The sequence below is a fragment of the Altererythrobacter sp. C41 genome (assembly GCF_016803135.1).
Lineage (GTDB): Bacteria > Pseudomonadota > Alphaproteobacteria > Sphingomonadales > Sphingomonadaceae > Pelagerythrobacter.
Map to the genome: position 1 here is coordinate 1 of NZ_JAEVFE010000013.1, position 40,955 is coordinate 40,955.

A 40,955-nucleotide genomic window follows, 5' to 3' on the forward strand; every position below is an offset into this window, starting at 1 on the left:
GCCTCCGCTTCCTTCAGCACGCCGATGATCTGCTCTTCCGAAAACCTCTTACGCTTCATCTCGTCCGTCCTTCCATCAGGGCCGGACTCTAATCGAACGTGGAGGAAAATCAGGGGGTCAGGTCACCTCTACACCATGGGTGACGGCAGGGCGCTCCCTTGGAGCATCGAATAGAGCATTGCACGATTATTCTCCCTGTCTCGGGTGGCCTTGCTTTCATCATTGCCACGCGCATGGGCGGCGCGGCGCATAGCCTGACGCTCCTCTATGCTTAACTCTGCAAATGCGTGAATCCAAGTAATGAACCCTTGCCGGTCATCTAATGGCAGTGCAGCCCCAGCCCCCTGTTCTTTTAGATCACCCCAAGGTGTCTGATCACTGATCAAAGTCGGCAAACCGGCTGACAGTGCCTCTCTGATCACGTGCCCGTAATTTTCGCCCAAGGTAGGAAAGAAAAAGAAATCATAACCAGCCAGTACCCCCTCTGCCTCTTCGGGACGCAATTCTCGCCGGAAGCGCGCGTGAACATGCTCCGGCAGCTTCGCAATCACAGCTTCACATGCCTTCCAATACTCCTTGTCTTCTATAATCCCATATATATCATAAGTTATCGGAACACGTACGTTCTTCAAAATTTCAAGCGCACCAAGTAGATTCTTCTTTGGACTAATTCGTGAAAGGAATACGGCGCGCAGTGATCCAGGAGATATATCTAGATCCCTGAGTGGTCCGCCTTGCTGTGATAAATCGAGCGCCACCGCGATGTCGCGGTCCCCAAGCTCTCTTCTAATGTCATTCGCCTCATGATCCGACGACGCGTGAAACGTGACACCACGGTATAGGCCGATCGCCTTAGCGATCCGGAGGAAGGCGTGCTTCTTTGCTGCCTTTACCTTCAAGGCACCGAGAGAGAGTTCGCCGCGAGGGGCGAGCAGAACTGCAGCTGGCGGTAACCGACCGAGGCGTTGCTCTAGGAGCGGGCGCAAGGTGGCACCGGGGCTAAACAGACTGTTCAGATAGATGAGATCCACGGACATGGCCTTCAAAGCGGTACGTAGCGCCTGCCATCCGCTCGCCCCCGGCGACCGATAAAATACCTGCGCTTTGCCTACCGGCGTCCACCTGTTTGCGATAATGTTCTGGTACGGCGCGTCGTCCCCCAGATCCCTATCAGCCGTTACGATGTGGAAGGCAAAATCATCACCAAGTTGGTCAACCATCGCGGCGACCGTACGGATTGGACCTCCAGCTTTATAGCCCGGTAAATAATGACCGACGAAGGTGAGTATCGTAGGTTGCATCTATTCGCATTCCTCGGATAGGCGCTGTACTGTCGACAGTTTATGGCGAGGGATGGCGTCGAGCACTCGCATTCCGCCCTGCTCGGCCTCCCGCCCAAATGCCGTAGCTCGCTCAAAACAAAGCCGGAAATCTTGGTGGAGAATGTCTGCAAATGTAAGCGCGGTTAAGCCAGAAGAATCTGCATACGGCATCGTCAGCTCATTAAACACCGAGCGCATTTTTCCGTTAATTGCGATTCCGTATGCGGCAACTCCCTGCGATACAGCGATAATAGCAGGATGCATTCGCGTCGTAATAACCACAGAAGCTGACCTAATTAACTCCGCAACTTCGTCCGTGTCGATCGGATCCGGAGGTAACCACCGGAAACCCGGAATAGAACTCCACGCGGCCATTTCGCGAACCTTAAAATCATAATTGGAGCGGACTTCCGAGTGCCAGCCGAGAACCTCATAGCCACAGTTCGAGGCTTCGATACAGATCTCAACGAGTCTTGTGAGAGGATAAGCACCTTCAGGCATAACGCCGGGGCAAATCAACAACCGCCTCCCACGCGAAGCCCAGCGCTCTGACCCAGCGGCTGCCGACTTGCTCAGAAGCGACGGAATCATGAAGACCGCGTCCTTATTCTGTAGAATCTGACATTCTTTGCCTTCGAGTAGCTGAGTGATCCGCTCAAAGCTTTGTCGGTCGCGCAATATTAGCGTCGTGTTGCGGTGGCCCAGATAATGCCTGGCCATCAAACGAGCCAAGGGAGACAACGGCCAATCCATACCAACCGACCATGCTACGAACGGTATGTTATGCCGACGAGCAGCCGCAGCCATATGACAGACTCGAGCAAACATTCCAAAAAGAGGATTCGGAACTCGATATTCTTTGAGCTGCTGCCCTCCACCGATAATGACGGCATCAAATTCACTCATCGCCTTTAGGGGGGCAATTTCAAACCGACGAAGGTCAAGCATCGGGATGGCCGTGCCGCCAATCGTACGCTCCACATATTCAGGATCTATGCACGAGAATGTTACATCCACACCATTTCGCTGCAAAAATCGCCCCATACAATAGGCGATTGCATTGTCCCCCAGATTGGCTTTTCCGTATGGACCATCGAGCAATACCCGGGGGCGCCTCTCACGCTGCGCGACCCGCGGAAGATCATTCATCATGCTACGAAGCCTGTCCCATATTTCATCACGTCCTGCATGAAATCGACACTTTTGAAGGAAAAGTAAGCCATGATAGCCAATACGGCGGGATGAGCCGTCCTTCCCTCTTTTATCATATAATAAAGAAATATACTAACCGTGAGCATATTAACGCGCTGCCCACCCAGAATGAACGTCGCGACTAACGGCAAAGCCAAGGCCATCAACATGTTAGTCCTGTCACGCGTAACCCACATCGCTATCATGAACAAAAGAACGGCAGAGGATGCGTCAATATAATTATAAGATGTATATAGACTTACTTTCTGCAAGATAGGTTCTTGATAAAGGAAAAGGAATAGCAGGAACAAAGAAAATGTCACGATTAGCGCAAGTATTCCCTTCAACGATTCTGCGTCACCTCGACGTAAAGATTGGAGAGCTTCGCGAAATCTCTGGGGAACAAGGATAGACAGGAAAACAATTATTACGGAAAAGTGACTCAACAGAGACGCCGCGACAGCTAGGCCGCGCCAAGCCTTGGGCAGAATTGCCGCCAATATTGCAAATATATACGCAAATTTTAGACGCTCTGCAGATGTAAGAAGAACGAGAAGGTAGAAATTGCTCATCATAAGGAGCATAAATACATAATTCACCCTTCTCTTCGCAAGCAAGAGAAATAAGGATGAAATTAGTATTGCATTAAATATCGATATTACAACCTTTTTTTCGAAGTAAGAAGACGCAACCCACATTATAATACCGTAGAGCGGCTCCTTCGATCCCGTATATCTATACTGGACGTGGATGATGTAGCCAAATGGCGTTCGCCTTAGTGCATCATAAAGCCCTGTGTAGTGCTCCTGATCTCCTGCAGTATAGTATCCAAGTATCCAATATGAAAACAGGTAGCTAGCCAATAGAATAGCCACAAGGAGGACATACCACGAAAAATGGCTAATAGAATTTTTCTGCATCATATACTAAGCTCGCCGCGCCGATGCCCCAGTAGGATCGCAGATGAGACGTATAGGCCTTTAATGATCGCTGCAGCCAAGACTCCGATAGCGATCCCTAGCGCCCCCATGTTGACGAACACGAAAGCGATCGAAAGCAACGATGCAGACCAGATGGCCATCCCAATCAAGTTTACCGACGCCTTGTCGTTGACAAGAAGCAAGTTTATCAGGGGCTGTTGTCCAGAAATACATAATCCGGCAGCAACCATCACGAGGAGCACGGCCGCGCCGCCGACAAAATCCGGTCCCATCGCCGCCATTATCTGAGGGGCGAAGAAGGCTAGCGGTGTACCAACAGCGATCGCGGCCGCGACCTGAATGGCCAGTATTGAGATTATAAATTTCCTAGTCTCTCCACGATCTCCACGCGCTTTCAGTGACGAGAGAATTGGGAAGGCGGCGCGGTTGGTAATGCTGCTCATGAGGATGACTAGGCCAAGGATATTATTGCAGAAGCCAAATACACCGACCGAAGCAAGTCCGGTTGGAGACGAATGCTTCAAGATGATCTGTGCCAACCACATGGTTGGTGCCCAAAGCGCGGAACTGAGGAACACCGGCACCCCGAAGGACAGCAGCAAAGGCAAATCGGAACGGCGAGCTGGTATCCAGAAATTCACGCCGCGCAACGCTAGCAGCCGAACATAAAACCGCAGCAGCAGCAACGCCTTTAAGCCGTTTGTCGCGGCTAGGGCCACAACCGCTCCGTGAAAGCCCCACCGCGCCGCCGCCAATGGCACAACCACGACCAAGGCCAACGCTGAAGCCAGCGAGACAATCCCTAAAACCCTCCCTTCCTCGAGCGATAGCATGATCGTGAAAAGCAGGCCATGAACCGCAGCCAATACCACCCAGACAAGAATCCAGTAGATGACTGATGATTGGGCAGGAAGCCCCAAGACCCCAGTCGTGATGGTCGCGCTTCCGGCGATCCCGGCGAAGATGAACGCGGACGCCGTCGCGAGTATCATAAGCGCACATAGATTCACGACTTCCACAGCACGCTGGAAACTCTCTTCCAGCATCGCTGGGATATAGCGCGCCAAAATAGTCCCTGCACCGAGGATGATAAATATCTGAGCTGTATTAACCATCCCTTGAGCCAGCGTGAGACGCCCGTAATCGGGAGCCCCCAGTATCTTCGCGAGAATTAGGATAGCTACTGCCAATGCGCCCTTTTCTAAGGCAAACGCGACCATACTCCAGCTCGCGAGCCTGAAGAATCGTGTAAGCGAGTCGGAACCCCGCAACCACGAACGTGCGCCTTCTGGCAGGAACCGAAGCGCAGGCGTAAATAATTGGCCAGGTTCAAATTTGGTCAAACCATGTCTCGTCATTCGAGGACGCATCGTTGCGCTCTTCACGCCCTGCATGTGTACCGCGGGCAGGAACCTGTATCGCAAGCGCCCGGACCCAAGAATGCAGCACATCCCTGCGGTTCACGATCGTACTGCTACCGGAACCGAGTGGACGGCTCTCCCAGCCATTGGCAATTAGCAACAATGTCTCGCTAATCGCCACGCAATCGCGTCCGGCGCTAACCCAACCCAGACCTTTACTTGTCACCATATTCGCCAATTCACTGGCTGTATCGACGATCGTGAGGATGGGTAAGCCGAGCTCCAGATATGTGAGTGTCTTCGACGGAAAAGCATAGCGTTGAATACCAGATTCGACCGAAACCAGCCCGATATCCGCATCCGCGATCACACGCCGCGCTTCTTCATAAGGAAGATGCGGCAAGATACGAACATTGGAAAGGTCTGCTGCCCTCTTTTGGAGGCGCGGCAAGGCTTTGCCCTCGCCCATCAGCAGAAACTCCAACTTGGGGCAGTCAGCTTCAATCAATCGCATCGCTTCGACGACAGCCTCTAATCCCTGAAAGTTACCCAAATTTCCCGCAAAGATCAGTTGTATCTTACCGTCATCGCGCGGCGGAGAGGCGACCCTCGACATAACTTGATCGTCGGTCGCGGTGAAATCTTCCAGAGGAAAATTGTTTAGAATAAGCAATTTACGAGGATTACCGAGTTTACGAACAGCCGCCGCCATGTCGGCAGAGAGCGTGACAAGTAGGTCTGCGCGACTTCGCGTGCGGCGTTCGATGCGCGCCATTATGCGGTAAAGGAGGCCACCCTGCCGCCAAAGGTTCATGTGCCCGGCCAGCTCCGGATAGAGATCCTGACAATGATACAGAAATTGAGCACCAAACAGACCGGCGATCGTCCGCCCTGCCCAGCCTTGAATTACCGGCGGTATCGTCGCCGTCCAGACTAGATCGTAACGCGCGCCCCGCGCTCGCCGGACGACAGCCTTTAATAAGAGCCGGGGGACAAAAAGCAGTTTGTCGAGCAGCCGCATCGGCTCCGTAGCGACGCGATCCGGCAGGCGCGCGAGACGCTCCACCCTGATCCCGTCGACCGAGGTGTGACGCGGGACAGAGAGGCTACGGTCACTGGGCTTGTAACAGGGCTCCTCCGCCCAAATTGTCACTTCATGCCCTGCCTCGACCAAAGTGCGGGCGATACTGCGTAGCATCGAGGCATAGGGCGGGCTATCAGGCCAGAAATGACGATAAAGGATCAGTATCTTCATATCTGATCCTAATAACCGGTCAACGTTCGCCAGATGTAGCGAAAATCGTCGCGCAACCTGTAGTTAAGATAATAACGCCGATTGATCGTGACCTTGTCAGGCCAAATTACCTCGTCATTATATGCTTGTGGGTCGGCCTGTGTGGCCAGGAGCGCTTCCTCCTCGCGATATTTTAGCGTTGCGGGACCGGTTATGCCGGGTCTTAGCTTCAAGATCACGCGATCGTCGCCCGTCAGACGATCAGCATAGCCCGGTACGTCCGGACGAGGACCGACCAGACTCATTTCTCCTTTCAGCACATTCCACAATTGCGGCAGTTCGTCGATTTTCCATCGACGCAACTGCGCGCCCAGAGGAGTTATGCGTGCGTCCTTGCCGCTGGTGATGGTCGTGCCTGTGATCGCTCGCATCGTGCGTATCTTCAGGACAGTGAAAGGCTCCCCGCCACGACCGATCCTCCGCTGGCGAAACAGTCCGCTCGAGCCGGTATCCCTCCGCGCAAGGATAATGGCGATCACAATCACAGGTGACAAGCAGATGAGCCCGATAGTGGCCGCGCTGACGTCAATCGTACGCTTCAGGGCAGCTTGGATTAGAGACATCGAACTACCTCACACATAATCGTGCACGCGAATGCCGTCCCAATCATTGGACAATCTAGCAGTGCCAAGAATCAGCTTGACTACACGTTCGGATGTATTCCGGATCGCATAATCGTGCGGAATCGGACAATGCTCGCCGCGCCTGCCGCGATCCCCATGGGCCTTCGTCACGAGATCGATGGCTTCGACAATCGTATCGCTACGCAATCCCGTAACGATGATATTTCCCGTATCGATCGCCTCGGGCCGCTCGATCGCATCGCGGGGGGTGATCGCGGGGAAATCAAGGATGCTCGATTCCTCGGCAATGGTGCCGCTGTCGCTGATTGCGCAAAAAGCATTCATCTGGAGATGATTGTAGTCGTGAAAACCGAACGGTTTGAGATCACGGATGCGGGTGTCGAGGGTGACGCCGTCCAGCGCAGCGAGCCGCTTGCGCGTGCGCGGATGCGTCGAGACAATTACCGGAAAATCGTACTTCTCGGCCAGCAGGTTAAGCGCAGCGACGAGTTGGCCCAACCGCTCCTTGCTGTCGACATTCTCCTCCCGATGGAGCGAGACGATAAAGTATTTACCAGCATCGAGCTCAAGCCGACTCAGAATATCGGAATGCTCGATCGAATCCCGATAGTGCTCGAGCACCTCCCGCATCGGTGATCCGGTGAGATAAACGCGGCGATGCGCCATCCCTTCACTGAGCAGGTGTCGCCGCGCATGTTCGGTATAGACGAGGTTGAAATCGCTGATGTGATCGACGAGCCTGCGGTTGGTCTCCTCCGGCACATTGCGGTCGAAACTGCGGTTACCTGCCTCCATGTGATAGACAGGGATTTTCATCCGCCGTGCCATGATCGCGGCGATCGCACTGTTCGTATCACCCAGAACAAGCAGCGCGTCGGGACGGTTGGCGCGCAGTTCTCTTTCGGTCTCTATCAAGATACCGCCCAGCACGGCGCCCAGGCTGCTGGTGTCCACGCCGAGAAAATTGTCGGGTTTGCGTACACCAAGATCCGCAAAGAACACGTCGTTCAGTTCATAATCCCAATTTTGTCCGGTGTGGACGATCCTGTGATCGCAATGCTCGTCAAGCGCCGCCATCACCCGGGACAAGCGGATGATTTCAGGACGCGTGCCGAGGATCGTGGTGACTTTCAGTTTGGGCATCCGCAGCAAATTCTCTCGTTGCGCGCGACCTTAGACCGGATCGGCATAGGTATCGGGATTAGCGGGGTCGAACAGACGATGCGACCAGAAGAAGGTGATCACATCCTCCTTGCCGCGGTTCTCGATATTGTGTGTGTGCAGCGGCGGCATGTCGATGGCAACAGGCCGGTCGCCCGAAACCGCAAACTCATGCACTTCGTCGGTCAGGACCCGGCGGATCCGGATTATGGCATCGCCCTTCACCACCAGAAAGCGCTCAACGAGATCGAGATGGAAATGGTCGCCACGCTTCTGGCCCGGTACCGTGGTCGACAGGAAACTCTGCGCGGCGCTTCCACCCTTTGCGCTCTCGAATAGAACTCCGCGTGGATCAGCGTTGACTTTCAATGCACGCGGATAATGGTCGGGATACCCCCCTGTACGATAACTGTTGAAGAGCGAGAGATCGAAGGGGTCGGTCAGGTCGGGAAAGATATTCGCAGTGTAAAGTGCATGAAAGTCCACCAGTTTGGCGTAGAGATCGGTGACGGCAATGTCCCGGCCCTTAGGTGCGATGCGCCCTGTCCGCTTCTCTATCAATGCATCTATCGCCGTCTGGGCGGCGGCGCCCGCGTGCAGCAACTGAACTCGGCCGTCAGCGTTAATGCTCGGAGTTTCACCACGCCATATTTTGTCGATTAGCGTCGCGGTGACATTGTTGTAGTAGGGTCGCGCGCATTCGCCGAAGATGTGCGGTAGCACCAGATCGCTATACGCGAGCGAGGAGGCCTCCAACACTTCACCGGCGATCCGCTTCGAGCGGCCATACGGCGTGTCACTCGCAGCATGGGTCGAGTTAGCATAGACGATGCGGGGTTTCACGCCCGCCGTCTCGCAAGCGCTCACGAGCGCGCGTGCGATCTCGGGATTGGCTTCTTCGACCATCCCGTCATCACCGCGATTGACTCCGGCGAAATGAAGAATTGCGTCAACACCCTTCAGCGCGGAAGCGAGTTTCGCGCCATCGACGAAGGTTGCATGATCGATCTGCACCAGTTCGTGCGGCGCCGCCTCGCTACGAAAACGAGCCGCGCAGATCTGCGCGTGGATACGGCTGGCCGCATGCCAACCGATCAGCCCGCGCGCACCGGTTACCGCGATCTTCACGGACGCGCCGCCTGCCACGCAGTCACTTCAGCCTCCACTTCGGGAAGCGACATCAGCAGCTCCTTAATCGCCGGCACATCGAGCTGCTCGGCGTTGTGCGAGTGAAAATCCTGATAGTCGTGCGTTTCCTCCTCACCTTCGCTTACATACGCGTTGTAGTGAAGATCGCGCTCGTCGAGCTGTAGGCGATAGTAATCGCCGAGATCCTCAGCGCTCGACAGCTCCTGTGCACTTGCGAGGGTCTCGTACAGCTTCTCCGCATGGCGCCACCCGATGACACTCACGGCGTGGTCGGGAACGCCAAAGAGTTCCTTCAAGGCAGTAACCAGATCTGCGATCGTGGATGCGGGCGCCTTCTTTATAAACAGGTCACCCTGCCGCGCATGATCAAACGCAAAGCGCACGAGCGCTACGCTATCGCGCAAAGGCATGAGAAAGCGAGTCATTTCGGGCTCTGTCACCGTAATCGGCTGACCTGCCTTGATCTGTCTGATGAACAACGGAATGACCGAGCCGCGCGAATACATGACGTTACCGTAACGCACGCAGCTGATCGTCGTATCAGCATTGCTGCCAATCTCGCGCGCTGCCGACTGCGCCAGCTTTTCCATCAAAGCTTTCGACATGCCCATTGCGTTGATCGGCATCACTGCCTTGTCGGTCGAAAGACAGACGACACTCCGAACCCTGCTTGCGAGCGCAGCTCGGATAACATTTTCCGAACCTAGAATATTGGTGCGAACCGCCTCAAGGGGGAAAAATTCGCAGCTCGGGACCTGCTTTAATGCCGCCGCATGGAAGATTGCGTCAACGCCAGCAACGGCTCGATCGACACTGCTACGATCGCGAACATCGCCGATATAATATCGGACTCGTCCATCCTTGATCTGATTGCGGAGCGCATCCTGCTTCTCCTCATCACGACTCAAAATTCGGATCTCGCCTATGTTGTGCGATAACAAATCGCGCAACATAGTCTTTCCAAAGCTCCCTGTCCCCCCTGTAATCAGAACCGAATTGATAGAAGACATATTTTCCGCATCAACCTTTTCTTCAATGATTCACTATAGGTACTATAGAAACTCTTCGACATCCGTCGCAGAGCCTGTCACTCTCCGCGCCTTTGTGGTGTACCATCCCTGCCGACGACCACTGCAGAACCAATGTGCCATTTTAGTGTATGCTACGATCTTTGGACTAGATTGCGAGCGCATGCCGGTCTCGCCGTGGAGGCACGCAATAGATATTTTGAACGATTGCGCAAATCCTCACGCTTGTCAGCGCGGTGACGCGTGTCGTGAGCACGCTCAAGCACGCGCGATTGCGGTCTCGCGCTTCCGACCATGACCGGTGCAGGCCGGTGCGCCACACCGTCACGTCAATCCGCCGAGGAAAGTTTCCCGCCTGCTGCCTTCTCTTTTCTTGACCTGGTGAGGTATGGTTGGAAGAAAGCGAGGAACGCCAGTGATGATGCGCCGCTGAATAGTTTGGCGGTTCGCTTCGCCTCAACACCACCGATTATCAGGAACGTAGCAAATGGCGACACAGGTTCCCACGCAGTCTCGTCGCAAACGCTCGCCACACCGCAGAGTGATCGAAGGACTTACATCTTCACGCGCACGCGCGCGCATTCTATGCGCATTTCTGCTGGCTGTATTCTTTACCGGCGGCAGTTCGCGGCCCGATATGCAATCGCTAGTTTTGCTTCGGCCCATCTCGTTATTCGTCCTAGGCTACGGCTTACTCACGCTCTCGCGCAAGAGTGTTCGCAATCATTGGCCGCTCGTCACCATTGCGATCGCGACTGTCGGGTTGATGATACTTCACCTCTTCCCGCTACCGTCCGAATTGTGGCAAGCGCTCCCCGGACGCGAGATAATCGCCGAGATCGATGAACTGCTGGGCCTCGTTGGTACATGGCGCCCATTAACACTCGATCCTCAGGCAACCCGCAATGCACTGATGGCGCTTGCGCCCCCCTGCGCCGCTCTTGTTTTGGGAATCCAGCTTGATAAACGCCAGCATGAGACATTGCTGACGTTTGTTCTCAGCCTAGGAGCGCTCACGGCCGTTTGGGGGTTGCTGCAGCTGATGGGTAGTCCCCGGGGACCGTTTTATCTTTACAGTATAACTAATTACGGCTCCCCTGTGGGACTATTCGCTAGTCGGAATCACCAAGCGGTATTTCTCGCCAGCCTGATTCCGCTAATGTACTGCTGGAGTCATCTCGCTCAAGGATCCTGGAAGGACCTACGCACCAGCAAGGGCAGGCGTGGGAGCATCGCGGTCGCCGGTGTTCTCCTGCTTGTTCCACTCGTTCTTTTGACGGGCTCGCGCGCCGGACTCCTGGCACTCTTTCTTTCGATATGTGTGACGGCAGCTGTGATCGCCATCACCTCGTCTGCCCCCGGTAAGCGGCACGGACGAAGTCCTTCGGCGTCAGCCCGCATTGCGCTCCCGATCGCGGGGGTTCTCACTATCGCGGGGCTTGCTTTTGTTACGATCAGCCTGGGACGCGATCAAGCCTTCGAGCGATTAGTCGGCTCGGATCCCGTTGCCGACATGCGCGTCGACATCGTCCCCACAACCTGGCACATCGCGGTAGAGAACTTCCCTTGGGGCACCGGTATTGGTTCGTTTGACGACGTGTTTCGCATCTACGAGCCAAATACGCTTCTCATGCCTCAGTATGTAAATCACGCCCACAACGACTTCCTCGAAGTGTTGATGACCGGCGGGCTGGCGGGCGTTTTGATCATGGCGACGGCGATTGTATTCTTCGCCGCTCAGACCTGGGCGATCATTCGAGGTGGACGTACGACTATCCGTGCCAACATTTGGCCAGCTGCAGCACTGACCGCACTGGCGATCCTGTTCATCGCATCGCTCATCGACTATCCCCTGCGGGTCCCGGCAATGGCGAGCTATGCAGTTTTACTCGCGATCTGGGCTAGCAAGGGATCATACGTGGCGGATCCCTCGGAATACGGTCGACACGATCCGCGGATGGGCCAACGCTCCGAACAGAGCTCCTAATTCACAGAAGCCTGGGCTTGCTTATCGAAGGCGCTCCGGTAAGTGCTCGATACAGATGCGATATTGGACGAAGAGAATGTCAACAATCAGGTATTTCCTCGTCTGCCTTACGGCGGCCAGCCTACTTGCCGGATGCGTCGGCAAGGATCGTTCCGTGGCGATGGCGCCTGGGATCGAGTTAACCGACCTCGACAGCCTTCCGCCTCCCGATGGGGGCTACGTTACCCGCGTGCAGCCTGGTGATCAGCTCGAGATCACGGTTCTCAATTCCGAACCGCTGAGTGGTACTTATATCGTGGATGATCAGGGAAATCTGGATTTTCCGTTGGCCGGCGCCATCAACGTCGAAGGGGAATCCGCAGCGGGCGTCGGTGAGAAGGTCGCGCAGCGGCTTGCAGGCAGATTTCTCCGGGACCCCAGTGTGAGCGTGATTCCCGCGGAGTTGTCGCAGCCGACAGTGTCGGTCGGCGGGGAGGTCGAAAAACCCGGAGCTTATCCGGCCCGACTTTCTCGGACGCTCGCACGGACGATCAACAACGCCGGCGGCCTAGCAGAATACGCCAAGTCGGATGATGTCGTGGTGATGCGGACCGTTGGCGATACAACCTACATAGGTGTCTACAACATCGAGGCGATTCAACGCGGCAACTATCCGGATCCGCGGATTTATGCCGACGACATCGTCACGGTCGGCGATTCTCCGGCGCGCCGACGGCTCGATACCATCCTGCAGTTCGTACCCCTGCTGACATCGAGCGCGATCATGATCGATCGCCTTGGCAACTAATCGGTCGAGAAGAAATCTAATGACAGACGCAGTCATACATTCCGCACAGCCGGACACGGCCGAAGGTGCGGATGAGAGTTCCGGAGTCCTCGCGTTCGAGCGGTACTGGCGCCAAGCCGTCAATTCCCGGCTTCTGATCGCAGGAATCCTTGCGGGAGGACTCGTGCTAGGCTTGCTCGTAACGTTGCTCTCCACACCCCAGTATCAGAGCACTGCAGTCATTGAGATTAGTCGCGCGACTGCGAACGTGACGAATATTGATCAAACGGAGATCGAGGAACTACAGGCCGACGAGCAGTATTTCCAGACACAGTACGAGCTGCTCGGTTCGCGTTTTCTCGCGGAAGCAGTGGTGGATGCAGCCAACCTGACAGCGTCGGAGCCGTTTCGAGATGCCTTCGCCGACGATCCCGAAGCCCCGTTAGAGCGCCGCGAGGCGGTCGAAATTCTTCTGGAGCACATTAGCATTGAACCTGTACAGCTTTCCAATCTCGTAAATGTACACTTCTCTAGCCCTAGCCGCAGCCTCTCTGCCGAGATCGCGAATATCTGGGCGGAACAGTTCCTCGCGGCAAACTATGAAAAGCGTTTCGGCGCGAATATCGACGCCCGGCGGTACTTGCGCGATCAGATCGCTGAATTGCGGGAACGGCTCGCCCAATCAGAGAAGGAACTGGTCGATTACGCAAACGCGAACCAGATCGTTATCGTCGACACGACGGTTAACGATGACGACAGCAGCAGCGCCGCACGATCGCTGATTGGGGATACGCTTACGACCCTCAACCAAGCGTTGGCACAAGCGACCGCAGAAAGGATCGCCGCTGAAAGTGCGTTGAGGGCGAAAGCCACTTCGACTGAAACACGCGTAGCGTCGAGTCAGCTTCAGAGCATGTTGGCCGCGGCTGAGGCGAAACTTGCCAGCCTTAACGCAAATTTCGGCCCGGAATATCCGGAAGTTCAGGCCGCCCAATCCGAGGTGGAAGCGATTCGCGACTCCATCGCATCTTCGCAGGGCCGCGATATTTCGGGGCTGGAGGCGGCGTATCGCCAAGCACTTAACGAGGAGGCGGAACTACAGGCTCGAGTACAGGCCGTTCAAGATCGGTTCCTGTCGCAGCAAGGTGGCGGGATTCAGTATGGAATTCTGAAGCGTGAAGTGGACACCAATCGGCAGCTCTACGACGCGCTCCTGCAGCGTTCCAAGGAACTGGAGGCCGCGGGCGCTGGCAAGAACAATATGACCCTAGTTCAACCTGCTCTGCCAGCGGACGAGCCCTACAAGCCTTCGCTAGTCTTGAATCTGGCGCTGGCACTGCTCGCCGCTACGGCCGCCGCCGCCGCCGTTGTCTTCCTTCGCGAAACGATGGATCGGACGATTCGGGATCCCAATGATGTCCAGCGTCTGTTCGGCCTGCCGACACTCGGCCTCATCCCGCGCGTGGAGCAAGACGATCTGCTCGAGGAGCTTCGTCGGCGCAGTTCAGAGCTTTCGGAAGCCTATGTCGCGGCTCGCTCGAATATCTCATTCCTGACACCGCAAGGTGCACCGAAGTCACTGATGCTTACCAGCACCCGGCCGAACGAAGGCAAGTCGCTGACCTCGGTCGCGATCTGCCGGAGCTTTGCCCAGTTGGGCAAGCGGACGCTGCTGATCGATGCCGACCTTCGCAACACGGCCCTCGTCGATTTCCTCGGCAAGCAGGCATCGAAGGACGCTGGCTTGAGCAGCTTGCTGGTCGGTGGAAGCGAACCTCAGGCGGTCACCATATCGATCGAGGAACATGGATTTGACCTGATCCCAAGCGGGATGATGCCGCCGAATCCCGCCGATCTTCTCGCGACCGACGGGCTTGCTCAGTTGATCGCGAAGCTCGAGCAGAGCTACGACTTTATCCTCGTGGACGGCCCGCCGGTGCTCGGCCTTGCCGATGCGCTGGAAATCTCCACCGCAGTCCAAGGCGTGGTCTACGTCATCGAATCCAACGATGTCAAAATCCGCGCCATTGAGAACGCCCTGCGCCGCCTGCGTGCGGCCAACGCGAAGGTCTATGGTGCGATTGTGACCAAGCTCGACGACCGCAACTCGGCCTACGGATATGGCTACGGATATGGCTACGGATACGGCTATGGTGAACCCGTAGACGATGCGAATGCCGCACGCGCCTGAGGCACGGCCAAGCCGCCTGCGCCTGGTGCTGGTGGTTCTGGTATTTCCCGTTCTGGCGGTTCTTTCCTTCGCGCAGACTCTGGCTATCGTGGGCGAGGACGGGCAGCCCGACAAGGCGGCGGCAATCGCACCCTGGGATGGTTCGGCACGGGCTCACTTCGCGAAAGCCGCGTATCAGGGTCAGCTCGCCCAGAATCCTGCAGCAGCCGAGCCGCCGGCCGACTGGATCGTGGATCTCGCTCTCGAGGCTTATCAGCGCCAACCGCTGGTGCCCGGCGCGCTCGCGGTAATCGGCGCTGCGCAACCCGATGGCGGGAGCCCCGCGTTCTGGGGCGCAGCGGCCAAGATCAGCCGCCGCGACACACTGCTCCAAGGCATGCTCCTCAACTTCCACCTGCGAGCGGACGATCTCGACAGCGCCATCCGCGTTCTCAATCAGATTCTTCAAGTTCGGGTCGAGCAGCGGCCGGCTGCCTATGTGGCGCTGACGCAGGCGCTTCGTGATCCGCGTTCAGTGGAAACGTTCGTGGAAATTCTCGGGACGGGGCCCGACTGGGCCAACGGCTTCCTCGTTACGGCGGCGCGCGACAAAGACGCGCTGGGAAATCTCGGCCTCGTCCGGCAACGACTACCCGATGACGTTGTCGACCCAAACACCGACCGCAGGCTCGTACACGCCTTCGCCAGTTTCGGGGAGCTCGATCTCGCCTACGATCTCTACGCGGACCTGTCGACGCAGCGTACCGATGAGGGCGGCGGCTGGAGCTCGGAGATCCCCCCGTTCGACTGGACTTTGGCAGACCAGCCCGGCTTTCGCGCCCAGGTCATCGGCGGGGAGGAAGAGCTTCAGCTGACGATTGCGCGTGGCAAGGGCGGCGTATTCGCGAAACGGATCCTGCCGGCGCAGTCGCACGCACTCAGCATCAACGGGCGACATGACCTGAAGCCGCAGCAGCAGGCAGACAGGCTGGAGATCGCGGTCGCGTGCGTTGGCGGCGACGGCCCGATTGCGCAGGAAAACCTGGCCGAAGGGAAGATAGCGCTCAACGCCATTCTTCCGGCCGACTGCGGGTTCGTAGAGATTTCACTTTCGGGTCGGGCGTGGTCGTATGGCCAACGTATCACCGGCAGCATTGCGCCGCTCACCATCATCGCTAGCGAGTAACAGGCTTTTCTCCCCAGACGATTGCAACGCTAGCCTCGATCTAGCGCGCTTGAAACAGGTAGGTGAGAGCAATGCGCAAGGTCCTCGTCACCGGCAGCGCCGGCTTCATCGGCTTCCACTTGTCCAAGCTGCTGCTTGAGGAAGGTTTCGCCGTCGTTGGCTATGACGGCATGACCGATTACTACGACGTCAGACTCAAGGAACGGCGGCACCAGATGCTGCTGCAGTACGAGCATTTCAGCGCGAACGTCGGGATGCTGGAGGATTTCGACAAGCTCTACGCGCTCGCCATGGCGGAGCGGCCCGACGTGATCGTCCATCTCGCGGCGCAGGCCGGAGTACGCTATTCGCTCGAAAACCCGCGCGCCTATATCGACGCCAATATCGTCGGCACGTTCAACGTGATGGAGTGCGCACGCGAGCTCGGGGTCGAGCATCTGCTCATGGCCAGTACGAGCTCGGTCTACGGCGCGAACGAGGAGATGCCGTTCGACGAGCGCGAGAAGTGCGACACGCAGCTTACGCTCTACGCCGCGACCAAGAAGGCAAACGAGTCGATGGGGCACAGCTACGCGCACCTGTGGAACCTGCCGACCACGATGTTCCGCTTCTTCACGGTCTACGGCCCTTGGGGCCGTCCGGACATGGCGCTGTTCAAGTTCACCAAGGGCATTCTCGAAGGCACGCCGATCGACATATACAACCACGGCGAGATGTACCGCGACTTCACCTATGTGACGGACCTGGTGCGCGGAATCCGCCTGCTGATCGATGCCGTACCCGAGCGTCCCGAGAGCGCCGCGGATATCGCAGAATACGACAGCCTCTCGCCCGCAGCCCCGTTCCGCGTGGTCAATATCGGCAACAGCGACAAGGTTCGCCTGATGGACTTCGTCGAGGCGATCGAGGCCGAATGCGGGCGCGAAGCGGTGAGGAACTTCATGGACATGCAGAAAGGCGATGTCCCCGCCACCTGGGCAGATGCGACGCTGCTGCAGGAGCTCACCGGTTATCGCCCGCAGACCAACGTGAAGGAAGGTATCCGGCAATTCGTTGGCTGGTATCGTGACTATTACGGCGTCTAGGGAGCGGCTAACTCGCCAGCCGTAACCCCGGTCGATTGAGGCTAGCCGCCGCATCGGGCCAGATCCCGCGGGTGTCGTAGATCAGCGCGTGAGACCGTTCTTCGCCCGGTACCACGCGGAACACGTCATGGTCGACAAGGACGATGAGGATGCCGCAAGTCTCGAGTGCGGTGTCGAGGTCGATCAATGCCGCGCCGGTCCCTTCGAACTCGATCGGCAGCTCTGCAGCGTAGGGTTCGACCACGCGGACGCGCTCACCGAACCGGCGCGCCAGTCTGCCCGCCACGAAACGCGCCGGGCTCTCGCGGAAGTCGTCGATGTTGGCCTTGAACGCGAGCCCAAGACAGGCGACCGGCACGCCGGGGTTGTCGGCTATCAGCTTCTCGGCCTGCGCGACGACGTGATGCATCTTGGCGTCGTTGGTGTCGCGTGCGGCACGGATCATCTTCGCCTGTTCCGGCGCGCCATGGACGATGAACCATGGATCGACCGCAATGCAGTGGCCGCCGACGCCCGGGCCGGGCTGGAGGACATTCACGCGCGGGTGGCGGTTGGCGAGGCGGATAACCTCCCACACATCGAGGCCCATGTGATCGGCGATCATCGACAGCTCGTTGGCAAAGGCGATGTTGACGTCGCGGAAGGCGTTCTCGACCAGTTTGCACATCTCGGCGCTGCGCGCGTCGGTGGTGACGCAGGTGCCGCGCACGAAACGCTTGTAGAAGGCGAGCGCCTTTCGTGCGCAACGCGGCGTGATGCCGCCGATCGAGCGGTCGTTGTTGGTGAGCTCTTCCAGGATGCGGCCCGGAAGGACGCGCTCCGGGCAATAGGCGATCGCCACATCGGGCGTCTCGCTCGTCAGCCCCGGAAGCTTGAGATCCGGGCGCAATCCGGCGAACAGATCGCGCATCGCGTCGGTGGTGCCGACCGGTGAGGTCGATTCGAGAATCACGGTGTCGCCCTTCTTGAGCACGCCCGCGATCTCCGTAGCCGCGGCCATGACATAGGAGGTATCGGGCGTGTGCTGCCCGTCCTTCTCGAACGGCGTAGGCACCGCGATCACGAACACGTCAGCTGGCTGCACCTGCGTCGACGCCTTGAGCAGGCCGCGCTGGACGACTCCGCGCACGAGACCGTCGAGATCAATTTCCTCGATATGGATCTCACCGCGGTTGATCGTCTCGACCACCGCTTCGGAAACGTCGATTCCCATCACCGGGCAGTTGGCCCGCGCGATGATTGCCGCGGTCGGCAGGCCGATATACCCAAGGCCGATGACACAGACTTCCGGTTTTTCCTCGCCGCGCATGGCCGCTCCGCTTGATATTCGCCTTCGCGCGACGCCTAACGGCGAGGGGTAAAGATACCGGTAACGATGGTGCGCGATTCCGGTAGCGAGCGGATGGAGCGTCAGGCCGCGAGAAGCTCGAGGATCCGCTGCGTGGCCCGCCCGTCGCCGAACGGGTTGTGAGCCCGTGCCATGGCGTCGTAGGCGGCGGAATCGTCGAGCAGGCGCTCGGTTTCCGCAACGATGCGGTCGGCATCGGTTCCGACGAGCCTGGCGGTCCCGGCCACGACGCCCTCGGGCCGTTCGGTCGTCTCGCGCATGACGAGGACCGGCTTGCCCAATGCAGGCGCTTCTTCCTGCACGCCGCCGCTGTCGGTCAGCATGAGATGCGCAACATCGAGCAGGCGTGCAAAATGCGGATAGTCCAGCGGTTCGATCAGCGCGACGTTGTCGAGTCCCGCGAGCCGGTCGTTCATCACGGCGCGGACGTTCGGGTTGAGGTGCACGGGGAAGATCACCGCCACGTCGCGGCGCGCCGCGAGACGGGACACGGCATTCGCGATCGACTCCATCCCATGCCCGAAGTTCTCGCGCCGGTGCGTCGTCATGCCGATGATCCTGCGCCCGGCGAAACGCCTTTCCAGCGGCATCAGGTTCGCTGCAAGCAACGGCTCGCGGGCGATCTTGTCCGTTATCCAGTGCAGCGCGTCGATAACGGTGTTGCCGGTGACATGGACCGCCGCGGGATCGACGTTCTCCCGCCGCAACGCCTCGGCCGCCGTTTCGGTCGGCGCGAGGTGAAGCGCGGCGAAGCTGCCGATGACCTTGCGATTGACCTCCTCCGGCCACGGATGATGGATATTGCCGCTCCGCAGACCCGCTTCCACATGCGCCACGGGAATCTTGCGGTAGTATGCTGCCAACGCGCCTGCCATCGCGGTCGCGGTATCGCCCTGAACCACGACGACGTCCGGCCGTTCGATATCCAGCACCTGGCCGATACCCATGAGCAGCCGGGCGGTCAGGGCATCGAGCGTCTGGTCCGGCTGCATCAGGTCGAGATCGTGATCGGGCGAAATGCCCGCGATCTCCAGCACCTGGTCCAGCATTCCGCGATGCTGCCCTGAAACACAGACGCGGGAAACGAAGCGCTCGTCACTCTCGAGCGCGTGGATCAGGGGGAACAGCTTGATCGCCTCAGGCCGGGTGCCGAAGACGGTGAGAACGGTGCGCGGCGCGGTCATGCCGCCGGTCTTACCGCAGGAGGGTTAACGCCGCCTCAGCTTTCCGGCGTTTCCTGCGGCTCCGACGTTTCGGGCGCGTCCATGATCGGTTCGGCGTCTTCGCTCGGCAGGATTTCGGGGTTCTGTTCGTCGGGCAGCTCGGCATCGCGCTCGCGTTCGACGCGTTCCATGTACTCGCGTTCGATCTGCTCGACGCGTTCCTGCTCGGCCGCGGCCGCTTCGTCGATCGTCGACAGGCGTTCCGCGCGGGCGGCGGCGATAAGTTCGCTGAAGCGGACGCTCGCGCTGGTCGCCTGTTCGCCATAGGCGCGGCGGATCAGGTCCTGGGTGCACCCGGTGAAGCCGCCGGCGCCCGCGGTGGAGCACGAGAGCGTGCCGAAATCGCCGATCATCTCGAGCGATTCGACGCGCTGGGTCCAGGCGGTGTTCGCAGGGTCGTCGCTGTAGCGCAAAGTTTCCGGAATGCGGAAACGCTCGGCTTCCGGCAGGCGGGCGACGACGCAGATCTCGCCTTCGGGGCACGGCGGCGCGGCATCGTCGCCATAGACCACCGACATGCGCACGTCGTCGGGCACCTCGTCCGCCGTCGCCTGCGCCGCGAGCGGGCTGGCGAGAAGAGCGGCGCCCGAAAGCGCGAATGCTGCGAGAAGCGACTTCATGCGATGGCTTTCCTAATCTGCGTTGCCCGCCACTCTCGGGCGCGAGCCGTGAACTCTATATGAAGCGTGCGGAGGGCGAAAGCGGTTCCCGCCCGCGGCCCGTCAGACGCGTTCGGCGAGCTTGATCGCGACGCGGCAGCCTAGGCGAATCGCGCCGGTCAGCAGCGGATAGGCCGGCGCCCGTTCCGCCCCTGCGGCGAGCGCGGCATCGCGGTGCGCGCGCTCGTCCTCGCGGAACTCGTCGATCATCGCGGCGAGCTCCGGATCGGCGCCGCTTTCGACAAGCCGGTCGAGCTGCTGCGAATAGTGGCGGTCGATCTCTTCCTCGACCGCCGCGGTGCAGGCCATGGCCGCTTCGGGCCCGATCAGCGCCGTGCCCGCACCGAGCACGTATCCGGCCGCCGACCAAAACGGTTGCAGTGCCGTCGGGCGCACGCCGCGCCGCGCCATCAGAGCGTCGAACTTCGCCCGGTGCCCTTTCTCCTGCTCGGCCATTTCGGCGATCTCGGCCGCATGCGGGCCGCGGTCGCCGATCACGTCGAGCTGCCCCTGATAGATGCGCGTGGCGCCGAACTCGCCCGCCTGGTCGACGCGGATCATCCGCGCGATGTCCTGCTTTTTCATGGCGCGTGTCGCTCCTTCCCCAGCAACCAGAGGATCGCCAGGCCGCCCGCGGCGGAGAAGAGGAAATTCCATCCCGCCAGCGAGATGCCGGCCAGCGCCCAGGGCGCCTGATCGCAGCGGACCATCGGCGCGTTCATGATCGCTTCCAGCGGATCGCCGGTGCCGGCCTGCGAGATGACCGCACAGGCCGTCACCCCTTCCCACCAGCCGTACTCGACGCCGGCGTGAAACGCCCCGATGGCGCCCGAGACCAGGATGGCGAGCGCCGCCAGCGCAACCCACAGCCGCCGGGGCGCGGCGACCGTGGAGAGCAGCGCGAGCGCGAGCGCGGCGAAGTGCGGCCAGCGCTGCCACCAGCACATCTCGCACGGATAGAGGCCGAAGCCGTACTGCGAGACATAGGCGCCGGCGAGCAGCAGCGCGGGCACGCCCAGCGCAAGCCGCTGGGCCAGCCGGCCATGGGGCGTTTCGAGCATCCGCATGCGCGCCTACTTCCGCCGCACGAGGGCGGTCGGTGCGGTGCGGCGCAGTGTTTCGAGCGCGTAGTGGAGCTGGTAATCCTCGATCCCCTGCTCCTTCAGCTCGTCCGCCGTTGCGGTGAAACGCGGATCTTCGCGCAAGTCGCGCTCGAGCTCTTCATCCTTGAGTGCGGCCTCGTTGACGAGATGGCCGCGAAGGTCCGACTCGCGCAGGATGAACTTGGCCCGCTTGGCCAGGTCCGGGTCCGAAAGCTGCGGCACGGCGATGTCGGGATCGATCCCGCCTTCCTGCACCGAATGACCCGCCGGCGTGTAGTAGCGCGCAGTGGTGAGCTTGAGCGCGGCGTCGGGGCCGAGCGGCAGAAGCGTCTGCACGCTGCCCTTGCCGAAGCTGCGCTGGCCCATGACCACGGCGCGCCGATGATCCTGCAGCGCGCCCGCGACGATCTCGCTGGCCGAGGCCGAACCGGCATCGATCAGCACGATCATCGGCACGTCCTTGGCGATCTCGCCGCGATAGACCGTTTCGGCGTTGTAGACGTAAGTCTCGCCCGCGGCACGGCCGCGCTGTGAGACGATGCGGCCTTCCTCGAGGAAGAGGTCGCTCAGCGCCACCGCTTCGTCGAGCGAGCCGCCGGGGTTGGCGCGCAGGTCGAGCACCAGGCCGTCGAGGCCGCCGGGCGCCTGCTTGGACAGCGCTTCCCAGGCGGAGAAGACATCGGCCCCCACGTCGCGCGAGAACTCGTTGACCATGATGACGCCGATGTTACCCGGCTTGAGCTCGTGGGTGACCGGCTCGAGTTCGATCAGCCCGCGCGTGACCGTGACGTCGAACGGCTCGTCACGCCCGGGGCGGAAGATCGTCAAGCGGATCGAGGTGCCGGCTGGTCCGCGCATGCGGGTGACTGCCTCGTCAAGATCGCCCCCGTAGATCAGTTCGCCGTCGAGATGGGTGATATAGTCGCCGGCCTTGAGCCCGGCCTCCATCGCCGGACTGCCGCGGAACGGCGAGATGATCTTCACCGCGCCGTCGTCCATCTGCACGGACAGGCCGAGCCCGGTGTAATTGCCGTCGATCATCGTTTCGAGCCGCTGCAGATCCGACCCGTCGAGATAGGCGGAGTGCGGATCGAGGCTGGCGAGCATGCCGTCGATCGCGCCGCGGATCAGCGTCTCGTCGTCGACCGGCTCGACGTAGCTGGCCTTGATCCGCTCGTAGGTCGCGAACAGGCGCGCGAATTCGGAGCCGGCGCGGCCGTCGACCTGCGCGACGCCCGCAGTCGTCGCCGGGATGAGCGCTACCGCAGTGACGAGCGCGGCCGATCGGGCGAGATCGGCGAATTTGATGGCCATAAAGCCTCCTTTACGAGAGCGCTTTTATCGCGCGCGCGGGCTTAATGCCAGATGAGGATGCGGTCGGGCGCCGCCCGCCCTATCCAACGTAATCGAGCGGGTTCACCGGGGTTCCGTCACGCCGGAGCTCGAGCGTCACGACCGGCGTGTCGGCCGCGGCAATGCCCAGAGGAGCACCCGAAACGAGCGCCTCCCCGACAGCGACGTCGATGCGCGCCAGGCCGGTGACGAGGCTGGTCCACCCTCCGTCGTGCTCGATGATGACGATCCGCTCGTAGCCGCGATAGGGGCCGGCGAAGGCCACCCGGCCGCCGCCGGGGGCGACGACCTGCGCGGCGGGGCGCGGCGCCAGCGAGAGGCCGTTGCTGCGCAGGCCCGCCGGGGACACCGCGCCGAAGCCGGCCACGGTCTGTCCGACGACCGGAAGCTGGAAATCGTCCGGCGGCGGGGTCGCGGAGGGCGTGGGGGTGGGGCGCACGGCTGTGGTGACCCGGGCCGATTCGGGGCTGGCCGGCCGGATGATGGGACCCGGAAGCGCGGCCAGTTCGCGGCGCAGCGCGCTGGCATCGTCCAGCTTCGCGATCAGTGTGTCGAGATCGCGCGCCTCCTCCGCCAGGGCGAGCGCCCGATCGGCCTCGCGGGCAGCGACGCCGGTTGCGCGGCGCGATGCGAGCCGTTGCCGGCTTTCGAGCCCGACCAGCCTCTGGCGCCGGGTGCCGAGCTGCGCCTCGCTTGCGCGCAGGGCCGCGAGGGCTTGCTGCGCTTCGGTTTCGAGCCGCTGCCCGCGCGCAATCTCGGCGCGGAGTGCGGCGGTGCGCTGGCGGACCTCGGGAATGGTCGTCTCGAGCAGGGCGCGCAGGTAGACCGTCTCGCGCAGCGATCCGGGGCGCAGGGCCGAGAGCGCAAGCGGCCGGCGTGCGAACTTCTGCAATGCCGCCGTAAGGCGCAGCAGCGGCTCGCGCCGTTCGGCGAGGCGCATGTCGAGCGTCCGCCGCTGGCCGTCGATCAGCGCGATACGTGCCTCTGCAGCGGCGATGTCGGCTTCCGCTTGCTGGATACGCGCGGCAAGCGCAGCGGCTTCTCGCGCCGTCTTCTCTGCCGCCTCGGTCGCGGCGCGTGCCTCGGCTTCTAGCCGTGCCCCGCGCAGCTCTGCCGCCCGCGCCTCTTCCTGCGCCTTGCGGAGCGCAGCGCGCGCATCGCCTGGATCGGAGATGCCGTCGGCCCGCTGCGCGGCAGCAATGCCGCCGATCGCGACGGCGACGGCAGTCATGGTCAGGACGAGGGTCGTCACGCGGCGCCGCATCGCACTATCCTGCCCGATGGTAGGGGTGTCCGGCAAGAATTGCGGTGGCGCGGTAAAGCTGCTCGAGCAGCATGGCGCGCGCCAGCAGGTGCGGCCAGGTCGCCTTGCCGAATGCGAGCAGCAGATCCGCCTCCGCACGCTCCTCCGCCGAATGACCGTCGGCCGCGCCGAGCACGAAACGCGCCTCGCGCACGCCTTCGTCACGCCAGCGACCGAGCAGCGCGGCAAAATCTTCTGAGGATAGCTGCTTGCCGCGCTCGTCGAGCAGGACGGTGCGGGCCGGCGCCTGCGGATCGGGCACTTTGCCTCCGGCCTCGGGCAGCTCGGTGGACCGGAAAGGCCAGGTCAGACGCTTCTCGTAACGCGCGACCAGCTCGGCCTCGGGCGAGCGCCCGATCTTGCCGCGCGCCACGACATGCAGGAGCATGTTTTTGCCGGCCTCAGGCGGTTCCGGCAGCCACGGGCGGGGCGTCGCCGAAGGCCCACATGCGTTCCAAGTTGTAGAAGCTGCGGACTTCCGGGCGGAACAGGTGGACGACGACGTCGCCCGCGTCGATCAGCACCCAGTCGGCCTGCGGCAAGCCTTCGAGCCGCACCGGCCCATGGCCTTCCTGCTTGACCCTCTCGGCGAGCTTCTGCGCGATCGCGGCCACCTGACGGGTCGAACGGCCCGAGGCGATGACCATGTGATCGGCAATGCTCGACTTGCCCGCGAGCGGAATCGACACGACGTCCTGCGCCTGGTCGTCCTCCAGTTGCGCGAGGACGAGCGCGTGAAGCGAGCCCGGCTCGGCTTCAGTCACCGGCGAATGCCGCGAATCGTGCTCGGGCATGGATGTTTGCGCCTGGTTCATAGGCGGTTGTTGCGCTCCTGACGGTTGCGAGAGAAAATGCGAGGGCGGCGATGCGCATCATGGCGCCTGCACGCGCTCCCCCCGGGATATGGGGACTATTCGGCGGAATGTAAGCTCATCGCGCGGCGGAACCTGCGAGTAGCGCCCGGCCCAGTCGGGGTCGTCACGGCGGAGGGCCGTGGCCGATCGGGGATCCGGATCGAAACGCAATGTCACCAGGCTCGGCGCACTCCATTCGCCCCTGTTCCTGAACTCGGCGGCTTCGACCCGGTGTCGACGCAACCATGCCATCGCGGGGCTTGCGAGGGCTGCTCCATCATAGCCCGGCCGTGCAATCACCGCAATCGGCATCGCACGCGCTATGCCGCGCCAATCCTTCCACTGGTGGAACTGCGCGAGATTGTCCGCTCCCATGAGCCAGACGAACTCGCGGTCCGGATAGCGCCGGATCAGCGCCCGCAGGGTGTCGACCGTGTACCGAGTGCCGAGCTCGCGCTCGATCGCGGTGACGCGGATCGGAGCGCGGCGCGCCTGCCTGATGGCCGACTTCACACGTGCGGGGAGCGGGGCCATGCCGGCCCGCGGCTTGAGCGGATTTCCCGGCGATACCAGCCACCAGACTTCGTCCAGCCCGAGCGCCTCCGCGGCGAACAGCGATATCCGGCGATGCCCGCCATGGGCAGGGTTGAAGCTGCCGCCGAGCAGACCGATCCGGCGCGCGCGCATCAGGGGAAGATCGGCCTGGAACGGCCGCTTGCGATCAAGCCCATGATCGCGGCCTAGCAGGGGCGGCGAGGTCTGTCAGTCGGGGATTCGCCAGTCGGGAGATGAGGTCATTTGCGAAGAACTTGGGTTAATTTCGTAACCCGGAAACGATTCACCCCGCGAGTCGTTCGATTCGCCCTTTTGCTTTATTTCACGATTCGACCCGCGCCCCCTCCCGTGGTAGCGGCCCCGCCGGGATAAAAAGGACGGCATAGGGGTCGTAATTGGTGACTAGCTCAACCGTAGGCGGATGGGTGGACCGCCTTCGGGCTTGGTTCCCGGATCGCGAATTCTTCATGCGATCCCAAGGACAGGTCCGTTTCATCCGCATTTCATCACGCGTGCAGATGACCGCCGCGGCGATCGCCTCGGCGGCGCTCGTCGCGTGGATGGTCAGCCTCGCGGTCATGGGCTGGAGCCAGTTCCGCGCAGAAGCGGACCGCATGTCGCTGCTCGAGCGCGAGGCGAGAGTCGCGACTTCGGAAGAACGGCTCGACGCCTACGGCGACGATCTCACGGCCGTCGCCGAGGATCTCGAACAGCGCCAGACGGTGCTCGAGGAAATGGCCGAGATGCTGCCCGACGACATCAAGCGGCAGGCACCGGTCAGCGATTCGACCGGCGAGGCGGCGGAAACCGTCGCCAAGGTCAGCGCGGTCTTCCCCGAGGCGCGGTCGCTGGCCCAGATCGAGGCCCGCCAGCTCGCGCTGGTCGAGAAGATGACCCGCTTCGCCGACCACCGTGCCGAGCGCGCCGCGGAGGCGATGCGCACGCTGGGGCTCGATCCTTCGGCAATCCTGCGCTCCGCCCAGCAGGACGCGATGGGTGGTCCGCTCGAACTGCTCGCGACCGGCGCCGACGGCAAAGTCGATCCGCGTTTCGAGCGCCTCGGCCTCAGCCTCGCGCAGATGGCGGCACTCGAACAGGGCCTCGACGGCATTCCGCAGTTCGAGCCCGCCAATCTCAAGTACATCTCGTCCGGCTTCGGCTATCGCCGCGACCCGTTCACGGGCCACGGCGCGATGCACAAGGGTCTCGACTTCCGCGGTCCGGTCGGCGCGCCGATCTTCGCCGCGGCGGAAGGCCGCGTCAGCTTCGTCGGGCGCAAGTCTGGCTACGGCAAAGTGGTCGAGATCACGCATGGCAACGGCCTGACCACCCGCTACGCCCACATGTCGAAATTTTCCGCCAAGGTGGGCCAGCGGGTCGACGCTGGGCACGTGATTGGCGCGATCGGCAGCACCGGCCGCTCGACCGGCCCTCACCTTCACTTCGAAGTCCGCATCAACGGCCGCGCGGTCAATCCGCGCCCCTTCCTGGAGACAGCCCCCGATGTTCTCAAAGAAGCCAGAGCCCGAGTTGGAGGGAGCGATTCCGATGTCTAGACCCTCCGCACCATCCAGTTCGACGTTCTCCGTGATCGGCGCCGACGTCACCATCAAGGGCGACGTATCCGCCTCCACCGAGCTTCACGTCGACGGCCGCATCGAAGGCGACATCACCTGCGAATCGCTGGTGCAGGGCGAAACGAGCGTGATCGACGGTGCGATCAGCGCCGAGACTGCGCGCCTCGCCGGCCGGATTTCCGGCTCGATCACGGCGCGCCATCTCGTCGTCCTGAAATCGGCCCGGGTCGAAGGCGACGTGAATTACGACGCCCTGACGATCGAGCAGGGCGCACAGGTCGAAGGCCGCTTCGCCCATCGCGCACCGAATCAGCGCGCGACCGACAAGCCAGTTGCCCCGGTTTCGAGCGATGACGGCGAGCCGAAGCTGACGCTGGCGACCTGAGCTAGCCGTCGCGGGCCCATCAAGCTCGCAGAAGGGAGCGAAGCGCCGCCACCGAGGTAGCTAGGCCCCTGCCTGCGCAGGGGCGACGGAAATGGGATCGTCTCCCTCGCCCACCAGTACCTCGGCGCGCAGGGCCTTGCGGTCGAGCTTGCCGATCATCGTCTTGGGCAGCTCGTCGCGGATGACGACGCCGGAGACGCGCTCGTGCTTCCCGACGCGGGTGTTGAGCCAGGTCTGGAGCTCGGCCGCAGTCGCTTCGGCGTCCTCGGCCAATGTCACGTAGGCCCGTGGAGTTTCCCCACGGTAAGCGTCGGGAACGCCGATCACGAGGGCCTCCTTGACCGCCGCATGCTCGAGCAGCACGGCTTCGACCTGGCTCGGGAAGACCTTGAACCCGCCGACGGCGATCATGTCCTTGATCCGGTCAACGATGGCGATGAAGCCGTCCTCGTCGATCTCGGCCACGTCCCCGGTGCGAAGCCAGCGCGTGCCGTCCAGATCGGCGAAGGCGTTCTTGGCCGCGTCGGGGCGGTTCCAGTACCCCTGCATGATCTGCGGTCCGGCGATGACCAGTTCCCCCGGCTCGCCCTCGGGTGCGGGTTTCGTGGGGTCTTCCTTGTCGAGCAGCATAACGCGGGTCTGCGGAATGACCTGCCCGATCGTACCCGGCTTGCGCAGCCCGGTGTAGGGATTGGTCGAGACCACACCCGAGCTTTCGGTCAATCCGTAGCCTTCGACCAGCCGCGCCCCGCTCGCCGCCTCGAACTTCTCGCGCACCAGTGCGGGAAGTGGCGCGCCGCCCGAGATGGACACCTTGAGCGAGGAGAAGTCGGTCCGGCCGATCCGCGGATGGTCGAGCAGCGCCTGGAACATCGTCGGCACCCCGGGGAAGGCGGTGACGCGGGTGCGCTCGATCGTCTGCAGCACCTGCTTCGCGTCGAATCGCGGCACCATCGCGATACAGGCGCCTTTCGCGACCGTGCGGTTGAGGACGCAAGTGTTGGCGAAGACGTGGAACAGCGGCAGCGCGCCCATGATCACGTCGGGCTCGTCGCGGTCGAACGGATCGATCGCATCGACCTGCATCGCGTTCACCGCCAGGTTGGCATGCGTGAGCATGGCGCCCTTGGGCCGCCCGGTCGTGCCGCCGGTGTACTGCAGCAGCGCGAGATCGGCGGGCGAAAGCGCGACGGGCGCGGGCTCGCGCTGCGGCAGCATGCTGGCCCAGTCGCGGACATCCGCCCTCGCAGGGATGGCTGTAATGCTCTTGCGGCCCAGCAGCTTGAGCGCTGCCCGCTTCAGCGGCGTCAGCATCGCCCCCAAGCGGCCGACGACGAGCGTTTCGAGCGGTGAGCGGTCGAGCACCTCGAGTGCGGTCGGCAACAGGCTCGCGGCATCGATCGTGACGAGCAGGCGGGCGCCCGAATCCTCGACCTGCTGCTTGAGCTCCTCGACCGTGTAGAGCGGCGAGAAGTTGACGGCCACCGCACCGGCCATCATCGCGCCGTAGTAGGCCGAAACGTAGATCGGCACGTTGGGCAGGAACAGCCCTACCCGGTCGCCGCGTGCGATGCCGAGTTCCTGCAGGCCGGCCGCAAAACGCCGCGCTTCCTCATGAAGCGCCCGGTAGGAATAGATTCGCCCGAGGAAGTCGACCAGCGGCGCGTCGGGCCGCCGCTCCGTCGTTCGCGCGAAAAGGTCGGGGAGCGTCACCGGCTCGAACGGCGTGTCCCACGGGGCGGCATGCTGATAAGGCGCCTTACTGACATCCATGTAAACATGGATGCGCGAGACCGCGCGCGAGGGCAAGGACTTTCTGAAGGCGCGCGCACTCGCCGTCATCCCGGCAAAAGCCGAGGCGACTCTGCACGAAGGTCGTTAGCGATCTCAGACTCGCCGAGATAACGGAGGGTCGCCTTAGCGACACCCCGGCAGGCTCAGAGCTGTTCGTCGCTCTCGTTCTCGGCGGCGCGGCGAGCTTCAAGCCAGGCGGCGGCTTCGGCTTCCTGTGCAGCTTCGGCGGCGGCCTTCTCGTTCGCGTCGCGTTCGGCGCGCAGTTCGGCGATCAGCTTCTCGCGGTCCGTCCCCGAATCGACCACCGGCGCAGGCGCCTCACCCTCGGCGCCGGCCTTCTTCGCCGCCTTGGCGACGACCGCGTCGAGCTCGCGCTGCGAGCACAGGCCGAGCGTCACCGGATCCTTCGCCTGGATGTTCTGGATGTTCCAGTGGCTGCGCTCGCGAATCGCGGTGATCGTGTTGCGCGTGGTGCCGATCAACTTGGAGATCTGCGCGTCCGAAATCTCCGGATGGTTGCGCAGGATCCACGCGATGCCGTCGGGCTTGTCCTGCCGCTTCGACACCGGCGTGTAGCGCGGGCCCTTGGTCCGCGTGACCTCGACCGGCGCCCGCTGCATCTTGAGCGCGTAACCCGGATCGGCCTGGCCGCGCTCGATCTCCTCCTGCGTCAGCTCGCCCGAGTGGATTGGATCGCGGCCGGTGTACTTGCTGCCTGCAAGATCGTCGGCCATCGCCTGGACCTCGAGGATGTGCAGGCCGCAGAAGTCTGCGATCTGCGTGAAGCTGAGCGAGGTGTTGTCGACGAGCCAGGTGGCGGTCGCATGCGGCATCAGCGGGGTGGGTTGCGCCATGATCGAAACTGTCCTGAAAATATAAGGGCCGCCCCTTGCGGAGCGGCCGTTGCACAGGCGATTTAGGCCATGCGTCATGCGAGGGCAAGCTTTTCGGCCCTCGATCGGTCCGGAAGCTCAGGCCACCAGCGGCTCCGCGTCGAGCGCGGCAAGCCCGGCGAGGAACTGATCGGTCGCCGCATCCCACGAATAGCGCGCGCCCATTTCTGCGCAGTCGGCACGGTCGCTGAACAGGGCGCCGGCGATCGCGCGGTCGAGATCTTCCGACAATGCGCCGACGCGGTGGGTCACGATGTCGCGCGGACCCGGGACAGGGAACGCCGCCACCGGCGTTCCGCAGGCGAGCGCTTCGATCATGACCAGCCCGAAGGTGTCGGTCCGGCTCGGGAAGACGAACACGTCGGCATGGGCATAGCATCCGGCCAAGGCGCGGCCACTGCGGCGCCCGAGGAAATGGGCTTCCGGGAATTTCGTGCTGAGCTCCTCAAGAGCCGGGCCGTCGCCGACGACGACCTTGGTGCCCGGATAGCTGCCGGTCAGGAACGCCTCGAGATTCTTCTCCACCGCGACGCGGCCGACGTAGAGCTGAATCGGGCGCGGCAGGCCTTCGAACTCCGAGGGCAGCGGCGCGTCGCGATTGAAGCAAGTCAGGTCGACGCCCCGGCTCCAGGGATGGAGGCGGCGCAGTCCGCGCGCCCGCAGTTCCTCGCGAATGCTCTCGGTCGCGACCAGCACCTGGCGCGAGGGCGCGTGGAACCAGCGGATGTAGCGCCAGAACAGCGCCGGCGAGAGGCCGGTGCGCCGCGCAACGTATTCCGGAAACTGCGTATGGTATGCCGTGGTGAAGGGAATGCCGCGCACCGTGCAGAACCGCCGCGCGCCGAGCCCCAGTGGCCCTTCGGTCGCGACATGGATCGCATCGGGCGCCAGCGCCGTGAGCCGCCGCCCGATCGCGCCGGGCAGCGGCATCGCCAGGCGAATGTCGGGATAGGTCGGGCACGGCACCGAGCGGAAACCTTCGGGCGAGATCACCTCCACCTCGTGCCCCCGCGAGCGCAGGATGTCGCAGGTCGCAGCCAGGGTGCGGACCACGCCGTTCATCTGGGGGGTCCAGGCATCGGTGACGATGGCGATCCGATGCGGATAGGGCCGCACGGTGTCCGCTTCGGCCACGACTGCCTCCATCCGGCTCATGCCGCCCTATCCTTTTGCGGCTGTGAGAACAGTAGCTGACGCGGCGGTGCTGGTATGGTTTTCATGCTGGCTGCCCAGGATGGTTCAGGTGGCAGATCCGCCAGCACCGCCAACTCGTCTCGACCGCTGATTAGGCTCTGCGATCGATCGCTGCATAGGGCGGAGACGGCGTAGACGGGATGCCGAGGTTCGACCAGCCATAGGAGGAGATCATGCCGCAGATCAGCGCCGGCATCGACATCGCCAAGGAGGTGCATTGGATTACTGCCATCGACGAAGCCGGAACGGTACTCATCGATCACGAGCTCGACAATGATCCCGCGGCTATCGCCGCGCTCGTCGACGAACTCGCCGCGCTGGACGGCGCGGTACGCGTCGGCTTCGACGTCATCGGCGGCATCGCCGGTCTTGCCGAAGCGATGCTCGCGGCGTCGGGCTGCACGCTGCTCCACGTCCCCGGCCTCGCGGTCAACCGCGCCCGTCAGGGCACCGTCGGGGGCGAGAACAAGTCCGATCCCAGAGATGCACGCACCATCGCCGACCAGGTCCGTACCCGTTACGATCTGCGGGTCATCGAGCCAGCAGGCGAGATCGACATCGAGCTCAGGCTGCTCGTTGGCCGGCGTCGCGACCTGGTACAAGCTCAGACCCAGCGGATCGCACGCATGCGCGACTTGCTCACCGGCATCTTCCCCGCCCTCGAACGCGCGCTGGATCTGACCACCAAGGGGCCGCTCCACTTGCTGACCCGCTACGTCACTCCCGCCGAGCTGCGTCGCGCTGGCGCTAAACGCATCGGCCGCCATCTTCAGGCGAGTCGCGGCGGGGCAGCCATCTGTGCTCAGGCCCTCGCATGCGCCCGCGCCCAGACCATTGCCGTCCCCGGGGAGGCCATGACTGCCACCCTCATCCGCGAGCTCGCTCAGGAAGCGCTTGCTACCCGCACGCGTCTCGGCGAGATCGACCGCGATCTCAAGGAGCGGCTCGCCCGCCACCCTGATGCGGCCCTCATCCAGAGCCTGCCCGGCATGGGGGCCATCCTCACCGCCGAACTTATCGCCGAGGCAGGCAACCTCTCCCGCTTCCGTTCGCCCGACGCTCTCGCCGCTGCCGCAGGCATCGCCCCAGTCCTCAGGCAATCGGGCAAAACCCGCTTCCTCAGACGGCCCACCGGCGGCAACAAGGGCCTCAAACGCGTCTTCTACCAAGCCGCCTTCTGCTCGCTTGCATCCCCCGACAGCCGCGCCTTCTATGATCGCAAGCGACGCGAAGGAAAACGGCACCATCAGGCTGTCATCGCCCTTGCCAGACGGCGCGTGAATGTCCTCTGGGCCATGCTCCAGACACACCAACCCTTCCAAACCGGCTTCAAAAATGCAGCTTGACCCACGCATTAGGCTGCCGCCTTCGCGGCGGGCGAAGCCACGACGTCAAACCGCGCGCGGCGCGCCATTTCCTCGGGCCAGTGAAGCAGTTCCATGCGCCCGTCGAAGTGCTCGACCAGCGCGGTACAGCCTTCGACCCAGTCGCCGTCGTTATAGTATTCGATGCCCCCGAAGGCACGGATCTCGGCCGTATGGATATGCCCGCACACAACCCCGTCCACGCCCCGCTCGGCGGCGGCGCGAGCAACGATCTCCTCGTAGCGGCTGATGAACTCGACCGCGTTCTTGACCTTGTGCTTGGCCACCTTGGACAACGACCAGTAGGGCAGGCCGAACGCCTTGCGCACGACGTTGACCCACCGGTTGAGCCCCATGAGCAGATGATAGAGCACGTCGCCGACCACAGCGAGCCAGCGATGTGCGAGCATGATCGCATCGAACTCGTCGCCGTGGAGCACCATCAGCCGGCGTCCGTCAGCCGTATCGTGGAAAGCGGCGCGGCGGATCTCGACCCCGCCGAAGTTCATGCCCGAGAACGGGCGCAGCATCTCGTCGTGATTGCCCGGGATGTAGACGATCCGCGTGCCGCGCTTGGCGCGCTTGAGGATGCGCCAGACGACATCGTTGTGCTCGGCCGGCCAGTAGACCTTCTTCTTCAACCGCCAGCCGTCGATGATGTCGCCGACGAGGTACATCGTCTCGCTGTCGGTGCTGTCGAGGAAGTCGATCAGCATCGCGGCGTTGCAGCCCTTGGTGCCGAGATGGATGTCGCTGATCCAGATCGTGCGGAACTTGCGCCGCTTGCCGTCGACCGGCTCGGGAATCGCGCTCCTTACCGGCGGCAGACTCGCCACCGTCGCCAGCTCGGCCAGACCGCCCGGAAGCCCTTTGATCCGTTCTTCGCCCATCGCCCGCACTCCGCTAGCGAATGCATCTTCACGTCCGTCACATGACAGGCAATTGTTACAGGCGATTCACGGTTCGGTGACCGTTCCGCGAAAGCGTGACAGTCTGGCGACGCACGCGAAACCTTGCCGGGCGGACGAGGCCACACTTGCTATCACCTGTAGATTGCTCGAAGATTCACCCAGCTATGCGCACCGATCTCGATCATCTTCCCGCGGCCAAACAGCGCGAGCTTGAGCGCATCGTAGAGGTCATCTTCGATGAGTTTGGTGCAGCGATCGAGAACGCGACTGGCCCGCGCAAGGGCGCGCGCATTCTCAAGATCATCCTGTTCGGCAGCCATGCACGCGGCGACTGGGTCGATGCGCCGATGTCGGCCAACCAATACAAGAGCGACTACGATATCCTGGTCATCGTCAGCCAGAAGGAGATGACCGACCGCGCCGCCTATTGGGCGAAGGCCGAGGAACGGCTGATCCGCGCTTACACGATCGAGAAGACGCTGCGCACGCCAGTGAACTTCATCGTGCACTGCCTGCACGAGGTGAACGATGGTCTCGCACACGGGCGCGTGTTCTTTATGGAAGTCGCGAAGGACGGGATCGCGCTTTACGAAGCCGACGATCGCGAACTCGCTACCCCCACGCCGAAGACACCGCAGCAGGCGCTGGAGACGGCGCGGGAGTATTTCGAAGACTACTATCCAAGCGCCGGAGAGTTCTTCGACGATTTTCGTTCGAACCTTGAACGGAGTCGCTTCAAGAAGGCAGCATTTGAACTGCATCAGGCAACCGAGCGGCTCTACGCATGCCTGCTTCTCACCCTGACCTTTTACACCCCCTACAACCACAACATCGCCTTCCTCCGCTCCCTCGCCGAAGGACTGGACCGACGCCTTCACGGCATATGGCCGGAAGATGGCCGCCGCGAGCGCGCCATGTTCCAGAAGCTGAAAGAAGCCTACACCAAGGCACGCTACTCCAAGCACTACAAGATCACCGAGGAAGAACTGACCTGGCTTGGTGAACGGGTCGAGGAACTGGGCCGTGTGGTCCACGAGGTCTGCTCCGAACGGATCGCTGCTCTGGAAGCCGCCGCGCGCGGGTAGTGTCGCTGGCACAGCCGCACTCGCGCAGCTTGCCGGGATTCAGGGAGGCTGGCGTCAGCAATCGTTCAGTGAGGTTGGCAGAGCTTTCCGGACGGGGTCGGATATCCCCTCACGATGGAGGATGGTATGAAAGCGATCGTAGTTGCGGCGGCACTTTTGATCGTGCCATTCGCGGCCCAAGCTCAGATTGCCCCTCGAACACCGCCGGATAGTGGGCGCTTGCCCGGCATAGCCGATCCTCCCACACGTCCGACGATCGGGCGCGAGCTTCGTGAGACACACGAACGCATCGATTGGGGACGGGAAAGCGGGGACTTGTCCAAACGCGAGGCACGCGCACTACGCCGCGAAAACAGACAGATCGGTGTACTTGCAGATCGCTATGGTCGCGACGGCATTTCCGATGCCGAGTATCGTGAGCTGGAAATGCGCGCGCGTGTTTTGCAAAGCCAGGTTGAGGCGCAGCGCATTCGGCCGGCCACCAACGATCCCGATTAATCCGCCTTAGGATTTTCCGCCGGTCTGGTGCTGGGTTCTTCGGGCTGTTCTGGCAGTGCCGGCGCCACTGGACCAGCATACGAGCTCCCTGGCCTGAGCGTAACCTTCTCGAAACCGCCGCGCGCGAATAGCGCCGCAGGCAGGAGCATAGCCTCCCAGCTTGCCGGATTCCACGGATTCTGGCATAATCCCGATCACGAGATGGAACACTGGCGGCCATCTCGAGGATAGTCCTTGCCAGGCATCAAGTAGGTCCGGCCGCCAAGGTCGGACGGTTGCTGTAAGGCCGCACCGCGGCACACAGCGGACACCGCTTGCACATCCGCGCATCCGTGCGCGGACCGCCTGTGTGCGAGCTTTTCATGCTTATTCCCACTCCAAGCGACGTCTACGCGCGCGAAGTCGTGATGGCGCGCGTTGCCCATCTCATTCGCCGCAAGCAGCGCGAGATCGAGCGGATCACGCGTATCCTGCGCGCCTGTTTCGAGCCGACGCAGGTGCAAGCGCCTGAACCAGGCGAGATCCAGCAGATCATTCTGATCGGCCCCTATGCGCGGCGATCCTGGTTCGAAGACCAGCAAACAATCCACTTTTCCGACTACGAGTTCTGGATCGTCGTCAATCATCCGCTGTTTGCCGACGAGCGCTGCTGGCAGAGCGCGCAAGCCATCATTGAGCGCGAGCTGGGCAACCGCTGTGCGGTCGGCCTCGAGATTTACTCCGAAGCCGACGTCCGCATCGCCGAAGCCGAGCGCGACACGTTCATTCTCGACCGGATCGAAGCGGGGATCACGCTCTACAGCGCCTCGCGCGATGCGCCGCTCAACATGCACGAGCGGAGGGAGCGATCATGACCGCTCCCAGATCCAGTGCCGCATTCGATGCGTTCTATCGCAGCGAGCATCCACGCATGCTGCGTTACTTCCGGAAGAAAGTTGGTCCCGATGCCGCGCCCGATCTGGCGCAGGATGCCTTCACCCGGCTGCTTCGCAACCAGGCCTTCGACAGCCTCGACTGTCCGGAGGCCTATCTAACCCGGACCGCGCGTAATCTTCTGATCGACCGGGCACGCCGGCAAGCGCGGCAGCAAGCGCTCTGCTTTGAATTCGATGAAGAACGCGATGCCGCGATATGCGCCGAGCAGACGTGGCAGATCGAGGCCGAGGATTTGCGACGTGCCTGTTGGCAGGCGCTCCGCGCCATGCCGCCCAGGACCCGACGCATCTTCCTGATGCACCGATTGCGGCATCTGACCTACAAGCAGATCGCCGAGCAACTCGGTATCAGCAATAAGGCGGTGAAGTACCATATGGCACGGGCACTCGCCCGATGTCGTCGGGCACTAACGCCAAGCTAACATCGCAGCATCGATCCTCATCCGATCGCCCGCAGCGGCACCGACAGCCTTGCGCTAGCCCGGCGGCGCCTATCTGCTCCTGGCGAGCGGTGGCAACGACCCTCTACATACCTGCAACAAGCTTCAGCCGCCCGCGACTTCGAGTACGATCTTGCCGATATGGTCGCCCGCTTCCATCCGCGCGTGAGCGGCGGCGGCTTCGGCGAGAGGGACGCTGCGGTCCATCACCGGGCGCAGCCTCCCTTCCTCGAAGAGCGGCCAGGCGTTCTTCTCGATTTCGCCCGCCAGCAGCGTCTTGAATGCGTCGGACCGGGGGCGCAGCGTCGAGCCGGTGAGCGTGAGACGGCGGCTCATCACCACGGCCATGTTGAGCTCCGCCTTGGGCCCGCCGAGCACCGCGATGGTTACGTGCCGGCCGTCCTCCGCCAGGCACTTGAGATTGCGCGGCACGTAGTCGCCTGAGACCATGTCGAGCACCAGTTCGACGCCCTTGCCGCCGGTGAAGGCCTTCACTTCCTCGACGAAATCCTGCTCGCGGTAGTTGATCGCCAAATCCGCGCCCAGTTCCCGCGCCGCGGCGCACTTGGCCTCGTCGCCGCAGGTGACGATCACGGTCAGCCCGAATGCCTTGCCGAGCATCGTCGCCATCGTGCCGATCCCGCTGGTGCCGCCGTGGACGAGCAGCGTCTCGCCCTCGCGCGCCCAGCCGCGCTCGAACACGTTGTGCCAGACGGTGAACAGCGTTTCCGGAATCGCGGCCGCTTCGGCCAGCGGCATGGTGTCGGGCACCGGCAGGCAATGGCCGATATGCGCGAGACAATACTCGGCGTAGCCCCCGCCCGAAACGAGCGCGCAGACCCTGTCGCCCAGGTAGTCGTCCGGCACGCCCGGGCCGACCGCGGCGATCGTGCCGGAAATCTCCAGGCCCGGTATCGGCGAGGCGCCGGGCGGCGGCGGATAATTACCCTGCCGCTGGATCACGTCGGGTCGGTTCACCCCGGCATAAGCGACGCGAATCAGCACCTCGCCCTCCCCCGGCTCCGGAATCGGAACCGTCTCCGGTCGAAGCACATCGGGCTTCCCCGGCGCGTCGTATCCGATCGCGGTCATCTCGCGTGGCAGGTGCGCCGTCATTCGCCTTCCCCCTGTGGCCGTGCCGTCACGCCTGCGCACCTAACGTGCTGCCCCATTGACAGCAAGCGCGCCGCCTTGCGACATTGCGCGCAATGGATGAGGACGATCGTCCGCGCCCGAGGGGTGACGCCGCGAGCAAGCTCGCCGCCGAAGACCTTTCGCCCTATTCCCAGGACGAGCTGGCCGAACGAATCGCGCTGCTCGAAGCCGAGATCGCGCGTGTGGAAAAGCACAGGCTGAGCGCGGCGGCGCATCGCCACGCGGCCGACGCGCTGTTCCGAAAGCCGGGCTCGTGAGCCGCCCGGTTCTCAACCCGCGATGCCGCCCCCATATAGGCCATGTTAACAACGCCCGCTTACATTCCCGCAGCAGGGAAACCCCGCTTTTCGCCACGAAAGTTCGCTAGATGCCCAGTTTCGCCCAGACCCTCGAAAAGACCCTCCACGCCGCGCTCGCCAGCGCGAGCGAGCGGCGGCACGAATATGCCACGCTCGAGCATCTGTTGCTTGCGCTGGTCGAGGACGAGGACGCGGCGCAGGTGATGAACGCGTGCGGCGTCGATCTCGACGAACTGGGCGAAGCGGTGCGTCAGTATCTCGATCAGGAATATCAGTCGCTCAAGACCGAGGACGACGGCGATCCGCAGCCGACCGCCGGCTTCCAGCGCGTGATCCAGCGCGCGATCCTGCACGTGCAGTCGAGCGGCAAGGATACCGTGACCGGCGCCAACGTGCTCGTCGCCCTGTTTTCCGAGCGCGACAGCTACGCCGTCTACTTCCTGCAGCAGCAGGACATGAGCCGGCTGGATGCGGTGAGCTTCATCAGCCACGGCATCGGCAAGGGCGGCAAACAGCTCGAAAGCCGCGCGCCGCAGGGTGCGGACGAGGCCGGCAAGGCCGAAGAGAAGGCCGACAACAAGAAGGAAACGGCGCTCGACCAGTTCACTGTCAACCTCAACGCGCGGGCCGAGGCGGGCAAGATCGACCCGCTTATCGGCCGCGGGCCCGAAGTCGACCGGACGATCCAGATCCTCTGCCGGCGGAGCAAGAACAACCCGCTCTATGTGGGCGATCCGGGCGTCGGCAAGACGGCGATCGCCGAAGGCCTCGCGCGCAAGATCGTCGAGGGCGAAGTGCCCGAAGTGCTCAAGGACGCGGTGATCTATTCGCTCGACATGGGCGCGCTGCTGGCCGGCACGCGCTATCGCGGCGATTTCGAAGAGCGGCTCAAGCAGGTCGTGAGCGAGCTCGAAGGCATGCCCGACGCCGTTCTGTTCATCGACGAGATCCACACCGTGATCGGCGCTGGCGCGACCAGCGGCGGGGCGATGGACGCCTCCAACCTGCTCAAGCCCGCGCTGTCGAGCGGTGCGATCCGCTGCATCGGCTCGACCACCTACAAGGAATTCCGCAACCACTTCGAGAAGGATCGCGCGCTGCTGCGCCGGTTCCAGAAGATCGACGTCAACGAACCGACGATCGAGGATACGGTGAAGATCCTGCGGGGGCTGAGAAGCGCCTTCGAGGAACACCACAACGTCCGCTACACGCCCGACGCGCTCAAGACCGCGGTCGAGCTCTCGGCGCGCTACATCAACGACCGCAAGCTGCCCGACAAGGCGATCGACGTGATCGACGAGGTCGGCGCGATGCAGATGCTCGTGCCGCCGAGCCGCCGGAAGAAGAAGATCACCGCGCGCGAGATCGAGGCGGTGATCGCGACGATGGCGCGCATCCCGCCCAAGACGGTGTCGAGCGACGACAAGAAGGCGCTCGAGAACCTCGAACGCGACTTGAAGCATGTCGTGTTCGGGCAGGACCAGGCGATCCAGCGCCTTTCGACCGCGATGAAGCTCAGCCGCGCGGGCCTGCGCGATCCGGACAAGCCGATCGGCAGCTTCCTGTTCACCGGCCCCACCGGCGTCGGCAAGACCGAGGTCGCGCGCCAGCTCGCGAGCATCATGGGGATCGAGCTCAAGCGCTTCGACATGTCCGAATACATGGAGCGCCACTCGGTCAGCCGCCTGATCGGCGCCCCTCCGGGCTATGTCGGCTACGACCAGGGCGGCCTGCTGACCGATGCGGTCGACCAGAACCCGCATTGCGTGCTGCTGCTCGACGAGATCGAGAAGGCGCATCCCGACCTGTTCAACATCCTGCTGCAGGTGATGGACAACGGCCGCCTGACCGATCACCACGGCAAGACGGTCGATTTCCGCAACGTCGTGCTGATCATGACGACCAATGCCGGCGCGGCCGACATGGCGCGCCAGGGCATCGGCTTCGGCGACGTCAGCAAGGAAGACGCGGGCGAAGAGGCGGTGAAGCGCATGTTCACGCCGGAATTCCGCAACCGCCTCGATGCGATCGTGCCCTTCGCCTATCTCGGCAAGGCGACCGTCGCGCGCGTGGTCGACAAGTTCATCCTCCAGCTCGAGCTCCAACTCGCCGAGCAGAACGTGCACATCCAGTTCGACAAGGATGCGCGCGAATGGCTGGCCGACAAGGGCTACGACAGGCTCTACGGCGCCCGCCCGATGGGCCGCCTGATCCAGGAGAAGATCAAGCAGCCGCTGGCCGAGGAACTGCTATTCGGCAAACTCGCCGACGGCGGCGAGGTCCATGTGAGCGTGAAGGAGGGCAAACCGGCCTTCGAGCTCACCCCGGCGGCGCCGAAGGCCAAACCGAAGCGGAAGGTCAGAAAGCCCTCCGTCAAGAAGAGCGATGCGGAGAGGCCCGAGGCCGATGCCGACGAGGGCGTGGACCGGGGCGAGGAATAGGCCACATTGGCGCATCGGGCCTCCTGATTCACAAATTCGCTGCCCGAATGAAAGTGGGGGCTGAAACCCGTCACTCGTCGCCCAGAGACTATCCCAGCGATCGTACCGGTGGGTCATTCATGGCCCGACGGGCGCTCGTCAATGAGTCGCGTCTGTGGCTCGTCTTGGCCTGCACTATGTATTGCTTTTCGGCTTGGCTCTTGTGATCTTTGGCAAGTCTAGGCATTCGCTCGCCGATGCATCGCCTGACCCATCTTGAGCGGCTTGAGGCCGAGAGCGTACATATTATGCGTGAGGTTGCGGCGGAAGCGTCGCGGCCTGTGATGTTGTATTCGGTGGGCAAGGACAGCGCGGTGATGCT

Annotated in this window: 38 protein-coding genes and 1 pseudogene; 15 read left to right on the forward strand and 24 right to left on the reverse strand. The window is 62.4% G+C overall.

Translation table 11 applies throughout. The features are described from left to right. Positions 1–128: 128 nt before the first annotated feature. From JNO53_RS14470 to JNO53_RS14510, 9 genes are all read right to left on the reverse strand, one after another. Positions 129–1,301, reverse strand: a complete 1,173-nt coding sequence (locus tag JNO53_RS14470) for a glycosyltransferase family 4 protein (protein WP_203113109.1) — start codon at positions 1,299–1,301, stop codon at positions 129–131. Further along, positions 1,302–2,474 carry a polysaccharide pyruvyl transferase family protein gene (locus JNO53_RS14475; protein ID WP_203113112.1) on the reverse strand — a complete coding sequence of 391 codons (1,173 nt, stop codon included), beginning with the start codon at positions 2,472–2,474 and terminating at the stop codon, positions 1,302–1,304. After that, positions 2,471–3,376, reverse strand: coding sequence for a hypothetical protein (locus tag JNO53_RS14480; RefSeq protein WP_203113115.1), 906 nt, complete (start codon positions 3,374–3,376; stop codon positions 2,471–2,473). The genes JNO53_RS14475 and JNO53_RS14480 overlap by 4 nt, the downstream gene beginning before the upstream one ends. Positions 3,377–3,432: 56 nt before the next feature. Beyond that, positions 3,433–4,674: an oligosaccharide flippase family protein gene (locus JNO53_RS14485; RefSeq protein WP_203113130.1), complete on the reverse strand. Its 1,242-nt coding sequence runs from the start codon at positions 4,672–4,674 to the stop codon at positions 3,433–3,435. A gap of 109 nt (positions 4,675–4,783) precedes the next feature. Then, positions 4,784–6,070, reverse strand: coding sequence for a glycosyltransferase family 4 protein (locus tag JNO53_RS14490; RefSeq protein WP_203113133.1), 1,287 nt, complete (start codon positions 6,068–6,070; stop codon positions 4,784–4,786). 8 nt (positions 6,071–6,078) lie between these two features. Next, on the reverse strand, positions 6,079–6,672 hold the full coding sequence (locus JNO53_RS14495; protein ID WP_203113136.1) for a sugar transferase: 594 nt from the start codon (positions 6,670–6,672) through the stop codon (positions 6,079–6,081). A 9-nt stretch (positions 6,673–6,681) separates the two neighbouring features. Further along, the gene (gene wecB, locus JNO53_RS14500; protein ID WP_203113139.1) at positions 6,682–7,836 is read right to left on the reverse strand and encodes a non-hydrolyzing UDP-N-acetylglucosamine 2-epimerase; all 1,155 of its coding nucleotides are present in this window, start codon (positions 7,834–7,836) and stop codon (positions 6,682–6,684) included. A 30-nt stretch (positions 7,837–7,866) separates the two neighbouring features. Then, entirely contained in the window at positions 7,867–8,982 is a 1,116-nt protein-coding gene (locus tag JNO53_RS14505; protein ID WP_203113142.1) for a polysaccharide biosynthesis C-terminal domain-containing protein, read from the reverse strand. Beyond that, on the reverse strand, positions 8,979–10,013 hold the full coding sequence (locus tag JNO53_RS14510; RefSeq protein ID WP_203113155.1) for an SDR family NAD(P)-dependent oxidoreductase: 1,035 nt from the start codon (positions 10,011–10,013) through the stop codon (positions 8,979–8,981). Before JNO53_RS14510 ends, JNO53_RS14505 begins: the two co-directional genes overlap by 4 nt. 505 nt (positions 10,014–10,518) lie before the next feature. Between JNO53_RS14510 and JNO53_RS14515 the strand changes: the two genes are divergently transcribed. From JNO53_RS14515 to JNO53_RS14535, 5 genes are all read left to right on the forward strand, one after another. Beyond that, positions 10,519–12,018, forward strand: coding sequence for an O-antigen ligase family protein (locus tag JNO53_RS14515; protein WP_203113158.1), 1,500 nt, complete (start codon positions 10,519–10,521; stop codon positions 12,016–12,018). Between the two features lie 160 nt (positions 12,019–12,178). Next, positions 12,179–12,805 carry a polysaccharide biosynthesis/export family protein gene (locus JNO53_RS14520; protein WP_238401965.1) on the forward strand — a complete coding sequence of 209 codons (627 nt, stop codon included), beginning with the start codon at positions 12,179–12,181 and terminating at the stop codon, positions 12,803–12,805. Positions 12,806–12,824: 19 nt separating this feature from the next. Then, positions 12,825–14,975: a GumC family protein gene (locus JNO53_RS14525; protein WP_203113174.1), complete on the forward strand. Its 2,151-nt coding sequence runs from the start codon at positions 12,825–12,827 to the stop codon at positions 14,973–14,975. Then, positions 14,959–16,140, forward strand: coding sequence for a hypothetical protein (locus tag JNO53_RS14530; protein WP_203113177.1), 1,182 nt, complete (start codon positions 14,959–14,961; stop codon positions 16,138–16,140). The genes JNO53_RS14525 and JNO53_RS14530 overlap by 17 nt, the downstream gene beginning before the upstream one ends. A gap of 71 nt (positions 16,141–16,211) precedes the next feature. Then, entirely contained in the window at positions 16,212–17,225 is a 1,014-nt protein-coding gene (locus JNO53_RS14535; protein ID WP_203113180.1) for an SDR family NAD(P)-dependent oxidoreductase, read from the forward strand. A 7-nt stretch (positions 17,226–17,232) separates the two neighbouring features. Here JNO53_RS14535 and wecC read toward each other — a convergent pair whose 3' ends face one another. The 10 genes from wecC to JNO53_RS14585 form a co-directional block, all read right to left on the reverse strand. Then, positions 17,233–18,534: a UDP-N-acetyl-D-mannosamine dehydrogenase gene (gene wecC, locus JNO53_RS14540; RefSeq protein ID WP_203113184.1), complete on the reverse strand. Its 1,302-nt coding sequence runs from the start codon at positions 18,532–18,534 to the stop codon at positions 17,233–17,235. Positions 18,535–18,635: 101 nt separating this feature from the next. Then, the gene (gene wecB / locus JNO53_RS14545; RefSeq protein ID WP_203113187.1) at positions 18,636–19,757 is read right to left on the reverse strand and encodes a non-hydrolyzing UDP-N-acetylglucosamine 2-epimerase; all 1,122 of its coding nucleotides are present in this window, start codon (positions 19,755–19,757) and stop codon (positions 18,636–18,638) included. A 35-nt stretch (positions 19,758–19,792) separates the two neighbouring features. Further along, on the reverse strand, positions 19,793–20,416 hold the full coding sequence (locus JNO53_RS14550; RefSeq protein ID WP_203113190.1) for a hypothetical protein: 624 nt from the start codon (positions 20,414–20,416) through the stop codon (positions 19,793–19,795). A gap of 102 nt (positions 20,417–20,518) precedes the next feature. Continuing rightward, positions 20,519–21,040, reverse strand: coding sequence for a demethoxyubiquinone hydroxylase family protein (locus JNO53_RS14555; RefSeq protein WP_203113193.1), 522 nt, complete (start codon positions 21,038–21,040; stop codon positions 20,519–20,521). After that, the gene (locus JNO53_RS14560; RefSeq protein WP_203113258.1) at positions 21,037–21,516 is read right to left on the reverse strand and encodes a disulfide bond formation protein B; all 480 of its coding nucleotides are present in this window, start codon (positions 21,514–21,516) and stop codon (positions 21,037–21,039) included. Before JNO53_RS14560 ends, JNO53_RS14555 begins: the two co-directional genes overlap by 4 nt. Positions 21,517–21,528: 12 nt before the next feature. Further along, positions 21,529–22,872 carry a S41 family peptidase gene (locus tag JNO53_RS14565; protein WP_238401961.1) on the reverse strand — a complete coding sequence of 448 codons (1,344 nt, stop codon included), beginning with the start codon at positions 22,870–22,872 and terminating at the stop codon, positions 21,529–21,531. Between the two features lie 79 nt (positions 22,873–22,951). Then, on the reverse strand, positions 22,952–24,175 hold the full coding sequence (locus JNO53_RS14570) for a murein hydrolase activator EnvC family protein (protein WP_203113196.1): 1,224 nt from the start codon (positions 24,173–24,175) through the stop codon (positions 22,952–22,954). Positions 24,176–24,179: 4 nt separating this feature from the next. Beyond that, positions 24,180–24,602, reverse strand: a complete 423-nt coding sequence (locus JNO53_RS14575) for a 23S rRNA (pseudouridine(1915)-N(3))-methyltransferase RlmH (RefSeq protein ID WP_203113199.1) — start codon at positions 24,600–24,602, stop codon at positions 24,180–24,182. 13 nt (positions 24,603–24,615) lie between these two features. Further along, entirely contained in the window at positions 24,616–25,008 is a 393-nt protein-coding gene (gene rsfS, locus JNO53_RS14580; protein ID WP_203113212.1) for a ribosome silencing factor, read from the reverse strand. Between the two features lie 78 nt (positions 25,009–25,086). Beyond that, positions 25,087–25,755 carry a nicotinate-nucleotide adenylyltransferase gene (locus tag JNO53_RS14585; protein WP_203113215.1) on the reverse strand — a complete coding sequence of 223 codons (669 nt, stop codon included), beginning with the start codon at positions 25,753–25,755 and terminating at the stop codon, positions 25,087–25,089. A 266-nt stretch (positions 25,756–26,021) separates the two neighbouring features. Between JNO53_RS14585 and JNO53_RS14590 the strand changes: the two genes are divergently transcribed. Further along, positions 26,022–27,179 carry a peptidoglycan DD-metalloendopeptidase family protein gene (locus tag JNO53_RS14590; protein WP_338015369.1) on the forward strand — a complete coding sequence of 386 codons (1,158 nt, stop codon included), beginning with the start codon at positions 26,022–26,024 and terminating at the stop codon, positions 27,177–27,179. Beyond that, entirely contained in the window at positions 27,172–27,585 is a 414-nt protein-coding gene (locus JNO53_RS14595; RefSeq protein ID WP_203113228.1) for a bactofilin family protein, read from the forward strand. Before JNO53_RS14590 ends, JNO53_RS14595 begins: the two co-directional genes overlap by 8 nt. A 60-nt stretch (positions 27,586–27,645) precedes the next feature. Here the strand turns inward: JNO53_RS14595 and JNO53_RS14600 are convergent, their stop codons facing one another. The 3 genes from JNO53_RS14600 to JNO53_RS14610 all read right to left on the reverse strand — a co-directional run bounded on the left by JNO53_RS14600 (position 27,646) and on the right by JNO53_RS14610 (position 31,427). Next, positions 27,646–29,358, reverse strand: a complete 1,713-nt coding sequence (locus tag JNO53_RS14600) for a long-chain-fatty-acid--CoA ligase (RefSeq protein ID WP_203113231.1) — start codon at positions 29,356–29,358, stop codon at positions 27,646–27,648. 164 nt (positions 29,359–29,522) lie between these two features. Then, entirely contained in the window at positions 29,523–30,233 is a 711-nt protein-coding gene (locus JNO53_RS14605) for a DUF1013 domain-containing protein (protein WP_203113234.1), read from the reverse strand. A 117-nt stretch (positions 30,234–30,350) separates the two neighbouring features. Then, positions 30,351–31,427, reverse strand: a complete 1,077-nt coding sequence (locus JNO53_RS14610; protein WP_238401962.1) for a glycosyltransferase family 4 protein — start codon at positions 31,425–31,427, stop codon at positions 30,351–30,353. 212 nt (positions 31,428–31,639) lie between these two features. Here JNO53_RS14610 and JNO53_RS14615 point away from each other — a divergent pair, with 212 nt between their 5' ends. After that, a complete protein-coding gene (locus JNO53_RS14615) occupies positions 31,640–32,812 on the forward strand; it encodes an IS110 family transposase (RefSeq protein WP_203113237.1) in 1,173 nt (390 codons plus the stop codon). 8 nt (positions 32,813–32,820) lie between these two features. On the opposite strand, the gene JNO53_RS14620 is transcribed toward JNO53_RS14615, so the two are convergent. Continuing rightward, a complete protein-coding gene (locus tag JNO53_RS14620) occupies positions 32,821–33,720 on the reverse strand; it encodes a UDP-2,3-diacylglucosamine diphosphatase (protein ID WP_203113240.1) in 900 nt (299 codons plus the stop codon). A gap of 185 nt (positions 33,721–33,905) precedes the next feature. On the opposite strand from JNO53_RS14620, the gene JNO53_RS14625 reads away from it, so the two are divergent. From JNO53_RS14625 to JNO53_RS14640, 4 genes are all read left to right on the forward strand, one after another. Then, on the forward strand, positions 33,906–34,826 hold the full coding sequence (locus JNO53_RS14625) for a nucleotidyltransferase and HEPN domain-containing protein (protein ID WP_203113243.1): 921 nt from the start codon (positions 33,906–33,908) through the stop codon (positions 34,824–34,826). 126 nt (positions 34,827–34,952) lie between these two features. Further along, entirely contained in the window at positions 34,953–35,324 is a 372-nt protein-coding gene (locus tag JNO53_RS14630) for a hypothetical protein (RefSeq protein ID WP_203113245.1), read from the forward strand. A gap of 362 nt (positions 35,325–35,686) precedes the next feature. Next, positions 35,687–36,178, forward strand: a complete 492-nt coding sequence (locus JNO53_RS14635) for a hypothetical protein (protein ID WP_238401963.1) — start codon at positions 35,687–35,689, stop codon at positions 36,176–36,178. Continuing rightward, on the forward strand, positions 36,175–36,681 hold the full coding sequence (locus JNO53_RS14640; protein WP_203113247.1) for a sigma-70 family RNA polymerase sigma factor: 507 nt from the start codon (positions 36,175–36,177) through the stop codon (positions 36,679–36,681). Before JNO53_RS14635 ends, JNO53_RS14640 begins: the two co-directional genes overlap by 4 nt. A 123-nt stretch (positions 36,682–36,804) precedes the next feature. On the opposite strand, the gene JNO53_RS14645 is transcribed toward JNO53_RS14640, so the two are convergent. Next, positions 36,805–37,815, reverse strand: coding sequence for an NAD(P)H-quinone oxidoreductase (locus JNO53_RS14645; protein WP_203113249.1), 1,011 nt, complete (start codon positions 37,813–37,815; stop codon positions 36,805–36,807). Positions 37,816–37,907: 92 nt separating this feature from the next. On the opposite strand from JNO53_RS14645, the gene JNO53_RS14650 reads away from it, so the two are divergent. The 3 genes and pseudogenes from JNO53_RS14650 to JNO53_RS15420 all read left to right on the forward strand — a co-directional run. Continuing rightward, positions 37,908–38,111 carry a DUF1192 domain-containing protein gene (locus JNO53_RS14650; RefSeq protein ID WP_203113252.1) on the forward strand — a complete coding sequence of 68 codons (204 nt, stop codon included), beginning with the start codon at positions 37,908–37,910 and terminating at the stop codon, positions 38,109–38,111. Positions 38,112–38,221: 110 nt separating this feature from the next. After that, entirely contained in the window at positions 38,222–40,594 is a 2,373-nt protein-coding gene (clpA, locus tag JNO53_RS14655; protein WP_203113255.1) for an ATP-dependent Clp protease ATP-binding subunit ClpA, read from the forward strand. A 236-nt stretch (positions 40,595–40,830) separates the two neighbouring features. Next, positions 40,831–40,955: pseudogene (locus JNO53_RS15420) on the forward strand (sulfate adenylyltransferase subunit CysD); the annotation flags it as partial.

Coding starts and splice junctions, on each gene's coding strand:
- JNO53_RS14470 (WP_203113109.1), bottom strand. CDS start 1,301: ATGCAACCTACGATACTCACCTTCGTCGGTCATTATTTACCGGGCTAT.
- JNO53_RS14475 (WP_203113112.1), bottom strand. CDS start 2,474: ATGATGAATGATCTTCCGCGGGTCGCGCAGCGTGAGAGGCGCCCCCGG.
- JNO53_RS14485 (WP_203113130.1), bottom strand. CDS start 4,674: ATGGTCGCGTTTGCCTTAGAAAAGGGCGCATTGGCAGTAGCTATCCTA.
- JNO53_RS14490 (WP_203113133.1), bottom strand. CDS start 6,070: ATGAAGATACTGATCCTTTATCGTCATTTCTGGCCTGATAGCCCGCCC.
- JNO53_RS14495 (WP_203113136.1), bottom strand. CDS start 6,672: ATGTCTCTAATCCAAGCTGCCCTGAAGCGTACGATTGACGTCAGCGCG.
- wecB (WP_203113139.1), bottom strand. CDS start 7,836: ATGCCCAAACTGAAAGTCACCACGATCCTCGGCACGCGTCCTGAAATC.
- JNO53_RS14510 (WP_203113155.1), bottom strand. CDS start 10,013: ATGTCTTCTATCAATTCGGTTCTGATTACAGGGGGGACAGGGAGCTTT.
- JNO53_RS14515 (WP_203113158.1), top strand. CDS start 10,519: ATGGCGACACAGGTTCCCACGCAGTCTCGTCGCAAACGCTCGCCACAC.
- JNO53_RS14520 (WP_238401965.1), top strand. CDS start 12,179: ATGGCGCCTGGGATCGAGTTAACCGACCTCGACAGCCTTCCGCCTCCC.
- JNO53_RS14525 (WP_203113174.1), top strand. CDS start 12,825: ATGACAGACGCAGTCATACATTCCGCACAGCCGGACACGGCCGAAGGT.
- JNO53_RS14530 (WP_203113177.1), top strand. CDS start 14,959: ATGCCGCACGCGCCTGAGGCACGGCCAAGCCGCCTGCGCCTGGTGCTG.
- JNO53_RS14535 (WP_203113180.1), top strand. CDS start 16,212: ATGCGCAAGGTCCTCGTCACCGGCAGCGCCGGCTTCATCGGCTTCCAC.
- wecC (WP_203113184.1), bottom strand. CDS start 18,534: ATGCGCGGCGAGGAAAAACCGGAAGTCTGTGTCATCGGCCTTGGGTAT.
- wecB (WP_203113187.1), bottom strand. CDS start 19,757: ATGACCGCGCCGCGCACCGTTCTCACCGTCTTCGGCACCCGGCCTGAG.
- JNO53_RS14550 (WP_203113190.1), bottom strand. CDS start 20,416: ATGAAGTCGCTTCTCGCAGCATTCGCGCTTTCGGGCGCCGCTCTTCTC.
- JNO53_RS14555 (WP_203113193.1), bottom strand. CDS start 21,040: ATGAAAAAGCAGGACATCGCGCGGATGATCCGCGTCGACCAGGCGGGC.
- JNO53_RS14560 (WP_203113258.1), bottom strand. CDS start 21,516: ATGCTCGAAACGCCCCATGGCCGGCTGGCCCAGCGGCTTGCGCTGGGC.
- JNO53_RS14565 (WP_238401961.1), bottom strand. CDS start 22,872: ATGGCCATCAAATTCGCCGATCTCGCCCGATCGGCCGCGCTCGTCACT.
- JNO53_RS14570 (WP_203113196.1), bottom strand. CDS start 24,175: ATGCGGCGCCGCGTGACGACCCTCGTCCTGACCATGACTGCCGTCGCC.
- JNO53_RS14575 (WP_203113199.1), bottom strand. CDS start 24,602: ATGCTCCTGCATGTCGTGGCGCGCGGCAAGATCGGGCGCTCGCCCGAG.
- rsfS (WP_203113212.1), bottom strand. CDS start 25,008: ATGCCCGAGCACGATTCGCGGCATTCGCCGGTGACTGAAGCCGAGCCG.
- JNO53_RS14585 (WP_203113215.1), bottom strand. CDS start 25,755: ATGCGCGCGCGCCGGATCGGTCTGCTCGGCGGCAGCTTCAACCCTGCC.
- JNO53_RS14595 (WP_203113228.1), top strand. CDS start 27,172: ATGTCTAGACCCTCCGCACCATCCAGTTCGACGTTCTCCGTGATCGGC.
- JNO53_RS14600 (WP_203113231.1), bottom strand. CDS start 29,358: ATGGATGTCAGTAAGGCGCCTTATCAGCATGCCGCCCCGTGGGACACG.
- JNO53_RS14605 (WP_203113234.1), bottom strand. CDS start 30,233: ATGGCGCAACCCACCCCGCTGATGCCGCATGCGACCGCCACCTGGCTC.
- JNO53_RS14610 (WP_238401962.1), bottom strand. CDS start 31,427: ATGAGCCGGATGGAGGCAGTCGTGGCCGAAGCGGACACCGTGCGGCCC.
- JNO53_RS14615 (WP_203113237.1), top strand. CDS start 31,640: ATGCCGCAGATCAGCGCCGGCATCGACATCGCCAAGGAGGTGCATTGG.
- JNO53_RS14620 (WP_203113240.1), bottom strand. CDS start 33,720: ATGGGCGAAGAACGGATCAAAGGGCTTCCGGGCGGTCTGGCCGAGCTG.
- JNO53_RS14625 (WP_203113243.1), top strand. CDS start 33,906: ATGCGCACCGATCTCGATCATCTTCCCGCGGCCAAACAGCGCGAGCTT.
- JNO53_RS14630 (WP_203113245.1), top strand. CDS start 34,953: ATGAAAGCGATCGTAGTTGCGGCGGCACTTTTGATCGTGCCATTCGCG.
- JNO53_RS14635 (WP_238401963.1), top strand. CDS start 35,687: ATGCTTATTCCCACTCCAAGCGACGTCTACGCGCGCGAAGTCGTGATG.
- JNO53_RS14640 (WP_203113247.1), top strand. CDS start 36,175: ATGACCGCTCCCAGATCCAGTGCCGCATTCGATGCGTTCTATCGCAGC.
- JNO53_RS14645 (WP_203113249.1), bottom strand. CDS start 37,815: ATGACGGCGCACCTGCCACGCGAGATGACCGCGATCGGATACGACGCG.
- JNO53_RS14650 (WP_203113252.1), top strand. CDS start 37,908: ATGGATGAGGACGATCGTCCGCGCCCGAGGGGTGACGCCGCGAGCAAG.
- clpA (WP_203113255.1), top strand. CDS start 38,222: ATGCCCAGTTTCGCCCAGACCCTCGAAAAGACCCTCCACGCCGCGCTC.